Genomic DNA, 57,671 nt, shown 5'->3' with positions numbered 1-57,671 from the left:
AGGTGTCGTTCGGCGACTTCACCGTCGGGTCCGGCTTCCAGGCCGACTCCGGCGGCAAGGCGCGCGCGGCGCTCAACCGGGCGATGGAGCGCGCCTTCGGCCGCCCGCCGCGCGACGTGGGCGCGGGCGGCTCGATCCCGCTGGTGAACACGCTGCTCAAGCAGTACCCGGCGGCCGAGATCCTGCTGTTCGGCGCCGAGGACGAGGACGCCGCCATCCACGCCCCGAACGAGCGGGTCGACCTCGACGAGCTGCGCCGCGTGGCCACCGCCGAGGCGCTGTTCCTGCAGGAGCTGAGCCTGCCGTCGGCGCTCGGCGTCTGAGCCGGTAAACGCGTTGCCCTTCCGGGGCCCGGTTCGCCAGACTGCACGGCGTTCACCGGAGTCCGTCAGAAAGGGCAGCGCATGTTGACCGACGAGCAGGTCGAGTCGTTCGTCGAGGACGGGTTCGTCCGGTTGCCCGGCGCGGTTCCCCGGGAGACGGTCGACCAGTGCCGGGCCGAGCTGTGGGCGGCCAGCGGCTGCGATCCGGACGACCCGTCGAGCTGGACCCAGCCGGTCGTCCGGCTGGGCGGGTTGGCGACCCCGCCGTTCCGCGCCGCGGCGAACACACAGGCGCTGCACGAGGCGTACGACCAGCTCGCGGGCGCCGGACGATGGACCGCGCCCATGGGCCTCGGCACCTTCCCGCTGCGCTTCCCCAGCGACCAGGAGCCCGGCGACGACGGGTGGCACCTGGAGGCGAGCTTCACCGGCGACGGCGGCGAGTACCGGGTGAACCTGCGCTCGCGCGGCCGTGCCCTGCTCATGCTGTTCCTGTTCTCCGAGGTCGGCCCGGACGACGCCCCCACCCGGGTACGGGTCGGCTCACATCTGGACGTGCCCGCTCTGCTCGCCGGTTCCGGGGACGAAGGGCGTGAATGGTTCCCGCTGTGCGGGGAGGCGGTGCCGCTCAGCGAGGGGCGCAGGGAGGTCACCGTCACCGGCTCGGCGGGGGACGTCTACCTGTGCCACCCGTTCCTGATCCACGCCGCCCAGCCGCATCGCGGCAGCGTGCCGCGCTTCATGGCCCAGCCGCCGCTGGTGCCGACCGGCCTGCTCGACCTCACCGGCACCGCCCCCACCCCGGTGGAACGCGCGGTCCTGAGGGGCCTGAACGGCCTGAACGGCGGTTGATCCCGGCGGGAGGGTCAGGCGTGGCGGTCCACCAGGCGGGGGCCCTTGGCCGCGCCGCGGCACACCAGGCGCAGCCCGGTCTCCACGAGGGCCCAGCCGAGCCGCCGTTCCCAGGAGCGGGCGCCCCTTCCGCGGCGCGCCCGCCACGCCCGTCGGGGGGTCCGGGCCGCGGCGCGCAACTCCTGGCCGCGTACCTGCTCTACAAGTAGGTATAAGTCGGGATACATCCTGCTCTCTCCTCACGTCGTGAACGGGAACCCGTACAGGTGCACGGCGACGTTCTCGCGGCCCTTGGCGTCACCCGCCTCGGCGGCCGCCTTGCCGCGGGCCGTCCACCTCAGGACCACGTCGTCGATCTCCTGCCTGAGGCCGCGCAACTCCTCGGCGGTCAGCGTGAGCAGGAACTCCGAGCCGAAGGAGGAGTCCTGCCAGTCCTCGCTCCAGGCCCACTGGGCGTCGAGGTAGCCGTCGTACATCTCGGTGAGCTGGCGGGCGTGCAGGCGTGAGATCGCCTGGTGGGCCACGGCGCCCTCCGGGTTGTCGCGGAAGTCGGAGTTGCGGGTGGAGAAGCTCTCCGCGGACGTCCGCCACCAGCGCTCCCGGCCGTCGCCCCGGCCGCTCTCCGCCTCCTCGATGAGGCCGTGGGAGGCGAGTTTGCGCAGGTGGTAGCTGACCAGGGAGACCGCTTCGTCCACCTGCTCGGCGAGCTGCGAGGCCGTCGCCGAGCCGGCCACCTTGAGCGCGCGGTACAGCTTCATGCGCAGCGGGTGCGCCAGCGCCTTGAGGGTGCCGACGTCCTGGACGCGCTGCCGCTCGTGCCTTGCCATGCCTCCATCCTAGATGCGAAAGAAAAATTGCGCAATAAAAGTTGCGGACTTCGCTTTTCTGTCTGCCCCGGGGCGTAGAACTACTTCCGCACCACCGACGAAGGGAGCAAGAGTATGAGCGAGGCGCCCCAGGGCCGTCCGGCCACGTTCGCGCTGATCCACGGCGGCGGCAGCTCGGCATGGGACTGGCACCTGGTCGAGGCCGAGCTGCGCGCCTGGGGCCACCGCACGGTGGCCGTCGACCTGCCGATCGAGGACGAGTCCGCCGGCCTGGCCGACTACGCCGACGCCGTGGCGCGGGCCGTCGGCGAGGCGGACGAGCTGGTCGTGGTGGCCCACTCGTGGGGCGGCTTCGTCGCGCCGCTGGTCTGCGACCGCCTGCCCGTCAAGCTGCTCGTGCTGGTCACGGCCATGATCCCGGCGCCGGGCGAGCCGCCGGGCGAGTGGTGGGCCAACACCGGCCACCGCAGCGCCGAAGACCTTGACACGATCGCCCAGTTCATGCACGACGTCCCGGCGGAGCTGGCCGCGGAGGAGCTGACCCGTGGGCGTCCACAGGCGGAGAAGTCGTCCGTCGAGCCGTGGCCGGGCACGGCGTGGCCGGACGTGCCGACGAAATTCCTGCTCTGCCGGGACGACCGGTTCTTCCCGCCCGAGTTCATGCGGCGGGTGGTCCGGGAACGGCTCGGTGTCGTGCCCGACGAGATCGGGGGCAGCCACATGGTCATGCTGTCGCGGCCGAAGGAGCTGGCCGAGCGGTTGGAGGCGTATCTCACAGTGTGACGCACCGCATCACGAGGTAATCTTTTGTACTGACCAGTCAGTTCAAGAGATGGGGTTGTGGTGATCGTCGCGGAGGGCTTGTCGATCGAGGGGGTGTACCCGGCGGTCTCGCTGAAGGCGGGCCCCGGGACGCTCACGGCGGTCGCGGGGCCGGCGGGCAGCGGGCGTACGAGCCTGCTGCTCACGCTGGCCGGGCGGATGAAGCCGACGACGGGCACGCTCTCCGTCGCCGGGCACGCCAGGCCGCGGGCCATCCGCAAGGTGGCGGCCCTCGCGCTGGTGGACGGCGTGACGGATCTCGACAGAGCGCTGACGGTCAAGGAGCACCTGCGCGAGCGCAGGCGCAAGCCGTACCAGGAAGTCCTGAAGCGGGCGGGGCTCGCGGCGCCGGACACGACGCCGGTGAGCGAGCTGGACCGCGAGCAGCAGGTGCGCCTCGGCGTCGCCCTGGCCCTGCTGGACGAGCCCGCGCTGATCCTCGCCGACAACGTGGACGCGGGCCTGCCCGACGACCGCGTGGGCGAGCTGTGGGACCTCCTGCGCGGCCTCGGCACGGCCGTGGTCGCGAGCTGCGTGCGCCCGCCCGCCCGCTACGACCACCTCGTGGAGCTGTGATGAAGGGCATGCTGCGGTCCCGGTTGACCCGGGCTGCGCTGGCGGCGGTGATCGTGCTGCCGCTCCTGTACGCCGGACTGTACCTGTGGTCGTTCTGGGACCCCCAGGGCAACCTGGACCGGGTCCCGGTCGCGCTGGTCATGGAGGACCGTCCGGCCACGGTCGACGGCAAGACCCTGCACGCGGGCCAGGACCTGGCCGACGAGCTGCGCGAGCGCCGGACGTTCGCCTGGCACGAGGCCACGCCCCGGCAGGCGGCCGACGGGGTCGCCGACGGCAGCTACTACCTGTCGCTCACCGTGCCCGCCGACTTCAGCGCCCGCCTGGCCTCGCCGTCCGACGACACGACGACCCCCACCCCCGCCCAGCTCGGCCTGCGTGTGGACACCGGCCGCAGCTACATCGTCGGCAGCATCTCCGACGCGGTCTTCAACGAGGTGCGCGCCGCCGCCGAGCGCACGGCCGTCCACGACTACTTCGACAAGGTCTTCGTCTCGATCGGCGACATCCACGACGCCACCACCGAGGCCGCCGACGGCGCCGGCAAGCTGCACGACGGCGCGGTCAAGGCCGGCGACGGCGTCTCCCGGCTCAACTCCGGCCTCGGCACCGCCGAGAACGGCGCCCAGCAGCTCTCGGTCGGCCTGAACAGCGCCAACACCGCCACCGGCAAGCTCCGGGACGGCTCGGCGCAGGTCACCGGCGGCATCGGCAAGGCGCAGCAGGGCATCGGCGAGCTGCGGGACGGCCTGGCCAAGCTCCGCCGCGAGGGCACCTCCGAGCTACGGAAGGGCACCCGCAAGGCGGCCGACCAGGTCCACACCCAGACGCGCGCGGTCAACCAGCTCGCCGACAAGTACGTACCGGTGCTGAACGAGTGGGGCCCGAAGGTCGCCGACGCCGCCGAGCAGGTGGCCGACGCCGCCGACCGGCTCGCGGACGGCTCCGGCACGGGCACCGGCGCGACCCGCGCCGCGGGCAGCGCCCGGGAGGCCGCCTCCCAGGCCCAGGCCGCCCTCGACCGCCTCGGCGCGGACGCCGACCCCGAGCTGCGCTCCCTGCTGCGCAGCGCGGCGAACGCCGCCGAACGCGCCGCCGAGCAGGCCGGCTCGGCGGGCACCGGCGGTTCCGGCGGCGCCTCCGCCCTGTCCGCCCAGGCCCGCGAGCTGGCCAGGAACGCCCGGAAGATCGCGGCCGTGGCCCCGCAGATCGGCCCCAAGGTCGACCAGGTCAGGAGCCAGGTGAACGCCCTGGACGACGGCCTGGCCAAGCTGGCCGCCGGCGCGGCGACCGTGGACGCGAGCCTGGCCAAGGCCGGCACCGGCGCGGGCACCCTCTACCAGGGCGCGACCAAGCTGCACGACGGCTCCGCCAAGGTGACCAGCGGCCTCGGGCAGCTCGGCGGCGGCCTGGTCAAGCTGAGCGACGGCGCCGGGACCCTGTACGCCGGGGTCGACCGGCTGCACGACGGCGCGGGCCAGGTCGACAAGGGCATGGACCAGCTCGCCAAGGGCTCGAAGGACCTGGCCGGCGGGCTCGGCGAGGGCGCGGAGAAGATCCCCGACTACGACGCCCGGCAGCGGGCCGCCCGCGCCGACGTGATGAGCGACCCGGTGCGGCTGGCCAAGACGGTCGACAACGAGGTCCCCAACTACGGCACCGGCTTCGCGCCGTTCTTCCTGCCGCTGGCGCTCTGGGTGGGCGCGATGATCACGTTCATGGTGCTCAAGCCGTTGAACCAGCGGCGGCTGGCCGGGACGCAGGGCGGGGTGCGCATCGCGCTGGCAGGCTGGCTGCCCGCGGTGGCGCTGGGCGCGGCCCAGGTCGGGGTGCTGGCGGCGGTGCTGCGGTTCGCGCTCGGTCTGGAGGCGGCGCACTGGCTCGGGGTGATCGGGCTGCTGCTGCTGGCGGCGGCCGCGTTCCTGGCGGTGGTGCAGGCGGTCAACGCGCTGCTCGGGCCGCCCGGCCGGGTGGTGGGGCTGGCGCTGCTGATGCTCCAGCTCACCTCGGCGGCGGGGACGTACCCGATCGAGACCTCGCCCGGGTTCTTCCAGACGATCTCGCCGTGGTTGCCGATGAGCTGGGTCGTCTCGGCCCTGCGCAGGCTGATCAGTGGCGGCGATCTGACCGTGGTGTGGCAGGCTTGCGGCGTGCTGTCCGCATTCCTCGTGCTCGGGCTCGCGCTGACCACCCTCGCGGTGGAGCGCGGCCGCGTCTGGTCCATGAAGCGCCTGCACCCCGAGCTGTCGCTGTGAGCAGGCAGGACACCCGGGCGAAGGTGTTCACGGCGGCGGTCGAGCTGATCGCCGAGCAGGGCTACGCGGCCACCACGGTCGACGCGATCGCCGAGCGCGCCGGGGTGGCCAAGGGCACCGTGTTCTACAACTTCGGCAGCAAGGAGGGCCTGTTCTCCGCGCTGCTCGACCACTCGATCGAGCGGCTGGCGGGCGCGCTGGCCGCCGCCGACACCGGGGAGAGCGGCGTGGCCGCCCTCGACTCGGTCGTGCTGGGCCAGCTGCGCTTCTTCGAGGAGCACGGGCCGTTCGCCCGGGTGCTGCTGTCCGAGATGTGGCGCACCGCCTGGCAGGAGGCGGTGGCCCGGCTGCGCGAGAGCGCGCTCGGCGTGTACGCGGGCGTCCTGCGCAGGGCGGCGGCGAGCGGCGAGATCCGCGCCGACCTCGACGTGGAGACGGCGGCGACCGCCCTGTTCGGCATGGTCCTGACGGTCGCCATCGAACGCCGCGCCCTCTACCCCGAGCGGCCGATCGAGCAGACCCACCAGACCCTGGTCGAGCTGCTCAACGGCCGCATCAGGTGAGGCGTCAGCGCACCGGCAGCTCGTAGACGCGGCGCACGCTGCTGCCGAGCTTGCCCACGTCCGCGCCGTACACGTGCAGCGACACCCCGACCTCGTCGCTGGTGTTGAGGACCATGTGGATGTCGCCGGGAGGGGCGAACCCGCTGACCTCGCCCGGCCGGTTGTCGGCCCGTCCGATCTCCACCAGGTGGTCGCCCATGTCGCGGTAGAGGGTCTCGTGCTCGATGCCGCTGAGGATGCCGAACGTGCACCACGAGACGTGGTCGTGGATCACCGTGTACTGGCCGGGACGCCACACGACGGCCACGATCGAGAACTCGTCCTGGGCGTGCAGCAGGTGTGAGGTGTAGCGGTCGGGCGTGCCGAGGCGCTCCTCGGGGGTGAGGACGTCCATGCCGGGCAGCCGGTCGCGCAGCAGGTCGGCCACGGCGAACGCGGTCTCGCGGGCGGGGAGCTTTCTGGCCACGATCTCGGAGATGCCGGACACCAGCACGTCGAGCCCTGGCCTGGTGGTGGTCGCGACCATGTTCACGGTGTCCCCCTAGGGAAAATGTGGCAATTTGTCCTCCCTCTCTACGGTGTCTCAAGTGAATCGATAGGTCCAACAGAAGTCTTCTGGCCCATCGATAGATACGATTGATGAATGCTCGACGTCGCCCGGCTCCGCGTCCTCGTCGCTGTGGCCCGCAAGGGGTCGCTCACCGCGGCCGCCAAGGAGCTCCACTACTCCCAGCCCTCCATCAGCCACCACCTGGCCCGGCTGGAGGCCGAGACCGGCGCCAAGCTCGTCCAGCGGGTGGGCCGCGGCATCCGGCTGACGGAGGCGGGCCGGATGCTCGCCGACCGGGCCGCCGACATCATCGGCCGGATCGACGCCACGGCCGAGGAACTGGCCGCCCACGTGGGCCTGCGCGAGGGGCGCGTCCGGCTGGCCGCCTTCCCGTCAGCGCTGGGCACGTTCATCCCGTCCGCCGTCCGCCGCCTGTCGGGCGCCCATCCGGGGCTGCGCATGCAGCTCACCGAGACCGAGCCGCCCGAGGCCCTCAGGCTGCTGCGCGCCGGGCGCGTCGACGTCGCGGTCATGTTCCGGTACGACGACACCGCCCCCGAAGAACCCGGCCTGCACCTGATCCACCTCTTCGACGACCCCAGCTACCTGGTCTCCATCGGGCCCGGCGGCGAGCTGGCCGACCATGCCGGCTCCCCCTGGATCGCCGGCTGCGACCGCTGCCGCAGCCACCTGCTCGACATCTGCGCCAAGGCCGGTTTCGAGCCGCGCATCTCCTTCACCAGCGACGACATCGTGGCCGTGCAGGCGCTCGTGGCGGCCGGCATGGGCCTGACCGTGCTGCCCGGCCTGGCGCTCACCGCCCACCGCAACCCCGACGTCGAGGTGACCCGGGTGCCCGGTTCCACCAGGCACGTCTACGCCGCCGTCTACGGCGAGCCGCCCCATCCGCCGGCCACCGGCGCCCTGCTCGAAGCGCTGACGGAAAGCCTGTCACCCGCCCGGGAAAATCGTTGACGACGTCCCTACGATGAGCACATGCCGGACATCACGCATCTCGCACTCTTCTGCGCGGCCACACTCGGGCTGCTGCTGGTCCCCGGACCGGCGGTCCTCTACATCGTCACCCGGAGCGTCTCCCAGGGCCGGTCGGCCGGGCTGGTCTCGGTGCTGGGCGTGCACACCGGCTCGCTGGTCCACATCGGCGCTGCGGCCCTCGGCATCAGCGCGCTGATCGCGGCCTCGGCGACCGCGTTCACGGTCGTCAAGTACGTGGGCGTGGCGTACCTGCTCTGGCTCGGCCTGCGCAAGCTGATGAAGCGCGGCGGGGAGTCCGAGGAGGTCGTCGAGCTGAAGGTGCAGTCCAGGCGGCGGCTGTTCTGGGAGGGGTTCGTGGTCAACGTGCTCAACCCGAAGACGGCCGTGTTCTTCCTGACCTTCCTCCCGCTGTTCACCGACCCGGCGGCGGGGCCGGTGGGGCCGCAGATCCTCCTGCTCGGCGCGTTGTGGCTGGTGCTGGGGATGGCCAGCGACGGCATGTACGCGCTGCTGTCGTCGGTGCTGGCCGCGCGGCTGCGCGGGTCCGTACGGGCCCGGCGGCGGCTGGACGTGAGCAGCGGCCTGGTGTACCTCGGGCTGGCCGCCTGGCTCACAACTGAGAAGGCATGACAAGCCGGGAAATTTTGCGTCCATGATGCGATAGTGAGATCAATCGGGGGACGAAAAGCCGGGACGTAGCAGCTAGGCGGACCCATGGACGCGCCACCGCACCGCCTCGGCCTCGAACGAGTCGTCGAGGTCTACTCGGGTCACGACGACGTGGTCGGCGTGACCGGAACCGGCCATGTGGTCGGCCCGGAGCTCGTGCTGACCTCGTCCCTGGTGGTGGACCCCGGAGCGCCCTGTCACGTGCGCCCGCCGTGGTCGTCCCGGTGGGCGGCGGCCGAGCAGGTCTGGCGCGGGCACGGCGCGGCGCTGCTGCGGGTGCCCGGACCGCCGTGGGCCGACGTCCCCGGCATCGGGCACGTCCGGTGGGCCGTTCTGGCCGGGGAGCGGGTGCCGTGCCTGGCCATGGGGTTCCCGCGGGCGCGGCGGAGGGCGGGGTTCAGGGACGTCCGGGTGCTGTCCGGCCTGGCCGACGCCCCCGCGGGTCCGGCGTCGCGGACGCTCTCCATGGACGTGCTCAGCCCCTCGCCTCCCATGGACGTGCGGGCGGGTCTGACCGGGGCCGCGGTGCTGGCCGAGCCCGCCGGGCAGGTCGCCGCCGTCGTCGTCGCCTCGGCCGCCGGGCCCGCCGGGACGCGGCTCGACGCGGTGCCCGTGCGCGTGCTGCTGGGCGACGACCGGTTCCGCGCGCTCACCGGGACGCCGCCGGGCCCGCTGGAGAGCGTTTCCGCCGGTGACGGGCGGGTGGTCCTGTCCGGGCTGCTGCTGCCGGCGCGTGAGCCGTTGCCGTCCGACTGCCCCGACTGGCGGCTGCTGCTGCCGCGGCACGCCGTGGTGCCGTACGCGGGGCGCGGCGGGCAGCTCGCGGCCCTGCGCGCCTGGGCCGCGGAACCGGCCGCGCTGTCGGTCGCGGTGGTGACCGGGCGGAGCGGCACGGGCCGTACCCGGCTGGCCGGGGAGCTGTGCGAGGAGCTGCGGGAAGCGGGCTGGGACGCCGGTTTCCTGGCCCTGGACGCCGCGCTCGCCGCCCTGTCCGGGCCCGAGGCGGTGCCGCTGGAGGCGGTGCGGCCCTCGCTCGTCGTCGTGGAGTCGCCGGAGCCGTCCGCTCCGCTGGTGGGCGAGCTGATACGGCGGCTGGCCAAACACGGGCACAACCCCCGCGTACGGGTGCTGTTGCGGGCCCGCGAGCCCGGCGACGCGGAGTGGTGGCGGCGGCTGGACACGGCGGCGGGCGGCTGGCTGCGCCGGCTCAACACCACGACCGTGCAGCTCAACCAGCATCCACTCACCCTGAACGAGCGCACCGAGCACGCGTTCACGGCCATGAAGGCGTTCGCGCCGAGCCGGGCCGCGCTGCCCACTCCCCCGCGCCTGGACGACCCCGAGTACGGCCTGCCGCTCCGCGTCCACCTGGCGGCCCTGCTGCGGATGCGCGGCGGCGAGACGGAGGTCCTGCCCGCGCCCGCCGTCCCCGGCACCCTGCCGGGCGGCGGCATCGGCGCCCCGCCCTACCGGACGGCGCCGGAGCCCTGGAACGCCTTCCGTCCCGGCGGCCGGGGCGGGACCCGGACGCGTCCGTTGGCCGGCTCCGGCGAGGAACTGCTCGGCCGCTTCCTCGACCGCGAACGCGACCAGTGGGCCACCGTCTGGCCCGCCGGCCGCGAGCAGGTGGACGAGGTCACCGCCCGGCAGGCCGTCGCCCTGCTCACGCTCACCGCCCCCACCCCCGCCGAGCTGCCCGGCCTGCTGTCGGCCGTGCCCGCCCTGCACGGCGATCCCCATGCCGCGGAGGTCGTCGCCGACTGGCTGGGGCGCGTCTTCCCCGGCGTGGACCGGCTGTGCCCGCTCGGGCCCGACCTGGTCGCCGAGCAGGCGCTCGCCGAGACCGAGGACCTGGACGCGCTGGTCCTGGCCGTGCACGACCACGAGCGGCGCTCGCCGGGGCACCTGGTGCGGCTGCTCGACGTGCTCCGGCTGGGCGCGGGGCGGGAGGAGGTGGGGCGGGCGCTGCGGGTGCTGGTGACGTCCAGGATCGGGGCGCTGGTCGCGGAGGCGGCGGCGAACCCCGCCACCCGGCTCGGCGACCACCTCAACGCCGCACTCACGATGCTGCCGGACGACCGCGCGACGGTCGCGGCCGTGGCCACACTGCCGGGCGCGGCGGTGGCCGCGCTGCCGGATGCGGCGCGGGCGGGGGCGCCGCTCGGGCTGCGGGCTCTTGAGGTGACGCTGGCCGAGCTGGCCGTGCGGCATTTCCGGGAGGGGGGCGGGCGGACCGCGCTGGCGGGTGCGCTGTCACGGCTGTCGGCCCGGCTGGCGGCCGTGGGACGGGTGGGTGAGGCGGTGGTGGCCGCCGCCGAGGCCGTGGAGATCTTCGCCGCCGCGCCCCCGTACGAGGAGGCGGCCGGTCAGGCGGAGGCGCTGTTCGTCCTGGGCGCGTGCCTGCTGCTCGCGGGCGAGTCCGGCAGCGCGCTCAGGCCCGCCCAGGAGGCGGCGACCCGGTTCCGCATCCTGGCCGAGGACGACCCCCGGTACGCGGCGCGGGCGGCTCGGGCGTACCACAACCTGACGTGCGCGCTCCTGGACTCGGGGCGGACGGGCGAGGCGGTGGAGGCGTTCGCGGCGGCGGGCGGGGACGACGAGGTCGCCGCCGCTCTGGCGGGCGTCCTCACAGTGAGTGTCTTCCCGACGCTCCCCCTCCCCGAGCCACCCACTCCCGTCCGAGCCCCGACACCCAACCCCCACGAACAGCCCCCCACGCCCGGCGTGCCCGGACGGACCCCTACACCTGGCGCCCTCGACCAGCCCCCCACATCCGGCACCATGGGACAGTCCCCCACGCCCCGCATCTTCGGACAGACCTCCGCCCCCGGCCTCCTCGGGTCAGGCCCTATGCCCGGTGTCGTCAGGCGGGCCCCCGCCCCCATCCCGCCCCTCGACTTCGGCGGCCCCGATCCTGAGGCGATGGCCGAACTGGCCGCCTGTCTCGTCGTGGCGGCCACGGCGGCCGTGGCGGGGGCGGCTCCGACCGATCGGGACCTGGCTCAACGGCTGTGCCTGCTGGCCGCGTGGCTCGGGGAGCACGGCAGGGCGGTCGAGGCCGTCGCCCCCGCCGCCGAGGCCGTCGTACGGCTGCGCGGCCTGGCGGGCGAGGAGCCGGGCCTGCGGCAGCTGCTGGCCGAGGCCGCGGGCCTGCTGGCCGGCTTCCACCGCGACCTGGACGACCTGGACCAGGCCGAACGGTTCGCCGCCGAGGCCGTGCGCAGCCTGCGCGCGCTGGTCGCGCTCGAACCCGACGAGCACCGCCCGTCCCTGGCCGCCCAGCTCCTGGACCTGGGCGAGCTGCTGTTGACCGACGGCCGCCCGCACGAGGCGCTCGACCCGCTCCAGGACGCCGCGATCCTCGCCGCCGAGCTGGACGGACGACGGCACACGGCCGCCAAGGCCCGCTCCAGGCACCTCCTCGGCCTCTGCCTGGCCGAGCTCGACCGTCCCGCCGACGCCCGTGCCCACATGGAGGCGGCGGCCGGGTTTTATGACGTTCTGAGCGCCGATGACCCGTCCTGTCGGCGGCACCGGGACGAGGTCCGGGCCTGGCGGGAATCGACGGACGACCCCGCCACCGCCACCGGGGAGGCCGAGCAACCCTGGATGCTGTCCCTGATCACCCCGCCCCCCGACGTGGCCAGAGCCGAACGACACCTCGCCGAACGCCGCGCCGCCGCGGAGGGCGCGGAGGGCGCGGAGGGCGCGGAGGGCGCGGAGGGCGCGGAGGGCGCGGACGGGCCGGAGATCACGCAGGTGCACGCGTACGTCGCCGCCCAAGCAGCGCTGGCCCGTGCCTGGGCCGACACGGGACGCCCCCGCGACGGGTTCCTGCTCGCGACGCAGGCCACCGACCTGCTGCACCAACCGCCGCCGGTCACGTACGCCCCGAAGGCGGACGTCCGGGTGACGGACGGCCAGGTGACGAGCGCCCCGACCATGGGGGACTCGAAGGCGATCAGCCCCGAGGCGAGCCGCCCCGAGATGGGCGGCCCGGAGGCGAGCGGTCCCGAGATGGGCGGTCCCGAGACGGGTGGTCCGACGGCGGGGGGTTCGGTGGCGGGTGGTGCGGGGGTGGGCGGGAGTGTGGTGGGTGGGGTGGTGGCGGGGGCGCTCGGGCGGGCGCTCGTGGGGCTCGGGCGTCACCGGGAGGCGTTGCCGTGGTTGCGGGCCGCCGTCGAGTCGTACGGGCCGCAGGCCGAGGTCAGCTTCGCGGTGCAGCAGGAGCTGGCGAAGCTGCTCATCCTGGAGATCGTCGCGCTGGACGGCACCGGCCACCTGGACGCCGCCGACGCCGAGGCGGAACGGCTGGTCGCGGTGTGCGAGGGCCTGGTGGCCGAGCGCCTGGAGTCCCCGATCGCGCTGGCGGGCGCGCTGCGCCTGCACGCCGGCCTCCGCCGGTCGCGCGGGAACGTGGAAGGAGCGCTCCAATCGGTCACCCGTGCCCTGGACATCCTCGTCCCGGAGCCGCCCGAGCGCACCCGCCTGCTGACCGCCACCTGCCTGGAGCTCAGCGGCCTGTGCCACGCCGACCTGGACGAACGCGACCTCGCCGCCGCCGAGCTGGCCAAGGGCATCGCCCTGACGGCCGAGGACGGCCCGCTCACCCGCGACCTGACCGGCGTGCACGTGCAGGCCCTGGCCCGCCTGGCCAGACTCCGCGTGACCGGACACGGCCCGTCCGCCGGGATCGACCTGTACGCCCAGCTTCTCCGGGTACGTCCGCTGCCTCGCCCCGACGTGCTCACGACAGTCGTGGACGAGCTGTCGGCCCACCTGCGCACGGCCACCGCCAGGACGGCTGTCAGGCTGCTGCCGCAGCTCACGGCGTTCGCCGAGGCGTTGGAGCACTGGGCTCCGGTCAGCGAGAACCCGCTGCTCCACGAACGGTTCGGCCGCTGCCTGATGCTGAGCGGCGGGACGGCGGCCCCGGCCGTACGCGTCCACAAGGGGCTGGCCGCGATCGACCCCCGCCACCGGCGCTCCCTGGGCCTGGCGCTGGCCGCGCTCGGCGACGCCGACCTGGCCACCTTGGAGCAGGCCGTCGACCTGCTGTCCGAGGACGGGACGGCGCTGACCGAGACGCTGAACAGGTACGCGGTCAGGCTGCTGGAGGCCGGCCGGGCCGTGGAGGCGCTGGCCCACGCCGAACGCGCCGCCGACCTCTGCGACGAGCTGGACGAGCCCGCCGTCGCCGCCGTCACGTACGCCCAGCTCGGCGCGGCGCTGGCCGCCCTGGACCGCCCGCAGGCCGCGTTGGAGGCGGTGACCTGGTCCCTGGCCGAACAGGAACGCGCCACGCAGGAGCAGGGCGGGCAGGGGCGGGGTGGTGAGGCCGGGCTGCTCGGGGTGCGCGCGCAGGTGATCCAGGTGCGCGGGCAGGTGCTGCGCGCGTTCGGCAGGACGCAGGAGGCGCTGGCCGACCTGACGGAGGCCATGCGGCTCCACGTCCGGCTCGCCCGGCCCGCGGCGGCGGCCGAGGTGGCCGGGACGATCGCCGACGACCTGCTGGCCGCCGGGCGTCCCGAGGAGGCCGCCGAGTACGCCAGGATCGCCGTCACCGGCCATCCGCCGCGCACGCTCAGGCACGCCCTCGCCACCCAGCGCCTGGTCAGGTGCCACATGATGCTGGGCGAGGCGCGGGAGGCGGGCGTGCTGGCCGAGGAGCTGATCCGGCTGGCCAGGCGGACACCGGGCGACCTGACGTACCGGGCGATCCTGGCCGATTCGCTGGCGCAGAGCTCGGAGCTGCTGCCCCTGCTGCGGCCCGGCGCGGCGGCGGAGGCCGAGGCGCGGGCCCGCGAGGCCATCGCGATCTACGACGAGCTGCTGACCACGGGCATGAACGCGGAGGCGCTGCACGTCAGCCGGGCGGGCGCCGGGCTCACGCTGGCCGCCGCGCTCCGGCTCCGCGAGCAGCCGGCGGAGGCGGTGGGGCCGCTGCGCGAGGCCGTCGCCGTGCTCGAACGCCATGCCCCCGCGAACCCCCTGCTCGGTGGCATCCTTTCCCGGGCGATGCTCATGCTGGGCGACGCCCTGATGGAGTCGGGACGGGCGCTGGAGGCGAGCCTGGTCTTCCATCGCGGCGCCCAGGTCATCGGCGACGAGCCGGCCGCCGCCGTCGCCCACGCCCGGCTCGGCTTCTGCCAGCAGGAACTGGGCAGGGACGACGCGGCCGACACCGCGCTCCGGGTCGCCCACGGCCTGCTACGCGGCCTCCTGACCACAGGCGACCCCACCACCGGCGCGAACGACGGACACCTCGAACGTCGCGAACACGACGAGAACCGCGAGCTGACCGAGCTGCTCCGCGACGTGCTACGCGGCCGGCTGGGGCTTCTGGAGAAGTCCGGCAGGCGCGAGGAGGCGTCCCAGGTGGCTGCCGAGCTACGAGCGACCTAGCAGCCCCCGCGCGGAACGAGCCCACAGCGACGACACCGCGCCCGGCGAAGGACAGGCCGCGGGTGGCGGCACCGAGCCCCAGGAAGGGGTGGTCAGGGGATGGCGGCGCCGGGCCCTAGGAAGCAGGGGTGGCGGCGCCGGGCCCTAGGGAGGGACGGTCAGGGGGTGGTGGCGGACTCGGCGGTTTGTCTGGCCCAGCGGTAGTCGGCCTTGCCGGCCGGGGAGCGCACCATCTCCTCCACGAACGCGTACGAACGCGGCACCTTGTACCCCGACAACGACGCCCGGCAGTGGACGTCCAGCTCGGCGGCGGTCAGCTCGACGCCGGGGCGCGGCTCGACCACGGCCGCCACCCTGCTCCCCCACCGGTCGTCCGGCACACCGGTCACCACCGCGTCGAACACGGCCGGATGCCCCTTGAGCACGGCCTCGACCTCCTCCGGGAACACCTTCTCGCCCCCGGTGTTGATGCACTGCGAGCCCCGGCCGAACACGTGCACGGTGCCGTCGGCGTCCACGGTCGCCAGGTCGCCGGTGAGCAGCCAGCGGGTGCCGTCGGGGTCGGTGACGAACGTGCGTGCCGACTTGTCCGGGTCGTTGTAGTAGCCGAACGCCACCCGTCCCGACCTGGCCACCGTCCCCATCTGCCCCGAACCCGGCGGAACGGGACGTCCCCGCTCGTCCAGGACGCTGATCCTGGCCGACGGGTTGGGCTGGTAGCGCAGCCCGGTCTCGGGCGTGGAGCCGGGCAGCGCGGAGGCGGTGTAGCCGGACTCCGTCGAGCCGAAGCTGTCCACGATCATGACGGCGGGCAGCAGGCTCTGGAGCCGGTCACGGACCGCGCCGCTCAGGATCGCGCCGGTCGAGCTGACCACGAACAGCGACGACAGGTCGTACGTGCCCGTCTCCAGCGCCTCGGCCAGCGGCCGGGCCATGGCGTCGCCCGTGATGCTGACGGTGAGCACGCGCTCGCGCTCGACCGCCCGCCACACCTCCCCGGCGTCGAACCTGGGGACGAGCACCATCGTGCCGCCCGCCCACCAGCTGATGAACGTGGCCATCTGCGCGGCCCCGTGCATGAGCGGCGAAGTGGCCATCATGACCATCGGGCCGGCCTTGACGGCTTCGTCCACGACCTCCTGCGGCGTGGCGCGCGGGTCGCCGTACGGGTTGCCGCCGCCGAAGGCCATGAACAGGTCCTCGACGTGCCACATCGCGCCCTTGGGCATGCCGGTGGTGCCGCCGGTGTAGATGATGTAGACGTCCTGGCCGGTGCGCGGGGCGAAGCCGCGCTCCGGCTTGCCGCGCTCCAGCGCCGCCGCGTACGGCACCGCGGAGGCGATCGACGACTCGCCCCCGACCGCGATCAGATGGTCCAGCAGCGGCGCCTGGTGCGCGACGGCGGCCACGCGCGGGTCGAACTCGACGTCGTAGACCAGCGCGCGCAGGTCGGCGTCCTGGTAGAGGTAGAGCAGCTCGGCCTCGACGTACCGGTAGTTGACGTTGATCGGCACGGCCCGGATCTTGAGCGCGGCCAGCAGCCCGGCCAGGTACTCCACGCCGTTGTACAGGTGCAGCCCGACGTGCTGGCCCGGCCCGACGCCCAGGTCGGTCAGGTAGTGGGCGAGCCGGTTGGCCTCGGCGTCCAGCTCGGCGTAGGTGCGCCGGTCGGCGCCGCAGATGACGGCGGTGCGGTCCCCGATCGCGTCGGCGAGCGCCTCGAACAGGTCCGCGTGGTTGAACTCCATCAGGGCTTCTCCCGTCCGACGATCCACATCGCAAAGAACTGGGCTCCGCCGCCGTAGGCGTGGCCGAGCGCCGTGCGGGCGCCGTCCACCTGGTGCTCGCCGGCCTGGCCGCGGACCTGGAGGGCGGCCTCGGCGAACCGGATCAGCCCCGAGGCCCCGATCGGGTTGCTGGACAGCACGCCGCCCGAGGCGTTCCACGGGATGTCGCCGTCGAGCGCGGTGGCGCCGGACTCGGTCAGCTTCCAGCCCTCGCCTTCCGCCGCGAACCCGAGGTTCTCCAGCCACATCGGCTCGTACCAGGAGAAGGGCACGTACACCTCGGCCACGTCGATCTCGCGGCGCGGGTCGGTGACGCCGGCCTGGCGGTAGACGTCGGCGGCGCAGTCCTTGCCGCCCTGGGGGCTGACGGTGTCGCGGCCGGCCCGGAAGATGGGCTCCGAGCGCATGGCGGTGCCGTGCACCCAGGCGGGGGTGCCGGTGACCTTGTGCTCGGCGGCCAGGACCATCGCGCAGGCGCCGTCGCTGGACGGGCAGGTCTCCAGGTAGCGGATCGGCTCCCAGAGCATCGGCGTGGACTCGACCATCTTCTGGTCGATGCCGGGGATCCTGAGGTGGGCGTAGGGGTTCTTCAGCGCGTTCAGCCGGTCCTTGACGGCGACCAGCGTGCCGACGTGGCCTGGCGCGCCCGACCTGCGCATGTACTCGCGGATGTGCGGCGCGAAGTAGCCGCCCGCGCCGACCACGAGCGAGGCGCTGAAGGGCAGGTGGGTGGAGAGCGCCCAGGTCGCGTTGGACTCCGACTGCTTCTCGAAGGCCACGACGAGCACCCGTTCGTGCACGCCGCCCTGGATGAGGCTCGCGCCGACCAGCGCCGTCGAGCCGCCGACGCTGCCCGCGGTGTGCACCCGCATCATCGGCTTGCCCGCCGCGCCGAGCGCGTCGGCCAGGTACGCCTCGGGCATCATCACGCCCTCGAACAGGTCGGGCGCCTTGCCGACCACGACGGCGTCGATGTCCTTGAACGTCAGCCCCGCGTCCTCCAGGGCCCGCAGCGCCGCCTCGCGGACCAGGCCCGCGATGGAGACGTCCCTGCGCTTGGTGGTGTAGTGCGTCTGCCCGACCCCGATCACCGCGCACCGGTTGCCCATGATTCACGCCTCCAGGACCGTGACGAGGTTGTGCTGAAGGCAGGGGCCGCCGGCGGCGTGCCCGACGGTGCGGCTCGCGCCGCCGTCCAGGATGCGCCGCGCGGCCTCGCCGATGCGGATGAGCCCCGTGGCCATGACGGGGTTGGCGGCGAGCGGGCCGCCGGAGGGGTTGATCACCGTGTCGCCGCCCAGTTCGAGCGCCTCGCGCAGGATCAGCTCCTCGTGGGGGAACTGGGCGTGCAGTTCGGCCACCTCGACCGGGCCCTTGCCGACCCCGGCGGCTCGGGCGGCGTCGGCGGCGGAGGCCGAGCGGGCCAGCTCCCGCATGCCCAGGTAGTGGGGCTCGATGCGATGGGCGATGCCCCTGATGAAGGCGGGACGGCTGGTGAGCCGCCGGGCCAGTTCGTCCGTGGCGAGCACGATCGCCGCCGCGCCGTCCGTGATGGGCGGCACGTCCGTTCTTCTGAGGGGTTCGACGGCGACGTCCTCGCCGTCCGGTTCGAGCAGGTCGAGCGCGTACGGGTTGCTTCTGCCGTCCGCCCTGGACCTGCGGACGATCTCGTCGAGGTGCTTCCTGTCCGCGTCGAGCGCGTTCGCCTGGAGTGCGGCCAGGGAGAACTGGTCGAGACCGAGGGGTTCCAGGTAGTAGGGGTCGAGCTGGAGGGTCGTGATCGTGCGGAGGTCGCCGAGCGACGACTTGCCGAAGCCGTAGACCAGGGCCGAGTCGATGTCGCCGTGCTGGAGGCGGACCCACGCCTCGTACAGGGCCCAGGCGCCGTCCATCTCGACGTGGCTCTCGGAGACGGGCGGCCAGGCGCCGAGCGCGTCGAGGGCGCTGACGAACGAGAACGGGGCCCCGGCCAGGTAGTCGCAGCTTCCCGAGCAGGTGAAGCCGAACCTGGTCAGCCCGGTCCGCTCCTTGACCTCGCTGATCACGGGCAGGATCAGCTCGGGCTCGGTGAGCCCGGTGTCGTGGTCGGTATGGACGGTCTGCGCGAACGCGACGATCGCGACCTCTCTCATGACAGCTCCACGTCAGGCTCGCCGGTGGGGGCGAACCAGCGGATGTTCGCCATGGACTTGCTCCGCTCCTCCTCGGGCACCCAGACGGCCCTGACCCGCATGCCCTGACGCACCTCGTGCGCGGGTACGTCGCCGATGAGCGCGATCATGGGGATGTCGGCGTGGTCGAGCAGGATGTAGGCGGAGACGAACGGCACTTCCGGAGCGCGCGGATCCGGCAGGTTGTTGATGGCGAACGTGGTGATCGTCCCGGTGTCGGGGAGTTCGAGCGTCTCCGGGATGAGACCTCCGCATTGGGGGCAGGACATCCGGTAGGGCACGTACACCTGGTCGCACTGCTCGCAGCGTCCGCCGAGGAAGACGCCGCGCTCGACGCCCTCCAGGAAGACGCGGAGCGAGCCGCCCGCCTGGAGGCGGTACTCGGCGCGGACGTTGGACACGATCTTCGTGACCTCGGGCGCGAAGTGGGCGATGTCGGTGATGTGGCCGGTGGGCCGGTCGCGCCACACCGGCCAGACGCGGGAGCCCTTCGACAACGCCTTGGGGTTGTCGGCGGCGACGGCGTGCACGAGCGCGGTGTCGGCGCCGTCCAGCAGGATCGTGGCCCAGGCGAAGGGCTGGTCGAGCGGGTGGTTCGCCAGGGGCTCGGGCACCCAGGCCCAGGAGGTGACCGTGCCGGCCGGGCCGACCTCGACGTACTCGCAGGTGACGGGTTCGCCGGTGGCGGGGTCGTATTCGAGGGGCGGCACGAGGACCTTGCCCTCTTTCGTACGCACTCCGACGATGCGGCGGCCGCGTAACTCGGTGAGGAAACGCCCGATCACCGGCCCGGTCGTCCGGGTGTAGCCGCCGGGGAACTCCAGGACATGCTGGGCGACCAGCGGGTCGTCAGATGGCACGGTCGTGACCCTCCCAGTACGGTGCGCGGAGCTTGCGTTTGAGCAGCTTGCCGTTGGGCTCGCGGGGCATCTCGGCGATGAAGTCGATGCTCTTGGGCCACTTCATCCGGGCCAGGCGGCCCTCCAGTGAGGCGATCAGCTCGGCGGCGAGCCCGGGCCCCGGCGGCACGCCCGGCGCGGGCTCGACGACCGCCTTGATCTGCTCGCCCCACTCCTCGTCCGGGATGCCGAACACGGCCACGTCCGCGACCTTGGGATGGACCATGAGCTCGTTCTCGATCTCGGCCGGGTAGATGTTCGTCCCGCCGGAGATGATCATGTCGGCCTTGCGGTCGCAGAGGAAGAGGAAGCCGTCCTCGTCCAGATATCCGATGTCACCGACCGTGAAGTAGTCCTTGAGCCGGTTCGCGGCGGTCTTGGCGGGGTCGCCCTTGTACTCGAAGGGCACGCCCATCATCTTCATGTAGATCGTCCCTGGCGTGCCGGTCGGGACGGGTTCGCCCTGGTCGTCCGCGATCAGCAGCTCGCTGATGGGCCAGGCGGAGCCGACCGTGCCCGGGTGCGACTTCCAGCCCTCGGGCGTGGCCAGGGTGCCGCCTCCCTCGGTGGCCGCGTAGTACTCGTAGATGCAGTCGCCCCACCACTCGAACATCGCCCATTTGACCGGGACCGGGCAGGGGGCGGCGGCATGGATCATCCACTTGAGCGAGGACAGGTCGTACTTGGCCCTGGTGGCCTCAGGGAGCGCGAGCAGGCGCTTGAAGTGCGTGGGGACCAGGTGGGAGTTCGTGACGCGGTAGCGCTCGCACAGCCGGAGCGTCTCCTCGGCGTCCCATTTGTCCATGTAGACGAGGGTGTGGCCCATGTGCAGGGCGCTGCCGCCGAACTGGGTGACGGCGGTGTGGTAGCTCGGCGAGGTGACCAGGTGCGCGTTGGGCGGTCCGGCCGTGATGCCGAACAGGCCGAGCAGGAAGGTCATCAGCTCGGCGCCGTCGTCGGGGTCGAGGCCGCTCAGCGTGCGCCTGACGCCCTTGGGCCTGCCGGTGGTGCCCGAGGTGTAGTGCATGGTGGCACCGGCCGTGCGGTCGGGCGGCGCGGTGTCCGGCTGCCCGCCGGTCAGGTCGTCCGCCGGGCGGAAGCCGTCCTGCCGGCCGTCCCCGAGGAGGAAGCGGCGGTGCGGCTCGATCGCCTCGGCTCCCCTGGAGCCTTCCTGGAGGAAGCGGGGATGGACGAAGAACGCCTTGGCCTCGCTGTCGGACACGATGTAGGCGATCTCCGGGCCGGTCAGGTGCCAGTTGATCGGCGTGTAGTACCAGCCCGCCTGGAGCGCGGCCAGATAGAGGACGAGGCCGTCCGCGCCGTTCGGCACCAGGCCGCAGATGCCGTCGCCCGGCTGGAGGCCGAGCTCGCGTAATCCGTGGACGAGGCGGTTCGAGCGGGCCAGGAGGTCACCCGCGCGGTGCTCCGTGCCGTCGGGGTCGACGGCCGCGATCCACTCGGGATCCGCCTGCGCCAGCCTCCAGAAACCGAGCGTGCCCATCTGATCTCCTCAGCTCAGGCGTAGCAAAACAGGAACTTGTTCTCGTTTGCTGTGCGGAGCGTATCCCGCGGGTAAAGTCCGTAGCAAGCGCTTGATTCTGTAGCTTCTGGGACTTGGGAGGCGTACATGGAGCTTCTGCCGATCAGCACCCCGCACTGCCGGGTGGAACGCGACGGCCACGTCCTGACCGTCACGATGAACCGGCCGGAGGCCCGCAACGCCCTCTCCTCGGACATGCTGATCGGACTGGCCTCGGCCTGGGCGTACGCGTCGGCCGAGCCCTCGATCCGGGTCGCGATCCTGACCGGGGCGGCGGGGACGTTCTGCGCCGGGGCCGACCTCAAGGCCATGGGTCAACCCTCGACCGATCCGGACGTCCAGGCAAGGGCCGCCCAGATCCCGAATTTCCACTGGAAAGGGCTTCTGAGGGAGGACCTGCCGACGAAGCCGATCATCAGCGCCGTCGAGGGTCACGCGGTGGCCGGTGGCACGGAGTTGCTGGTCGGCACCGATCTGAGGGTGGTGGCGGAATCGGCCACCCTGGGGCTCTTCGAGGCCAAACGTGCGCTCTTCCCGATGGGCGGCAGCGCGATCCGGCTGCCGCGCCAGATCCCGTACTGCCACGCCATGGACCTGCTGCTCACCGGCCGTTCCGTCACCGCCGCCGAGGCCCTGGCGATGGGCCTGGTCAACCGGGTCGTGCCGGACGGCCAGGCGCTGGCGACGGCTCGTGAGCTGGCCGAGGACATCGCCGGTTCCGGGCCGTTGGCGGTGCAGGCCATTCTGCGGACGTACCGGGACACGCTGGGCATGCCGGAGCCGGAGGCCCTGAAGGTGTCGGACGAGCTGGGCTGGCCGGTGATCGGCTCGGAGGACGCCAAGGAGGGCACCCGGGCGTTCCGCGAGAAGCGCCCCGCCCGGTACGAGGGCCACTGACCCCGGGACACGGAGAGACGCACGTCACATCCATTCCTGTCACGTGCGGCCGGGCTGTCCCGTCGGAGAGGTGGAAGCAATCAGCCACGGCAAGGAGCGCGTCATGGAAGCTCGCATGAACCTCTTCCAGAACCAGATCACGGCCAAGGTCCTCAAGCACCTCATCACGTCCAACAAGGTGATCATGGACTCGGCTCTCCCCCTCGCGACGCAGGAGCTGGTGAAGATCCGGGCCAGCCAGATCAACGGCTGCGGCTTCTGCACCGACATGCACACCAAGGACGCCGCGCACGCCGGGGAGACCCCGATCCGGCTCAACCTGGTCGCCGCCTGGCGGGAGGCCAAGGTGTTCACCGAGGCCGAGCGGGCCGCGCTGGAGCTGGCCGAGCACGGCACCCGCATCGCCGACGCCGCCGGCGGCGTCCCGGACGAGGTCTGGGCGAACGCCGCCAAGCACTACGACGAGGAGCAGCTCGGGGCGCTCGTGTGCCTGATCGCCCTCATCAACGCCTTCAACCGGGTGAACGTCGTCACCCAGCAGCCCGCGGGCGACTACGTGCCCGGCATGTTCGACTGACGGGGAACCTCACGCCGGGAGGCACGACCTGCGGGTCAGCCCGCGCTGTCCCGCAGGTCGGCGAGGATCGCCGCGACCAGGCGCTCGCGGACGCCGCCGGGGTCGTCCCGGCCCGGGTGCCACGTGCAGGCGAGATTGAGCGCGGCGAGCCGGCCGCTGCCCAGCACCACCCGTACGGCCCGCAGCAGCGCCGGGACGTCGGGCCCGCCGGCCGCCGGGTAGCGCAGGCCGGGCAGGCAGGACGGGTCGAGGACGTCCAGGTCCAGGTTGAGCAGGAGAGGGCCGGGCGGCAGGCTCTCGGACGTCACCTCGTCGAGGCCCGCCCGGGCCACGCCCGACGAGGCCAGGTAGCCGGCCTCGGGCGGGTCGAGGTCGCGGGCGTCGACGAGGAGCACGCGGTCCTCTGGCGGCGGACGCAGGGCCAGGCGGCCGGCCACGTCGCGGGGGCGGTAGCCGAGGAGGAAGCGCAGCGCCATGCCGCCGAGATAGCCCGACGTGGTCGTCTCCGGCGTCTGGAGGTCGCCGTGGGCGTCGATCCAGACGATCGAGGGGTCGAGCCCTGCTCGTTGCAGGCCCGCCGTCATGCCGATCGACACCGTGCAGTCGCCGGAGACCACGACGGGCCTCTCCCCCGCCCGCACGGCCCGCTCGACTGTGGTGGCGACGGCGTCGTAGAGCCGCCCGAGCCGCGACCAGACGTCCGCTCCGGGCAGCTCCACGGCGAACTCGGCGACGGGCACGCCGCCGGGCAGCGGGACGTTGAGATCGGGCTGGTGCTCATCGAGGTGGTACGGCACGTATAAGACCGACACGTCCCCACGGTAACAGCCGGACGATCAGTCCTCGGTGATGCGGCCGAGGCGTTCCAGGGCGTCCGCGTACTCCTCCACGAGCCCGAACACCACGTCCTTCGTCGAGCGCACCTGGTTGGTGAGGCCGATGACCTGCCCGGCGGGGAACGTGGCCAGCTCGGAGGCGTCCGACCGGCCGATCCGGCGCAGCGCGTCCGAGACCAGCATGAACTGCAGCGGCATCGGCAGCGTGCCCGGCGACTCCTGCGACTCCCACGCCTCGGTCCACTCGTTCCTGAGCAGGCGGGCCGGCTTGCCGGTCCAGCTCCGCGAGCGCACGGTGTCGCGCGAGGTGGCCTCCAGGATGCGGCGCTTCGCCATCTCGGGGGTGTCGGCCTCCTCGACGGTGAGCCACAGGGAGCCGGTCCAGACGCCTTCCGCGCCCAGGGCCAGCCCGGCCGCCATCTGCCGGCCGTTCCCGATGCCGCCCGCCGCGAGGACGGGGACGTCCACGGCGTCCACCACCTGCGGGATGAGGACCATGGTCGAGATCTCGCCGGTGTGGCCGCCGGCCTCGGTGCCCTGGGCGACGACGACGTCCACGCCGACCTCGACCTGCTTGAGCGCGTGGCGCGGGGTCGAGGCGAGGGCGGCGACCTTGACGCCGTGCCGGTGGGCCAGGTCCACGACGTCGGCCGGTGGCGGGCCGAGGGCGTTGGCCAGCAGGGCGATGGGATGGCGGAGCGCGACCTCGACCTGGGGACGGGCGGTGGCGTCGGTCCAGCCGAGCAGGACCCTGCCGGGGTCGGCGTCGGACGACAGCGCCGGGACGCCGTGCTTGCCCAGCAGGTTCTCGACGAACGCGCGGTGCCCTTCGGGGATCATCGCCTGCAGGCGGCCGACCAGTTCCTCGGGGGCGAAGTCGGCGCCCTCGTAGGAGGCGGGCATGACCACGTCCACCCCGTACGGTTTGCCGTCGACGTGGTCGTCGATCCATTTGAGCTCCATTTCGAGCTCTTCCGGGGTGAAATAGAGCGCGCCGAGCACTCCCATGCCGCCCGCGCGGCTGACCGCGGCGACCACGTCCCGGCAGTGGCTGAACGCGAAGATCGGGAGCTCGATTCCGAACATGTCCGTGACACGTGTCCGCATGGCCCGACGATAAGCCGCGGCGCAGCCGAACTGCAACGCGTTCTACTCTAGAACCTTTGGTCGGTCGGCTCCCACGCGTGGAACGCGTCCTAGCGCGGCAGCCGGCGCCAGAGCGGCCTCGGAAGCAGGCGCAGAAGGCCGAACGCCGGGCCGAGCGCCCGCGGCACCCACACCGACGACGCGCCCTCGCGCAGCGCGCGCACGGCGGCCAGGGCCACCTGGCGGGGCGTCGAGGACAGGGGCGCGGGCGGCAGCCCCTTGGTCATCCGGCCGACGACGAAGCCGGGACGGACGATCAGCACGCGCGCGCCCGACCCGTGCAGCGCGTCGCCGAGCCCCTGCGCGAACCCGTCGAGCCCGGCCTTGGCCGAGCCGTAGACGAAGTTGGCCTTGCGCACCCGCGCGCCGGCCACCGACGAGAGCACCACGAGAGTGCCGTGTCCCTGCTCACGCAGGACCCTGGCGGCGTGCAGGTCCACCGAGACGTGGCCGCCGTAGTTGACCGCGACCGCCTCGGCGGCGGCGGCCGGGTCGGCGTCGTAGTCGTCCTGGCTGCCGAGCACGCCGAACGCGGAGATCACCACGTCGAGGTCGCCCACCAGCTCCACGGCCCGGTCGAGGACGGCGGCGTGCGAGCCCACGTCCAGCGCGTCGAACGGCAGGACGTGCACCTCGGCGGCGAGGTCGGCCGGCGGCGCGAGCTCGCCCCGGACGGCCAGCACGACCCTGGTCGCGCCCAGCCCGACCAGCAGCCTGACCATCTCCAGGCCGATCTCGCTCCGGCCGCCCAGCAGCAGCACACTGTCCACGGCCCCGAGCGCGTTCCTCACGAGGCCCTCCGGCCCGAAGCGACGGTCCCGGGGCGCGAAGCGGCGGCCCTCCCGAGTGCGGCGCTGGCCGTCGAGGGCGAAGCGGCGGTCACAGTCGTAGTCTCCTGGACAGATCCGAGCGGAACAGGCCCTCCGGGTCGGCCTCGTCCCTGATGCTCCGCCATCGTTCCAGTTCGGGGTACATCGCCGCCATCATGTCGGCGCGCAGGCGGGCGTCCTTGGCCAGGTACACCCGTCCCCCGGCCTGCGCGACGCGCTCGTCGAAGCCGCGCAGGAGCCCGCTCAGGCCGCGCTGACCGGCCGGGATGTCCAGGGCCAGGGTCCAGCCGGGCACGGGGAAGGACAGCAGACCGCCCGAACCGGGACCGAACCGCTTGAGCACGGTCAGGAACGACACCGTCCCGTGCGCCGACAACGCCCCGACGATGCCGCGCAGCGTCTCCTCCGCGCCGAACGGCACGACGAACTGGTACTGGACGAAGCCGCGCGAGCCGTACATGCGGTTCCAGCCCTCGACGAAGTCGAGCGGGTGGAAGAACGGCGCGATGCCCTGCGTGACGGTCGCGCTCCGCGGCGCCCTGCGGTACCAGAGCTCGTTGAACGCCCGCACGCTGAGCCCGTTGAGCAGGCCGTCCGGCGCCCACGGCGGCGCGTGCAGCCGCGCGCGCGGCGCGAAGGCCAGGGCGTCCTCGCCGCCGGGCGCGAAGCCCGGCGGCGGCTTCTCCGTGTCGCGCGGCGCGTGGTCGCCCCTGGTCAGCACGCTGCGGCCCATCCGGCGTCCCCGGGCGAGCAGGTCGATCCAGGCGACCGTGTAGCGGTAGCGGTCGTCGGTGCGGGCCATGACGTCGAGGGTCTCGTCCAGGTCGGCGGTGCGCCGGACGTCCACCCGCATCAGGGACGTCTCCACGGGCACGCAGCCGAACGTCGCCTCGGCCACCACCCCGGTCAGCCCCATGCCGCCGACGGTCGCCCGGAAGAGCGGTTCGCCGGGACGCAGCACCCTGGCGGCGCCGTCGGCGGTCACCAGGGTGAGCGAGCGGACGTGCGCGCCGAAGGAGGAGTCGCGGTGGTGGTTCTTGCCGTGCACGTCGGCCGCGACGGCCCCGCCGACCGTGACGTGCCTGGTCCCGGGGCTCACGTGCACGAACCAGCCCCGGGGCACGAGCGCCGTCATCACCTCGTGCAGGCTGACCCCGCCCGCCGCGGTCACGACGCCGGTGCGCTCGTCGAAGCTCCACGTGTCCAGGCCGGTGCAGTCCAGGACGAGGCCGCCGGCGTTCTGGGCGGCGTCGCCGTACGAGCGGCCGAGCCCGCGGGCGACGACCCCGCGGCCCGGCGCGGCCAGGACCAGGTCGCGCAGCTCGGCCAGGGAGCGGGGACGCCGCAGCTCGGCGGGGCTGGGCGAGGTGCGTCCCCAGCCGGTGAGGAACGTGCTCATGCGTAGATCCCCAGCCCCACCAGGACGACCAGCGCGGCGGCGAAGACGAGGGTGTGCCGGTCGCGGATCACCAGCTCCTCGGGCTCCTCCCCGGCGCCCCGCTCGACGAGCAGGTTGTGCCGGAGCACCAGGAGCAGGAACGGGACGATGCTGAGCCCGTAGAACAGGTTCTCGTGCGCGTTCAGCGCCCACAGACAGTACGTGACGATCATCGCCCCGGACGCCATGATCCGCACCTGCGTCAGGTAGGCGGCCGGGTACGCGGCGAGCGTGGCCCGCGTCCCCGACACGCCCCGCGACCGCAGCTCGGCCTCGCGCTTGCCGGCCACGAGCTGGAGCGCGGCCAGCGAGACGACCACGAGGAACCAGCCGGTCACCGGCACGCCGACGGCGACGGCCCCGGCGAAGGCCCTGATCACGTGGCATCCGGCGACCGCGATGAGGTCCACGACCTCCTGGTGCTTGAGCCACGTCGTGTAGGCCAGGGTCAGGGCGACGTACCCGGCGACGACCGCGGGCGACTGCCAGCCGCCGGTGAGCGCGGCGACCGCGGGCCCGAGGACCAGCAGGACGACCCCCGCCACCCGGGCCGTGCGCACCGACACCGCGCCGGAGGCGACGGGACGGCGGCGCTTGCGCGGGTGCAGCCGGTCGGCCTCGACGTCGGAGGCGTCGTTCAGCAGGTAGGAGCCGCTGGCGGCCAGGCAGAAGGCGGCCAGGACGAGCAGCGCCGACAGCAGCCGGCCCGGCTGCCCGAGCACCCCGGCCGCCATGGGGGCGGCCAGGACGAGCAGGTTCTTCAGCCACTGGCGCGGCCGGGCGGCCCTGGCCAGGGCCAGCGCGGGCGCGGCCGACCAGGGCCGGGCGACCACGCCCTGGCTCATGCGGACCGGCGGCCGCGCAGGGCGAGCAGGAGGCCGCCCAGGAGGAGGACGATCCCGACCACGCCGAGCACGATCGGCAGCGTGGTCCTGATCAGGTTGATCTGGCTCTTGCCGTCGGCGGCGCTGTCGACCAGGCCCTTGACCGTGTCGTCGGTCATCTTGGCGGTGGCCACGAACGCCTTGGAGCGCTCGATGCCGTCCTGGCTCTTGAGCACCTCGTTGCGGACCTGCTCCTGCTTGACGGGCGCGCCGGTGGTGGGCTCGATCCAGTAGGTGACGGTGCCGGAGTAGAACCGGTTCAGTTGCACGTCGCCCGTGGTGCCCATGCCGAACCAGGCGGCGGGCGCGTTCAGGGTCTGCGTCCTGGTCTCGGGGACGGTCTGCTCGAACTTGTACGTGGCCAGCCCGTCGACCTGCTCCTCGCCGACGAACTTGGCGTCGAACGCCTTGCCCGCGCTGGCGTTGAACACCAGGTAGGTCTTCTTCTCCACGTCGAACGGGAACTTGTAGATCTGCCCCTGGAGCTGCACGGGGGCCTTGTCGATGCTGACGCCGCAGCAGTTGAGCCCGACGCCGGTGCGCTTGTCGAAGGCGCTGCGCCGCTCGCTGAAGTTGATGCCGGGCTTGCTGTTGGTGACGTCGTTGACGGCGGTGAACTCGTCCCAGACGACGCGGTCGTCGCTGGCCTCCTTCACGTCACCGCGGGTGGTCACGATGATGTCGAGGTCGGCGGTCAGCACCTTGCCGTCGGGGATGCTGAAGTACTGGGCGCCCGTCGCGTGCAGCTTGCTGATGCTGTACTGGTCGCCCTTGGCGGCCATGAAGGCGGGCGCGACCTGGAGACGGACCAGGGGAGCCAGAACGATGAGGAATGCCCCGACGGCGATGAGGACGCTGCCAACGACGACCCGGTTCATGGACCCTCCATGTGTGCAGGTGCACGGACGCCCGTTTGGGTGGTTAAGTACTGAAACGAACTACCTACTCGCCGGTATGTTATTGCGATGAGTGACCGACGTCACCAGGGATGCGGAAACGTGACCGAAACAGGTTCTACTTCGAGCGGGGTTCCGGTGGTCTCAGGACACCAGACCTCGCTCGACGGCGTGCGCGCCGTGGCCGCCTTCGCCGTCCTGCTCTTCCACGTGTCCATGGAGGCGGGGACGGCCCTGGACCCGGGGTTCCTGGGCGGCGTGCTGTCCAGGGGCGAGATCGGCGTGCCGATCTTCTTCACGCTCTCCGGCCTGCTGCTGTACCGGCCGTGGGCGGCGCAGGTGCTGCTCGGCGACCGGGCCCCGGACACCCGCCGCTACCTGTGGAAACGCTTCTTCCGGATCATGCCGGCGTACTGGCTGGTGGTCGCCGTGGCGCTGCTGCTGTGGGGCGAGGCGCACCGGGCCGACCCCTGGACGTGGGCGCAGATGTTGTTCCTCGTGCACACCTACGACATCACCCCCTGGTGGTACGGCCTCGGCCCCAAGGGGCTGGGCCAGATGTGGAGCCTCGCGGTCGAGCTGACCTTCTACCTCACGCTCCCGCTGATGGCGGCCGTGCTGCGCAGGTTCGCCCTGCGCGGCGACCCAGACCTGCGGACCAGGGGCCGGCGGCTGCTCGTCGGCCTGGCCGCCTTCGGCGCGCTGTCGTACGTGTACACGGTCTTCGAGTACTTCCCCGACTACCGGCCCTGGATGAACATCTGGCTGCCGCGCTCCTGGACGTTCTTCGTGCCCGGCATGGCGCTGGCCGTGCTGACCGTCTGGGCCAGGGCCGAGGACGGCCGCGCACGGCGGCTGAGCGCCGCGCTGGCCTCCTCCTGGGGCACGCTGTGGGTCATCGCGGGCCTGGCGTACCTCATCGCCTCGACGCCGGTCACCGGGCCGCGCGCGGTCGGCCTGGGCAGCATCTGGACCGCGTTCTACGAGCAGGGCCTGTACACGCTCGTCGCCTTCTGCCTGGTCGCCCCGGCCGCGCTGGAGCCCGGACGGTCCACGCGGGTGCGCGAGCTGCTCGGCGGACGGGTGATGAGCTACCTGGGCCAGATCTCCTACGGCGTCTTCCTGTGGCAGTTCGTCATCCTCTACCTCTGGTACGACTTCACCGGACAGAAGCCGTGGACCGGCAACCTCCTGGTCAACCTGGTCGCCGTCACCGCCATCACCGTCACCATGGCCGGGCTCACCCACCGCTACGTCGAGGAACCCGCCAGGCGGCTCGTCCGCCTGGTGCCTCAGCGCGCCGCCGGACCCGGCTCGCCGAAGGCCACCGCCCTGAGGCAGAACGCCTGACCCTGCGCCCCGGCCGCGGTGATCCGCATGCCCTTGCCCGGCCCGTCGTGCGGCACGTAGAACAGCGCGCCCATGGCGCCGGTCGCGGGCAGCGTGGCCGCCCGCTGGGCCTCGCCGACCTCCACCACGACCTGCACGGGCTGCGGGCTGACGTACGACATGGCCACCACCACGCCGGCCCCGCCGAAGGACTCGACGGGGAACTCCTTGCCCGCCGGGTAACACCTGCGCCCCTTGACCGCGTCGAAGAACGGCGCCACCCGTCCCACCAGGACGAGCTTGCCCGTGTCGTCCAGCACGTACGGCTCCGACGACGGCCGCGGGTCGCGCATGCGCTCCCGGGTCTCGGCGTCGACCAGCGGCGCCAGCACGTACGAGGTCATCCGGCGCTCCCCGTTCCACGGCAGGACGATCTCCGGCGGCACGGGACGGGCGTAGATGTCGGCGTCCCCGGCCGCCGCGGCCAGCGAGGTCCTGGCGTTCTCCAGGTACGTCCTGACCCGGTCGCCGGTGAGCGTGTCGCCGAAGGTGTTGATCGAGACCAGCGACACGACGAGGAACACGGCGGTCAGCCCGGCGCCGACGGCCGGCATGCTCGACGGCGCCGGCCTGCGGACGACGTCGGGCTCATCCTCCACCGGCATGACGGCCAGCGCCAGGCAGAGCGCGAAGAGCACGGCGGCGTCGGCGACGTACCGGGTCTCGGCGCCGACCAGGTCCCAGGCGGTGGCCCGCGCGATCACGGTGGGCACCGCGTCGGCGACCACCACGTAGGCCGCCAGGATCGCCCACGCCCGCCAGGCCCGCCTGCGGTACACGCAGGTCACCACGACCAGCGCCGCGAGCACCGCCCACGCCACGACCACGGTGACCGGGGCCGGGTCGGCCAGCCCGCCGGTCGAGGTGACACCGCCCCAGCGCAGCGGACCGCCGACGGCCCCGGTGGGGAAGGTCTCGCCCAGCAGCCTGCGCAGCAGCCCGGGGACCACCTCGGCCTTCGGGCCGGTCAGCGCGTCGGCCCCGGCGGTGTCGCGGCGCAGCCAGTAGAGCAGGGCGTACCCGGCCAGCAGCAGGCCGTGCGCCCACCAGACGGGCCTGCGCAGCTCGGCGAGCAGGGCGCGGGCCCACAGGCCCCGGCCGAGGTAGGCGCTGCTCACCCCGAGCACCACGAACGGGATGAACACCCCCTTGGTGGAGAAGGCCATCCCGACGGCGGTCCAGGCCAGGGCCCGCCAGCGGCCCTTGCCCTCGCGGACGTACCGGACGTGCGCGGCCAGCGCCGCGACCAGCGCGAGCTGCAACGGCACGGCGTTGAGCGCGGCCGACCACCAGCTCATGGCGGGCGCGGTGAGCGGCGCGAAGGCGTAGACGGTCAGCGCGGCGAGCACGGCCGCCCGGTCGCCGAACAGCCGCCGCAGCAGCACCAGGAACATGACCGAGGCGGCCCCCTGGATCGCGACGGTCACGAACGACACCAGCGCCCAGCTGTACGGCGCCACCGACGTGAGCAGCCACACCAGGCCGAGCGCGCCCGGCATGAGGTGCCCCTTGTGCACCCTCATCAGGTACTCCCAGGTCGGCCCGCTGTCGCCGGCCCCGGCCACGAAGAGGAAGTCGTCCTCGACGAAGTAGGCCTTGCTGAGCAGGCTCGCCCGGAACACCAGCGAGACCACGATGATCAGCAGGCCCACGCCGATGACCGGCCCGGTGCGCACCGCCGGGATCGTGATCTGGAAGGGCTCTGCTCGCTTGAGGTCTTCAGTCATGGACGTATCCCTCCACTGCAGTAAGCTCCGCGCCGTGGACACCGAACCGTTCCGAGCGGATCTCGGCAGATCCGTCCGTTTGCTGCGCGCCTTCCGCCTGGAGCAGAGCGACCCCGACTTCTTCTACGGCACCCTGGCCAGGGACACGGTGGCCCAGCTCGCGACCTACACCGACCTGGCCGGCGCGACCGTGGCCGACATCGGCGGCGGCCCCGGCTACTTCGCCGACGCCCTGCGCGCGGTCGGCGCGCGTCCCCTGTGCGTCGACTGCGACGCCGGTGAGATGCGCCTGCGCGACGGCGTGCCACCCCGCGACGCCGTGCTCGGCAGCGCGCTCGACCTGCCGCTCGCCGACGGCTCGGTGGACGTGTGCTTCTCCTCCAACGTGCTGGAGCACGTCCCCGACCCGCTGCGGATGGCCTCCGAGATGGTCCGGGTGACCCGGCCGGGCGGCGTGGTGTACCTGTCGTACACGATCTGGTTCTCGCCCTGGGGCGGCCACGAGACGTCCCCCTGGCACTACCTCGGCGGCCACTATGCCGCCCGCCGCTACGCCCGCACCCACGGCAGGCCCCCCAAGAACGTCTACGGCGAGAGCATGTACGCCATCGGCGTGGCCAAGCCCCTGGCCTGGGCGCGCGGGCGGCGCGACGTGGAGATCCTCGACGCGGTCCCCCGGTACCACCCACGCTGGGCCAGGCACGTCGTCCACCTACCTGGCATCCGCGAGCTGGTCACCTGGAACCTGCTCCTCGTCCTGCGCCGCAGGTGAGCGCCGCCGCGACAACCACAGGGCGGCCACCACGCAGCCCACGCCGAGCAGGCCGCCGCCGATCGGCGCCACCGTGCCGAGCAGCAGGATCCAGCGCCGGTAGGCCGCCGCCGTCGCCAGGGACGCGGCGACGTCCGACTCCGAGGTGCGGAGGTCGGCGTCGAGGGCGGTCAGCCGGCCCCGGCCGTCCGCGGTGACCAGCGTCTCGGTCACCTCCTCCTGCGTCCTGACGGGCAGGCCGCTGACCGGTTCGACCCAGTACGTGCGCCGGATCTCGGCGTAGCGGCCGAGGCCGACGTCGCCCTTGCCGGGCAGGCCGAGCAGGTGGCGCGGCAGCGGCGGCGTCTCCCCGGGCACGAGCCGGCGCGGCGTGCGCTGGACGTAGCGGTACGTCTCGACGCCGCGCACCCGCTCGACCCCGTCGAAGGCGGCCGTGACCGGGCGGCGCAGGCGCAGGTCGAACAGCGGGTAGTCGCGGCGTTCGGCGTTGAAGGGCCAGCGGAAGGCCTGCCCGGTCTGCCGGACGGAGACGTCCTCGTCCAGGTACTCGCCGCAGCAGTTCACGATCTCGCCGGTACGCCGGTCGAAGGCCAGGCGGCGCTCGTGGTAGTCCAGGCGGCGGCCGTCGCGGGTGGCCAGGGAGACCGACTCGCCCCACACCGCCCGGTCGTCGTCGCCGGCCAGCACGTCGCCGATCAGCCACCGGGTCTGGACCAGGTCGCCGGTCGTCTGCCGCATGGTCGCCGGGTCCACGTACGTGGCCGACGCGGCGGTCGCCCTGGTCATGCTCTGCTGTTCGAGGGGGGCCTTGAGCACCTGATCGTAGACGTACAGGCGGGTCAGGGGGATGAGCGTCAGCAGGAAGGCGCCCACGCCGGCCAGCACCGGCGCGAGGCTCCTGCGGCTCAGGGGGGTCACGGCCGGGGCACCGCCTGTCCTGGCGTCACGTCGCCCAGGCACAGGCCGGACGGCACGTCGTGCACGACAATCCGGTCGGCCCCCGGAGCGGCGAGCACGAAGACCCTGCCGAAGCCCGCGCGCAGCTTCACGTCGGTGGCGCGGTCGCCCATCCACAGGGTGACCGTCGTGTCGGAGCGGGCCGCGTACCCCAGCCTGACCAGGGTGCCCTCGACGCGGGTGACGCGGTTGTCCAGCGGCACCTGGACGGTCCCGCCGGTGACCGGCCAGCACCGGTCGCGCGTGGTGGGCACGAGCGGGATGCCCTGCACGTCCACCGGCCGCAGGCGGCCCTGATCGTCGAAGACGAGGCCGTCGAGCGCGGCGGGCGGCGCCTGCATCCTGGCCCTGAGCGCGGGCGTGGCCATCGCGCCCAGCACCCGCGAGGTCAGGCTGTAGGTCCGGTACGAGTTCGGCAGCACCTCGGTCGGCACCAGCCGGTCGTAGATCACGCTGTCGGGGGCCGCCCTGGCCAGCTCGGCGCGGGCGGTCTCGATGTAGTCGTGCCGCCGTTCGGCGCCCATGTACCCGGCGAAGAGCGTCACCGTGACCAGCGACGCGCCCGCGAACAGGCCGAGCATCGCGCCGGCCGCGCCCGTCACCCGCTCCCGCGCCGGCAGCGCCCTGCGGTACGGCTCCTCCTCGCCGCGCAGCGGCAGCAGCACCAGGCCCACGACCAGCGCGAGCAGCGGGACGGCGTCGGCGACGTACCGGGTGTCGGTGCCGACGAACGAGCCCAGCAGGTGGACGCGTCCCCACAACACCGGCAGCGCGTCGGCGACGAGCAGGTAGCCCAGCAGCGTGGCCCAGGCCAGGAGGGCCCGCCTGCGGTACCGGCTGGTGATCATCACCAGCGCGGCGAGGACGGCGAGGGAGGCGATCACCAGCGGCAGCGGCGGCGAGGCCACTCCCCAGTCGCCGCCCGCGAACCACCGCCACGGCCCGCCGAGCACGGTGGTGGCGAACGTCCTGCCCAGCAGCTCCCACAGGAAGCCGAGGGCCTGGTCGAAGATCGGCAGCGCCCCGGTGTTCGGCGCCGCCGACGACCGCTGGACGTAGAGCGCGCCGAAGGCCACCAGCACGGTGAGGTACATGCCCCAGGCGGCCAGGTGGCGGCGCAGCGCGGCGCGCAGCCCGCCGTGGTAGATCGCGGTGAGGGCGAACAGCAGCAGCGGCAGCGCGAACCCCTTGACGAAGCCCAGCAGCCCGACCAGCACCCACAGCGCCGCGGCCACGGCGTGCCGCAGCCTGCCCGTGCGCAGGTGATGCCAGTGCGAGGCGACCGCCATGGGCAGCGCGACCTGGAGGAAGACGGTGTTGAGCCCGGCCGCCCACCAGGCGAGCGCGGGCACGGTGACCGGCGCGAGGAGGAAGACCAGCAGCGGCACGAGCGTCGCCGGCCGCCTGCCGAAGACCACCCGCAGCATGCGCAGCACGCCGAGGGCGGCCACGGCGTGCAGCGCCAGCACCGTGCCGGCCGCCCACCCCCAGTCGAAGGGGTGCAGCCGGGAGACCAGCCAGGCCAGCAGGAAGCCGCCCGGCATGAACTGGCCGAAATGGATCCGGGTCAGGTAGTCGAACGACAGGTCGCTCTCCATCGCCCTGGCCACGAACTCGTAGTCGTCCTCCTTGAAGTACGCCTCCTGGACGACGGCCGCCTTGCCCGCCATCGCCACGGCGATGAGCACGAGCCCGGCCAGCAGGACGCCGTGGCGGCGGATCCGGCGGGCGGCCCGCGCCACCGGGCCGGGAACCGTGATCACGGTCCCCGGACGCGGCTTGATCGTGTCGGTCACGGAACACTCGTCATGGTCGGGCCGCCTGCGGCGACGGTGATCGGTACGGTCGTCTGCCTCACCGGCGCCCGCCTGGCCGCCACCTCGACGATGAGCTGCCCGAGCAGCGGCAGGCAGAGCAGTTGCGTCCACAGGCCGCCCGCGCCGAACGCCGTGGCGACCGTGACGGCCAGGTAGAGCGCGATCCCGCCGGGCGGCCCGAGCAGCAGGGTCCAGCACCGCCGCCCGCGCAGGTGCTCGGCCTCGCGCAGCGGACGCGACCAGGCGCCCAGCACGAACGCCACCCCGGCCACGCCCGCGCCCGCCGGCCCGCCGACCCAGTAGCCGAGCGCCACGGCGAAGACCGCGACGTGCCGGACGCGCGGCCGGGCGGCCAGGACGGGCGCAAGATGGCGTCCCGGCCTGCCCCTTCCCACCAGGGCCAGCCCGGCGACGAGCAGCGCCAGCGCCCCGCCCGCCGCGAGCCCCGCCCGGTACGGCTCGTCCGGCTCGTACGTGAGCGTCACCGTCCCGGCGGTGAACGCGGGCAGGAACCACGCCTGCCGCCAGCCGTCCAGCCGGACCGGCTTGAGCGCCGCGGCCCCCAGCGTGGCCTTCCAGCCGGCGTTGAAGTTCTCGTTGACCACCAGGTAGGAGTCGTCCTGGACGCTGACCTGGACGACCCGCTCACCGGCCGCCCACTTGCCGACCGGCGTCGGCCGCATGACGGTGGGCCCGGCGGCCGGGCTGCCCGGCTCGTGCCGCACGACGGCCGACTCGACCCGGTACGACTCGCCCGGCCGCACCGACAGCCTGGTCGGACCGGCCACGAGCTGCAGCCGCTCGCAGGTCTCGAAGGTCACCGGCCGGCCGGTGACCACGTCGTGCAGGGTGCCGCCGGTGATGGCGGTGTGCACCTCGTTGCCGTCGATGGTGAGCGTCGGCCCGAAGCCGCAGGGCAGCGTGAGCTTGAAACCGGTCAGCGCGCCGAGCGGCCGTACGCCGGGGAAGGCCACGTCGCTGATCTCGATGGGCCGTCCGCCCGACGCCCCGAACTCCAGCGCGACCTTCTTGGCCCGCATCTCCGGGAAGCGGATGAGACCGTCCGTGCCGACCCAGCTCTGCCGCACGCCGCCCTCCGCGCGGATCGTCACCCGGACGGGAGGGGCGCCGAGGTAGGAGTCGGGCGTGATGACGCGGAGCTGCGACAACTTCGTCTCGCGGGCCAGCTCGACGGTCAGCGTGGGCCTGGGGTCGAGCGGGTCGGCGAACCAGGCCGTCTTCGGGTCGCCGTCGAAGGCCCAGCGCCCGCCCGCCGCGCCGCCGTCCACCGAGGTGGAGGAGGCGCGCACGCTCAGGGGGTCGCCGGGCAGCGTGCTGAGGCGTTCGACGGTGGCGCGGTCGGTGACCGTGGTGCGGCCCGAGACGCCGTACGCGCCGTCCTTGCCGGTGACGAAGGTGCGGTCGAAGCCGTTGCCGTCGTCGCCCAGCACCTCGTGGCCCTTGGCGCAGCTCCAGGCGGCCGAGCCCCTGACGCAGCCGGGCACGTCGCCGGTCCTGGCCAGCGCGATCGTGGCCGGCTCGCCGGTGTCCTCGCGCGGGTCGGGCACGACGATCGACCGTCCGGGCTGGACGCCGGGGATGGTCAGCTCGGTGATGCCGACCCGGCCGCCCAGGCGGTTGGCCGGTTGGTAGGCGGTGGCGACGACCTTGACGCGCAGCCGCTCGACCGGGCCCTTCGGCACGGCCAGCTCCTGCGGGTCGGCGGTCGCGCGCACCTTCTGGCGCAGCGAGCCGGCGCCGGTCTCCACGACGACCTCGCTGGGCGGCGGGCCGATCGGCGAGTTCTCGAACGCCACCTGGATCGTGGGGATCGTCAACGGGTCGGCGAAGGTCACCTCCAGCCACTCGCCCACCGTGCCGTTCCAGCCGGTGGAGCGCCAGCTCGTGCGCCGGTCGCCGTCCAGGGCGGCGAAGGGCTGGTGGGCGGGCTCGCGGCTGTTGGGGGCGGCCCCGACGTCGGCCTCGGAGCTGGAGGCGGTGACGCCCGCGACGCCGGTGAGGCCCGCCGTGGACACGTACCGCGCCCAGCCGGGGTCGAGCAGGTCGTTGGAGGGCGAGCTGCCGCGCAGGGGCTCGTCGGCCGTGAGCGTGGCGCTGGCGTTGCGGCGCAGGTCGGCGAAGGCCACCTCCCGGCGGCGCAGCGTGTCGGTCAGGATCGTGTCGTGCGCGGGCACCTTGACCACGCCCGCGTCGTCGTTGAGCAGGACGGGCCGGTCGTCGCCCAGGAGACCCTGCTCGGCCAGGGAGAGCACGGACTCCGGCGCGCCGCCCACGCGCAGCGGGCGGGTGGCGTCCACGGTGCCGACCAGCGGCGCGGCCCCGGCCACGCGGTAGATCTCGACGGCGGGGTAGGGCTGGTCCAGCCAGGCGGCGGCTCTGCCGTACTGGCCGATGCCGACGCCCGGTCCCATCTGGGCCACGAGCGAGACGCCGGGCGAGTCCTCCAGCGCCTGGTGCACCCGGACCGGCCAAGCCGTGCCGATCGTCGCCCGGTCCAGGTCGTTCCTGACGACCAGGTACGAGACCCCCATCCGGCGCAGCGTGACGGCCAGCCCCGGCGAGCCCTGGCCGGTGGCCAGACGGTCGTCCACGGCGGCCATGAGCCGCGAGATGCCGGCCGAGCCCCACGGCACGATCGTGTGCGTGGACCAGCGGGCCTGCGAGAGCGCCTGCAGCGGCTCGTCCAGGGGGCGGCCCCAGAGGTACTCCCCGCGTTTGGCGCCCGGCACGGCCAGCACCATGCCGTCGCCGGCGTTGCGGTTGAGCCAGGTGATGGCCTGCCGCCAGTAGTCGGGGATGGCGGTGAAGCCGCCGGCGGGGGCGAGGCCGGCGTACAGGACGGGCAGGCCCGACAGGGCCACGAGCCCGGCGGCCAGCGCGGTCAGGGGCGTGCGCAGGCGCGGACGCGCCAGGGAGAGCAGCCCCGCGAAGCCGAGCGCGACGGGCAGCCGGATCAGCGCGTCGAACTTGTGCAGGTTGCGGAAGGCGGCCAGCGGGCCGTCGAGCAGCCCGACCATGAACTGCTCGTGCGGCGTGCCCGGATGGCCGGTCGTGATGATGGCGATCCCGCACAGCAGGCTGATCAGCAGGAAGGGCCGCTCGGGCAGCCGGCGCAGGGTGAGCCCGGCCAGGCCGAGCGCGGCCACGGCGGCGGTGACCACGATCAGCCACGGGACCGTGGACTGCTGGTGGGCGTCGGGCAGCCAGGTCTGGCCGTCCACGGTCAGGAAACTGAGCCAGCTCGACGTGCCGCGCAGGGCGTTGACCAGGGACGTCACGCCGGTCGTCGCGGTGGCGGTCTCGATGTAGGGCAGGAACGAGAAGATGTAGCCGCCGAGCGTGAGCAGCGGCACGGCCCACCACATCGAGGCCAGCGCGACCAGCGGCAGCCACCAGGCGATCAGGCGGCGTTTGACCGGCCCGCCGCGCCTGGTCAGCAGGTACACCATCGGCACCACGAGCACGGCCGCCTCGGCCACCGCGTTCACGCCGCCGCAGAACAGGAAGGCGAACGCCGACAGCGCGGCCGACCGGCGCGGCGTCAGCTCGCCCTTGGCCCCCTTGACCAGCGGGAGAAGGATCCACGGCAACACGGCGCTGGGCAGGAACTCCGAGGAGTTGATGCCGATCAGCGCCTGGGCGTGCGGCGCGAGCGCGTACACGAATCCGGCCAGGACGCGGGTGTGCGGACCGCCGACGCCGAGCGCGCGGGCGAGCTGGACGACGCCGAGGAAGGCGGCGCACAACACGAGCGACATCCACAACCGCTGGACGGTCCACGACTCCATGCCCAGCTTGAGGAAGATCGCGTAGAACGGGCCCATCGGGAACAGGTAGCCGTACGCCTGGTTCTGCAGGTGGCCGAAGTAGGCGCCGTCCCACAGGTGCAGCGCCCGGCCGAGGAAGCCCAGCGGGTTGACCGCCATGTCGAGCTTCGTCTCGGGGATGATCTTCTCGGTCGAGGTGTTGAACGCGATGGCGCTGAGCAGGAGGCAGGCGGCGAGCAGCCGCAACCTGTGCCTGATCCGGGCCTCGTAGCTTTCGACGGCGCTCTCGACGATGGAGTCCCCGCGTTCCCCCGGGGGTCCAGGCGAGGCTTGGGTCACTGAGGGGCTCCGCCGCAATCTTGGAGTTTCGCCAGGACAAGTCCGGTCATGCTAGCCCCAGTTCGGGCCCACGTAAATTCCCTGGCCCAGGCGCGGCAGGCCGCGGCCACCTCCGCCCGCCGCCGCGGGTCGGCCAGCTCCTCCAGCGCGCGGCCGGTCACCTCGGCCAGGCTCTCCCCGTCCCGTACGAGCCACCCGGTGACGCCGTCCCGCACGGAGTCGCGCAGCCCGGCCACGTCGTAGGCCACGGTGGGCACGCCGAGCGCGGCGGCCTCGATCACGGTCAGGCCCCAGCCTTCGAACTCCGAGGCCGTCACGTTGAGCCTCGCCGCGGCCAGCAGGGCGTTCTTGCGCGGTTCCGGCAGGAAGCCGTGCAGCTCGACGCGTCCGTCCAGGCCCTGGTCGGCGACCCGGGCGGCCAGGGCGTCGCGTTCGGGGCCGCGGCCGACGACGTGCACCCGCAGGCCCGGCCAGGCGTCGCCGAGCTCGGCGGCCAGGTCCACGACGCGCTCGATGCGCTTGTGGCCGATCAGGCGGCCGGCGTACACGAGGGCGGGGTCGCCGGCCGCGTCCGGCGGCTCGGTCCGCGCGGGCTGGGCGCAGCCGTTGGGCACGACGGTGACCGGCGCGAGCCAGCGCAGCTTGTCGGCCAGGTCGCGCCTCGACGACTCCGAGACGGTGATCGTCAGGCAGCGCCGGTAGACCAGCCGGGCCACCTCGCCCTCCACGAAGCAGCCGATCCGGGCCAGCCAGGCGGGCAGGAAGGCGTGGAACTGCCGGTCGTGGACGTGGTGCACGAGGCTGATCACGGGCGTGCGGCGGCGGACGACGAGCGGGGAGAAGAAGGGAATGCCGTTCATGGTGTCGATGACGACGTCCACGCGCCGCCGGTGGACCAGCAGCCAGAGCGGGACCAGCAGGTAGACCAGGTACGGGTTGCCCATCCTGCGCAGCTCGACCCCGTCGAGCACCTCGGCGCGGCGCTGCCCGCGCTGGCGGCCGGTCACGAACACGACCGAGGCTCCCTGGGTCAGCAGGAACCGGCTGACCTGCCAGGCGTACTCCTCGGCGCCGCCGGCCGTGGACTGCCGGGGCTCGCGGAAGTTGAGCATCGCCACGCGGACGCCCGCGAGTGGCCGCTCGTCCGCCGTCCTGTCGCTCGTACGCGGCTCGGCCAGCCGTGCCGGGTCCGCTTTGCGCTCACCGGTAAAGACCACCGTCACTCCTCGTCGGCCGGCATGCGGGCATGGCGGAGCCACACTCCGTGCTCGCTGTGCATGGCCCCGCGTCAAGCGGGATGGATCACCTGGTGCCGTAGTTGTAGAGCGGCTGGTTGGGTGGGGTGAGCGAGGGTGAGGCCACGTTGACCACCGCGACCGAGGCTCCGACCGCCAGCAGGGCTCCTATTGCCAGGGCCACGAGAAGTCGCAACACGAAGCACTCCCTTCCTTCCGGTGACGCGGTGTGCCGAGACTAGAACGTGTTTCGTCTTGAATCCATAACATTGGTCAAACCGTGATAAAGCAAGTTACCCTCCGGTACATCATGAAACAGCCGGTCAATGCCGCAGCAAGCGCAGCTCTTCGCCGTCGAAGACCGTTCTCCACCCGGGCGGCGCGGACGGGAACCCGTTCTCGCCCGCGGCCATGAGGAGGTATCTGGCGGGCAGCTCGCCGTAGGCGTGGGCGGCCAGCAGGTCACCGGCACGGCGGTTCAGCGGGTCCTCGCCGCGCACCCGCAGCCGGCCGCCGCCGGGCAGCCCGACGAGCAGCGTGTCGTCCCAGAGCACCCGGCGCCTGAACAGCTTGGTCGCGGGGTCGAGCACCACCCGCCCGCCGTTCCAGGCGAAGGCCCGGTGGGCGCCCCAGGGCAGCGACACCAGGGCTCCCGGCGCCGGGTCGCCGTCCACGATCCGCCGGACCGCCGTCCATTCCGCCGGGTACGTCACCGCCTCCAGCCGGCCGAACGCCCCCAGCGCGAACGTCGGCAGCGCCAGCACCGGGGCCAGCACCCCGACCAGCGCGAGCGCGCCCGACCGCAGGACCGAGGCCAGGCCGACCGCCGTCAGCAGGGCCAGCGGAGCCAGGTAGACCTGGCCGTCGCGCAGCGGCCCGAATCCGGGCCACAGGGCGATGAGCCACTTGAGCGCCTCCCGCCCGGCCTGGAACGCGCCCAGCCCCGCGACGCAGAACCCGGCCGCCGCCGCCACCGCCAGTCCGCCCCACCACGCGGGCCGTACGGGGGCCGAGCGGAGGCGGGCGTAGCCGTACAGACCGGCGAGGACCAGGAGGAGGCGGGCAGTCGCCGTCCACCACGACTCCTGGCCCGGCAGCCCGGCCTCGGCGTTCCAGATGCCGCCGAGCGAGAGCAGGCTGCCCAGCACGCCGAAGGGCCCGTCGGCGCGGGCCGCGAACGCGTCCACCCCCGCCGGGTCCGTCACCGCGCCCGAGCCGAGCGCGGGCACCGCCCACGGCAGGCTGAACGCCACCAGCACCCCGGCGGCGACCGGCACCCTGCGCCGGGCGACGGCGATCGGCATCAGGGTCAGCCAGGAGACCAGCATCGCCTGGAACCCGCCGACCGCGGCGGGCAGCAACGCCGCCGCCAGCCGCCCGCATCGCACGAATCCCGCCCGCGACCGAGAGGCCGGGGGGAGGGCCTCGCGCGCGCCGTCGCCGGGGTCGTCCCGCGTGAGCGCGCGGATCGCCCACGGCAGTCCGGCCACGCCCAGGAGCAGGGCCCACTGGCCGAGCATGAGCCGCTGGGCGAGGTAGATGTTCCAGGCGTAGAACGCGGCGGCCACGAACCGGGCGAGCCTGCGCTCCCCCGGCACCAGCGCCGCCGCCCCGCTCGCGGCCAGCACGAAGACGGCGACCAGGGCCGCCTTCTGCACGATCTCCACGGGCAGCGCCCTGGACAGCAGCGCCACGACCAGGTCGCTGGGCACCGCCCGGGGGAACCCGCCGCGGTCGGGCCAGAGCGGCGGGTCGGGCACGAAGAGCAGGTCGTACCGGAGCACGAGCCCCCATGCCAGCGCCGGTCCGAGCGCCAGCACCGCCAGCCCGAGCCCCAGCGCCGCGGGCCCCCAGCGGCCCGCACGGCCTTCGCGCACCGTGACACCGCCTCTCCCTCGCGCCGGGACGGGCAGTCCGGGCACAAGGGAGAGTAGCCGCCGAAACCTCACATGTGTTACTTGCCCGGCTCGGGGTCCCGGGGCAGGCCGAGCATGCGCTCGCCGATGATGTTGAGCTGCACCTCGGTGGTGCCGCCGTAGATGGTCATGGCCCTGGTCGCGAGCACCGCCCGGTTCCAGTAGCCGGCGTCGCCGAGCTTCATGTCGGCGGCCACCACGGCCTTGGCGCCGAGCAGGCTCACGGCCGTCTCGGAGACGTGCTGGGCGTGCGAGGTGGACAGCAGCTTCCGTACGGAGGCGTCGGCGCCCGGCTCGGTCCCGGCGAGCTGCTTGAGCGTGACCCGCAGCGACAGCGCGTTGATCGAGTGCCCCTCGCACACGACCCCCGCCACCTCCTGCTCCTCGGCCGGCGTGAGCTCGCGGCCCAGCCGCCCGATCAGCCCGAGCAGGTCGGGCACGGACGCGCCGGTGCCGCCCGACCCGGACGAGAGCGACACGCGCTCGTTGGACAACGTGTTGCGGGCGACCTTCCAGCCGTCGCCGACCTCGCCCACGACCAGGTCGTCCGGGACGAAGACGTCGTCGAGGAAGACCTCGTTGAACAGGTTCTCGCCGGTCATCTCGGTGAGCGGCCTGACCGTGACGCCGGGGGCCTTCATGTCCACCAGGAAGTACGTGATGCCCTCGTGCTTGGTGCCCTCGGAGGAGTTGCGGGCGATGCAGATGCCCCATTCGGCCACGTGGGCGACCGACGTCCAGATCTTCTGGCCGTTGAGCCGCCAGCCGCCCTCGACCTTCTCCGCCTTCATCTGCAGCGAGGCCAGGTCGGACCCGGCGCCCGGCTCGGAGAAGAGCTGGCACCAGATCATCTCGCCGGCGAGCGTCTTGGGCAGGAAACGTTCCTGCTGCTCAGGCGTGCCGTACACGGCGATGGACGGCACCACCCAGGCGCCGATGATCATCGCGGGCAGCCTGACCTTGGCGGCCTTGAGCTCCTGGGCAATGAGCACCTGCTCCAGCGGCTTGGCCGCGCGGCCCCACGGCCTGGGCAGGTGAGGCATGACGAAGCCTCGCCCGGCCAGCGCCCGCTTCTGCTCCTGGCCCTCAAGCCGGGCGATCTCCGCGATCTCGGCGCGGATGCCCTCCCGCAGCTCCTCGGCGCCCTCGGGCAGGTCGATCTCCATCTCGCGGCCGACGCCCTGAAGGGCGAGCGCGGTCACAGAGGCGGCCCACTCGGCCGACGAGCCGAGCAGCGCGCGCAGCGTGAGGGCGCGCCGGTAGTACAGGTGCACGTCGTGCTCGTAGGTGTAGCCGATGCCGCCGAACGTCTGGATCGCGTCCTTGGCGCACTGGACGGCCGCGTCGGGGGCCATCACACCGGCGACGGCGGCGGCGTACTCAAGCTCGCGGCCCTCGGCCCTGGTGGCGTCCCAGACGGTGGCGCGGGCCTGCTCAAGGGCGACGAGCATGCGGGAGATCTTGTGCTTGATGCCCTGGAACTGGCCGATCGGGCGGCCGAACTGCTCGCGTACCTTGGCGTAGGCGGCGGCGGCCGTGACACACCAGGAGGCCAGCCCGGCGGCCTCCGCGCCGAGCAGGATCGCGGCCAGGTTGAGCACGTCGGGGCTCTCCACGCCGTCGAGCACCCGCTCGGCGGGCACGCTCACCTCCGACAGCTCCACCTTGGCCACCGGACGGGTCAGGTCGAGCGACTCGACCGGCGTGACGGTGACGGCGGCGGCGTCGACGGCGATCCACTCCTCGCCCTCGGACGTGGTCACCGGCAGCACCAGCACGTCGGCCAGCGAGCCGGCGAGCACCGGGTCGGCCGTGCCGGAGACGACCAGCGAGCCGTCGTCGGCGCGGGCCCCGGTGAGCGAGCCGGACAGCGCGACGGCGCCCGTCAGCGTGCCGTCGGCGAGGGCTTCGAGCAGGTCGTGCCGCTTGCTGGCGTGGATGACCGCACTCGCCAGCACGGTCGGCACGTACGGGCCGGGGGCCAGCTTCTCGGCCAGCGCCTCGACGGCGACGGCCGCCTCCAGCAGCCCGTAGCCCGAGCCGCCGGACTCCTCGGGCAGGTGCAGGCCGAGCAGCCCCTGCTCGGCCAGGCCCGGCCAGAACGGCGGACGCCCGTCCGACCCGGATCGCAGCAGCTCCGAGGGGATGTTCCGGTCGGCCCAGCCGCTCACCGAGTCACGGAGCGCCTCGTGCTCCTCGCTCAATCCGATCGCCATTGCTCATCCTCCAGCCAGGTCAAAGTCCACGCCTGATGCCCAGAACCATATTCTAGAGCATGCTTCTGGCCTAGAGGGGCTTCACCTGCTGGACGAGTGTGTTCAAATCAGGCCATCGCGCCTTGTTCTTCTCGGGGATCGAGGCCATCAGCATCGCCGGCTTCGTCTTGCCGACCTCGACGATCGTCACCATGGCCTGGGCGGTCTCGGTCTTGCCGCCCGAGACGTACGTGACCTTGTAGCCCAGCGACCAGCCCTTGCCGACCGGCACCTTCCTGGACCCGGTCCAGGAGGTCAGCGTGGCGCCCGCCGGGTACTGCGTACGCAGGGTCCAGCGGGCCGCGCGGGTGGCCATCTCGCGGTAGTCGGCGTCCTTGGAGGGCTTCTTCTCGGGGGCGTCGCCGGGGAACATGGCCGAGGCGATCACGGTGTGCGGCACCGCGACCTTGCCGATGCGCTGGGCGACGGTGAACGGCGCGAACGACTTGGCGTCCCAGGGCGCGGCCAGGCGCGGGTAGCTGATGCCGGACGTCCGGTCGGAGATGATCCCGCTGACCACGGACGCCTTTCCCGGCAACGTGGCGAACGCCTTGCTCTCGGGCACCGCCGGGAGGACGACCGGCGTCTCGCTGGGCGTCGGCGAGGCGGTCGGGGTGGCGGTCGCAGCCGGTACGGGGGCGACGGAGACCGGCGTCCCGGTGGAGTCGACGCGCGTGGGCACGTCGCCGGAGAACACGACGAAGACCAGCAGCACCGCCACGACGGTGACGAGGATCGCGCCCGCCAGGTACACCACGCGGATGGGGATGTCCCCGATGCCGCGCTTGTGCGGCTTGGTGACGACCGGCGTCACAGGTCCGCCCGGGCCCGGCTCGGGCGATCCGGGCGCTCCCGGCGGCCACACCTGCACAGGCTGATGCACCGCCGCCCTCCCCTGCCCCTGCCGTCCCCCACCCTGAAGCTGCGGATTCCCGCCCTGAAGCTGCGGGTTCCCGCCTTGCGGCGGCTGCGGCGGGCGGCCGAGCGGGCCGAGGGAACCCGGCGGACCGGCCGGGCCCGCCTGCGGACCGGAAGAAGGCTGCGGGCCGGAAGGCCGCCGACCGGAGGAAGCCTGCGGCCCGGAGGGAGGCTGCGGGCGCACCTGTGGGCCGGACGGTGGGCGCCCTTGCGGGCCGGACGGCGGCCCCGGATGCGGGCGCGACTGCGGCCCCGACGGCGGCTGACCAGACGGATGCGCGGGCGACCGAGCGGGCGCCGGGGCGGGCGGAAGCGCGGGCGCCGGGGCGGGCGGTGGTGCGGGCGACTGAGCGGACTGCGGGGCGGGCGGCGGGCCGGGCCGGGAGCCGGGAGGGGAGGGGCGGGGAGCCTGGGGGCCGGACGGCGGCTGCGGAGCGGACCCGACCGGCTGGGACGCCCCCGGCCGAGGCGGACGCGGGATCTTGACGGTCTGCTCGGCAGGCGGCACGACGACCTTGCGGAAAGGTTGGGTGTCCTGTGCTGATCTCTCGTCGCCGACGTCCGCCATGGCCTTGAGGTTACGTCACCACAGAGGAGGATAATTCCTCTATTCCCCCAGCAGAATCTAATTCTGTATGGTCTGCGAACATGAGGGGTTTCTACGAGATCGCAGCCGCCGATCCAGACCGTCCCGCCCTGCTAGGCGACGAGGAAGCGACCTACGGCGAACTGCTGGGCCGCGCCAACCGCGCCTCCCACGGCCTGGTCGCGCGCGGCGTCCGGCCGGGCGGCGCCGTGGTGACCGTGCTGAAGAACGGGCTCGACGCCCTCACCATGATGCTGGCGACCTACCAGATCGGCGCCTACCTGGTGCCGGTCAACTGGCACTTCACGGCCGAGGAGATCGACTACGTCATCGCCGACTGCGCGGCCGACGTCGTCGTCTCCCCCGAGGCGCTCACAGTCGCCGACCTGATCGACGGCCGGCCGGACACCGCCCCCGGGCACCGCCGGGCCGGCTCGATGATGCTCTACACCTCCGGCACCACGGGCCGTCCCAAGGGCGTGCGCCGCCGCCTGCTCGACCTGACGCCCGAGGACCTCTACCCCATCCTGATGCGCAAGAGCTGGCGTCACTTCGGCCTGCCGTCCGACGGCGTGCACCTGGTGTGCTCGCAGCTCTACCACTCGGCCCCGTACGGCCAGGCGATGATGGCGCTGCAGTTCGGCCACACGATCGTGGCCCCCGAACGGTTCGACGCGACCGAGGCGCTGAAGCTGATCGAACGGCACCGGGTGACGAACGCGTTCATGGTGCCCACGATGTTCCACCGGCTGCTCGCCGTGCCGGACCGGGACAGGTACGACCTGTCCTCCCTCACCCACCTCTACCACGGCGCCGCCCCCTGCCCGCCCGCAACCAAGCAGGCCATGATCGACTGGCTCGGCCCCGTCCTGTGGGAGTACTACGGCTCGACGGAGGCGGCGGTGGCGACCATGGTGTCGTCCCGGGAGTGGCTGGAGAGGCCGGGCACGGTGGGCAGGGCCCTCGACGGGATGGCCTTCACGATCATCGGCGACGACGGCGACGAGATGCCCCCCGGCGAGCCCGGGACGGTCTACATCGGCGGCATCAACCGCTTCGAGTACCACGGCGACCCCGGCAAGACCGCCTCGGCCATGCGCGGCGCCGCCTACACCCCGGGTGACATCGGCTACCTCGACGCCGACGGCTACCTGTTCCTGCTGGACCGCAGGACCGACCTGATCATCTCGGGCGGCGTCAACATCTACCCCGCCGAGATCGAGGCCGCGCTGCTCGAACACCCGTCGGTCGCCGACGTCGCGGTGATCGGCGTGCCCGATCCCGAGTGGGGGCACAAGGTCGTGGCGCTGGTCCAGCCCGCACCGGGCGTGGCGGGCGGCGAGGCGCTGACCGCCGAACTGCTGCGGCACTGCGCGCCCCGGCTGGCCCGGTTGAAGCACCCCCGGGTGATCGAGTACCGGGAGTCGCTGCCGCGCACCCCGACCGGCAAGCTGAGCAGACGCGACGTCCGGGAGGCGTATCTTTCCTGCTGAGCTGGGCAGAGACCTCCCCATGAGGGAGATCGTGGCGGGGCTGGCCGCCGTCGCACTGCTCACCGCCTGCGGGCCGTCCTCGTCCACCTCGACGTCCACGGTCTCGCCGGCCACGACCATGCCGGGCTCGCCGTCGCCCACCTCGGCAGCGGCGCCGGGGAGCGGGCCGGAGTCGCTGGAGAGCGCGTACGAACGGGTCATCACGGACGTCCTGCCGTCGATCGTGCAGATCAACACCAAGGTGGGCCTCGGCTCCGGCATCGTGTACGACACGGCGGGTCACATCGTCACGAACGCGCACGTGGTCGGCGAGGCGACCGAGATGAACGTCACGATCGCCACCGGCGGCGCACCCCGCCCGGCCAAGCTGGTCAAGGCGTTCGGCGCCGGCGACCTGGCCGTGATCAAGGTGGAGCAGCCCGACGGCCTGCGTCCGGCCAGGTTCGGCGACTCTAGCAAGCTGCGGGTCGGCCAGATCGTCCTGGCCATGGGCAACCCGCTGGGCCTGTCGGGCAGCGTCACGAACGGCATCGTCTCGGCGCTCGGCCGTACCGTCAGCGAGCCCCAGAACCCCGAATCGCCGGGAGCCACCATCAGCGGCGCGATCCAGACCTCCGCCGCGATCAACCCCGGCAACAGCGGCGGCGCGCTGGTGAACCTGGCCGGCGAGGTCATCGGCATCCCGACGCTCGCCGCCACCGACCCCCAGCTCGGCGGCGGGGCCGCACCCGGCATCGGGTTCGCGATCCCGAGCAACACGGCCACCGACATCGCGGCCCAGATCGTCAAGAGCGGCAAGGTCACCAACAGCCACCGGGCCGCGCTCGGCATCCGCGGCAGCACGGTCATCGGCGCCACCGGGCAGCCGAGCGGCGTGGGCGTGGCCAGCGTGGAGAAGGGCGGCGGCGCGGAGAAGGCCGGGATCCGGTCCGGCGACGTGATCCTCTCGATCAACGGCAAGAAGACCGCGACCATGGCCGCGCTGGCGGAGGAGGTCAGCGCCTACAAACCCGGCGACCAGGTCAAGGTGGAGATCCTGCGCGCCAACGGCGGCACCCAGACCGTCACGGTGACGCTCGGCGAACTCAAGGCCGAGTGACACCCGCCCGACCGCGCCCGTCACTGTTTGGCCGTGAAGACGATCTCCACGCGGCGGTTCTTCGCCCGGTTCCGTTCCACCGGCCTGCCCTCGACCAGGTTGGGCAGCTTGGGCCGCGTCTCGCCGTAGCCGGCGGCCTGGAGGGTGACGTTCCCTCCGCCGAGCAGCGGCGCGAGGGCCGCGCGCACGGCCTGCGCGCGCCGCCGCGACAACACCAGGTTGTACGCGTCGCTCCCCTGGTCGTCGGTGTGCCCGCCGATCCTGACGACGCCGCCCGCGCCCTCCGCCTCGACCTTGGCGGCCACGTCCACCAGCCGCTTCCTGGCCTTGGGTGTGAGCCGCCACTTGTCCAGCGCGAACAGCACGTCGCTGGTGAGCGCGACCGTCACCTGGCGGCCCTGCTTGGTCTCGCTCTCGGCGCCGTCCATGGACTCGACCTCGCCGACGATGTCCTCGACCGGCAGCACCAGGTCCTCGACCGGGCCGATGGCGTCGGGCGGGACCTGGACCGGGGACGGCGCCGGCGTCAGGACGAGGGCCAGCGCGAGGCTAAGAGAGCGGAACATCGGTGAGCACGCCCAGCATCGGCATCTCGACGTTGACCTTGGTGACCTCCGGCGGCGGCGCGGCGAAGACCGCGTAGAGCGTGCTGGCCTGCCCGCTCTCCAGGAACTGGCCCTGGGTGCCGGAGCACACGCACGTGGCGTCCGGGCCGGTGCCGTTGCGGGCGACGCGGTAGCGCTTGGCGTTCGCCGGGTCGATCAGGGAGACGTTGGCGACCGTGTAGTCGAGCGTGCCGGTGCCGAGGCCGTTGTGCACGTTGACCTTGCCTTCGGTGGCGGTGATCGTCCAGTTGAGTGTGACGGTCCTGCCCTGGCGCTTGAGCGCGGTGATGTCGACGCGGGCCTTGCCGTGCTGGCCGCCCGAGCCGACCTTGGCCTCGCGGGTGGCGATGACCTCGTCCTGCTGCGGCGGCGCGCTCTGCGGCGGTGAGGCAGAGGAGGTGGTGGCGGCGGGAGCGGTGGTCGCCGCCGTCTCCTGCGCGGCCGTCCGCGACTGCGCGCCGGGCAGCATGCCGCACCCCGACAGGACGACGGCCGCCCCGGTCAGCGCGATCGTCTTTCGCATCTGATGATCACCTTCATGCTCGGGAAAATGCCCAAGTCAGTCACACTAGCCCGAATTACTCCTTTCGGGCCGGACAAAAGGCAATCAACCGGTCGCGGACGACTGAGTCAGCCGATACCGGGACGGCGGAATGCCGTACCGGTCCACGAACGCCTGGCGCAACGTCTCGGCCGTACCGAAACCGCAGCGTACGGCGATCGCGGACATGGGCAGCGAGGTCGAGACCAGCAGGTGCGCCGCCCCCTCGGTACGGGCCTGCCGCACGAACCTGCCCGGCGTCTGCTTCAGATGCCTGAGGAACAGCCGGGTCAGGTGGCGTTCGCTGACGCCCGCCGCGGCGGCCAGCGTGGCCGCGGTGAGGTCGGCGGCCAGGTTGGCGGAGATGTGCTCGACGGTCCGCCTGACCAGGCTGTCGGCCGGCGCCGGAGGGCTGACGAACATGCTCATCTGCGCCTGGTTGCCCGGCCGTTGCAGGTAGGTGACCATGCCGCGGGCCACCGTCCTGGACAGCTCGGCGCCGTTGTCCTCCTCGACCAAGGCAAGCGTGAGGTCGAGCGCGGCGGTGACCCCGGCGGACGTGGCCACCTCGCCGTCGCGGACGTAGATCGGGGCGGGATCCACGGTGACGCGCGGATGGCGGGCCGCCAGGTCGGCCGCCTCCCGCCAGTGGGTGGTGGCGCGCCTGCCGTCGAGCAGCCCCGCGGCGGCCAGCACGTACGCGCCGGTGCACACCGAGGCGACCCGCCTGCTCTCCCGCGCCAGCCTGCGGACGTGGCCGACGACCAGCGGGTTCTCGGCGGCGTCCAGGTGGCCGGTGCCGCCGGAGACGATGAGCGTGTCGAGCGGCCCGGTGATCCGCTCAAGCGTGAGCTGGCCCTGGAGCACCAGCGCGCTGGCGGTGGTGACGGGATGGCCTCCGGGAGTGGCCATCCGCACCTGGTAGTACGGTGAGGCTCCGTGCCAGTTGGCGTTCTCCAGCGTCGAGGTGACGCACGCGATGTCGAGCAGCTCGGCCGCCTCGTAGGCGACGACCACGACCCGCCGGTACTCCATGGGCACGACTGTAGTAGGGCAGACAGACAACCCAACTTTCCGGACATGTACCACCTTGCCCTTCCCTTATGTCGCCCCCGCCCGGCCACAGTCGGAAGCATGACACCGCCTTCCATCACCGGACGTCGCTGGTCGAAGTTCGCCCTCCACTACGTGGAGATGATCCTCGCCATGTTCGCCGGCATGTTCGTGCTCGGCGCCCTCCAGTCGGCCGTCGGCCTGTCCGTCTCCCACGAGGAGTCGCCGGAGCTCGCGTACCTGATCATGGCCGTCGACATGTCGGTGGGCATGGCCGCGTGGATGCGCTTCCGCGGCCACCGCTGGCCGCCGACGCTGGAGATGTGCGCGGCGATGTTCGTCCCGGTCGTGCCGCTGTATCCGCTGCTGTGGCTCGGCGTCATCGACGGCGGCGTCCTGATGGTCGTCGCGCACGTCGCGATGTTCCCGCTCATGCTGGCCGCCATGCTCCGCCGCCTCGACGAGTACACCGGCTGCGCCCACTGACCCGACGACCTCCACCAAGGTCTCTAAAATGCCGCTATGTCGCGTTTCGAGACCGTGACCCTGGTCTTCGCTCCCCCTGACGTGCTCTTCGACGCGTCACTGTCGGTCGAGACCCATACCTCGTCCATGGCCGGCTCGTCCGAACGCGCCGTCGCGGGCGTCACCACGGGCCTGCTCGGCCTCGGCGACGAGGTCACCTGGCAGGCCAGGCACTTCGGGCTCACCTGGCGGATGACCTCGACGATCAGCGCGTGGGAGCGGCCCGCGTACTTCGTGGACGAGCAGGTGTCCGGCCCGTTCCGCCACTGGCGCCACGAACACCGCTTCGACGCGGCCCCGCATGCGGGCGCCACCCTCATGACCGACATCGTGGACCTCTCCGCCCCCGCCGGTCTCCTGGGCCGCCTGATCGACCGGTTGGTCCTCCGCCGCCACATGACCCACCTCATCAACGTTCGCAACCGCCACCTCAAGACCACCCTCGAACGTTGACCCGGCCCGCCGAACCCCCGCCGCCCGGCGTTCATCCAACACATTGGCTGACGCGAAGAACGGAGAGCGGCGTGCGCGCGGAGACCGAGAACGACCGACCGCCCGGGGCTACCGGGCCGACCGTGCCGAAGCCGGTGCGGGTCCTGGCCCATCTCGCCGCGGCCTGGACGGTGGGATCGCTCATCCTGCCGGCGGCGGGGATGGTCCTGATGATCCTGCTGTTCGCCGTCAACGAGACCGTGCCCCTCGTCGCCGCGGCACTGGCCGTGGCGGCCATCCTCGGCTACCTGGTCTTCGTGATCAAGGCCACCCGTGACGTGTCGGTCCTCGGCACCCCCCTCGGCGGCCGGCTGCTGTGGGCGCTGCTGGTCCTGGGCCTGGGGACCGCCGGATGGCTACTCGGCTGGAGGGTGACCGACATCGCCGGCCTCGGCGTGAGCCGCGACGCGCTGCTGACGTTCCTGCTCGGCGGGGTCCCGCACGCCCTGGTGGCCGGGGTGTTCGTCCGCGGGTGGCGCTACCGGGCGGTCGCACTCGGGCTGATCCTGGCCCTCCTGGCGGCCGGTGTGGCCGTGCTGCGCCAGGACGCGCCGGACGACCTGGAGACGCGGCTGAGTGCCGGCAACCTCTCCCGCAAGACCGCGTACGTGGTCGCCATCCCCGGCTACCGCCCCGACGGCAACGCCTACGGCGACGGGCTGGGCGCCTCCGGCTTCATGCCCGCGGACCCGGCCTCCGTCCCGCCCGACCGGTACATCACGATCGCCGCGTACGACCGGCTCATGGTGGGCGAGGACAGATGCGGACAACCCACTGCGCTGGACGCCCATCTGCCGGTCGAGTCGTGCACGGCCGAGCCCGGCGGCCTGGTCTACCGGCAAGGCCCGGTGGAACACGGCTACCAGGTGCGGGTGGGGCGCCGGTACGTCGCGGTGGTGGGGAGCGCGGCCGTCGGCCACGCCCTGCTCCGGTCGGCCGCCCGGACCCTGCGCCCGGCCACCGCCCGCGAGCTGGGCGACCAGGAGCAGACCGGCGACTACTACGCGGCGAAGATCCCGGGATACACCCCACAGCTCACGGGCATCCCGACGGGCCTGATCTACACGCCCGCCGACCACACCGGCAACGGCGCGCAGACCGTCCGCATCACGATGTACGCGAGCTACGTCGACGGTGACGACGTCTGCTTCCTCGCCAAGAAGTGCACCACCGCCGGCCCCGGCCTCACGTACGTCCGCAAAGAGGACACCCATGGCTACGCGATGCGCCGCGACACGGTGACCGTCCAGGTGCTCGGCGGCCTGCGGGTGGACGCGAAGCTGCTGCGCCAGGCGGCCCTCGACGCCCGCCCGGCCACCGACGACGAGCTGCTCCGCACCCTGCCGTCACCGACGCCGAGCGCAGGCCTGGACCGCTTCCGCCAATGGCTGCGCACGCTCTAGGCAGCACAACAACACACCCCGGACAGCAGAACGCCTCCGACCCGCCGAGATCTCGGCAGGTCGGAGGCGTTCTGGTCACGTGGAGGTGGCGGGAATCGAACCCGCGTCCTTCAACCCCAAGTCAGGGCTTCTCCGGGCGCAGCCTGTTGTGCTTTTCTCAGCCCCGGCGATCACACAGGCGAGTCGCCGACGGGCTCAGCCACTGTTTGATTTCCCGATCTCCCCCGTGGCCGGGTCGATCGGTTGAGCCTTCTCACGATGCCAGACACCGGGCCGAAGGCGCTCCCGGGCTGACAGAGGTTTCGCTACTTAGGCAGCGAGGGCCAGGGAACCCTGGCCGACCTCAGTGCGCTTGGAATTGGCACTTATTGTTTTGCGGTCACAGGATTAACGAGGTTATGTCCGCAGTCCTCGGCCCGCTTCACCTGGCTTGCAAGATCGAAGTCGAAGCCAGTCACCCCCTGTGCAGTTGTCAACACGCCTCAATGCTGATCACACAGAGACGAGCAACACTGAATCTACAGGGGACAACACCCTCAACGCCAACTTAATTCCAGCATGGCGAAACCCCCGGGAGCGTGGCACAGCAGCACGCGCTCCCGGGGGCCGACCGGCAGGGTCGAGCCGGTCCGGACGGCAGGACTTCCCCCGAGATGAAGTCCTGATCTCATCACGGCGACTGAGTCCGCAACCCCCCGAGCGGGCCCAGTCATTCAGTAAGACGCAGCCGACGTCCGGAAAGGTTGCTCACCGTCACGAATTTTCACGCAGGGTCGCGAAGGCCCGAGAAGAAGCTGCCCGCGACGGCCGCCGCGTCGTAGTTCTTGGCCAGGACGGCGATCGCCACGTCCCCCTGCCAGCCGACGAACCACGTCATGGGCTTGTCCTGGCTGCCCGCCGTGGCGCGGACGCCGTAGACCCGGCCCCGGCCCGCCTGCGCGGGGCTGCCGACCGCGCCGGCACGCATCATCGCGGTCAGCGCCGTGCGCACCTTCGGATCCATCGCGACGGGGGGCGGCTGCCGGTCGGGGACGACCTCCGCGGCCGGATCGGGCGACTTGGGGGCGGTCACGAGCACCGGCGGCCGCCAGGTGCCCGAACCCACCGCCGCCGCGACGAGTGCCATCGACAGCGGGCTGACCTCGACGTTCTGGCCCGCGATGGCCCTGGCCTTGTCGGCGTCGCTGGACAGCTCGGGCATCGCCCCGCTGAACGACTTCAGCGGGAGCTGCCACGGCAGCCCGATGCCGAACGCCTTGGCGCTCGTGGCCAGGCCACCCGCGGTGGCCCGGCGCGCCAGCGAGGCCAGCGCGGTCACGCAGCCCTTGGCGAAGTTGTCCTGGAACGTGGCCGACGAGGTGACCCCGGCGGCCTGGCTGGTGTGCACGAACTTGGCGCCGCCGACCGTGCGCTCGGCCGGGCAGGCCAGCCGCTGCTTGGGGCTGACGCCGCCCTTGATCAGCGCGTCGGCCGCCACGATCGAGAAGGCCGTGCCCGCGGGGAACCTGCCCGCCAGCGCGTCCTTCTCCTGGTTGAGCCCGCTGGTGCCGACCGCGAGGATCTCGCCGGTGTCGCGCTGCACGGCCACCAGCGCGCTCGTGGCCGTCTCGGCCACCGCCCGCTCGGCCGCGGCCTGGACGTGGCTGTCGATCGTGGTCTTGACCGAGACGTTCTGGCGGCCCGGCCACTCGCGCAGCTTGGCCACCTGCTTGCCGGTCTTGAGATCGAGGGTGATCACCTTGGTCTCGGTGGAACCGGTCAGATAGTCCTGGTACGCCTGCTGCAGGCCGCTCTGACCGACCGAGTCGCCGGCCCGCTGCGGCCCGCCGAGCTTCTGCTCGTCCTCGGGGGTGAGCGCGCTGACCTTGCCGACGATCTGCTTGGGCGCGGCGGGGTCGATGGGCTGCGGCTGCGGGTCGGTCTCGATGCCGGCGATGCCGGCCAGCTTGGACTTCATCGACAGGTACCGCGAGCGCCCGAACGTGACCAGCGGCACGAACTTGTCGGGCGGCGAGGACCTGATCCGGCTCAGCAGCCGGTCCTGGGCGTAGCCGGTGATGGCCGACAGCTTGGCCACGACGTCCTCGGCCCGGTCGCCCAGCGCGGACGGCACCACGCCCACCACGTAGACGTAGAGCTCGTTCTGCAGGGGGTCGTCGGAGCGGTCGACCACCGGCTGGCGCGGCTTGGGGTTGGTCTCGACCGCGAACCGCTGGCCCTCCTTGAGCTGCGGATGCAGCACCGACGGCGACCAGCGCACCTTCCATCGGCCGTCGACCAGGTGCAGCGGCAGCGAGCCGTCGTACTCCCAGAGGGGGGTGTTCTCCCCCAGGTCGACCTCGGCGCGGAAGTCGGCCTTGGACTCCTCGCCGGTCACGCTCACGCTCTTGATCCTGAAGCGGAACGAGGCCGCGTCGAGCTCCAGCTTGGCGTTGGCCAGGGCCTTGCCCACCGTGGCCGGGTCGCCGTCGGTGCGGCCCGCGGCCAGGGCGTAGTCCTCGGACTGCCAGCCCACGAGGAAGTCACGCACCGCGTCGTGCGGCGAGGACTCCTCGAAGCAGCCGGTCAGCGTCATGCTCGCGACCGCCAGCGTGACGGTCGCGGCAAGGGTGCGGCGCGCGCGTGTCATCGGTTAGAGTGCCGCCGCTCTCATCGGTTGCGGTGCCGCAGGGCCCGCGCCATCTCCCGCTTGGCCTGCTGCTCGGCCAGCGACTGCCGCTTGTCCCAGTCCTTCTTGCCGCGCGCCACGGCGATCTCGACCTTGGCCCGGCCGTCCTGGAAGTACAGGACCGTGGGGACGATCGTGAGGCCGCCCTCCTTGGTGATGGCGGCCAGCTTCTCGATCTCCTTGCGGTGCAGCAGCAGCTTGCGCTTGCGGCGGGCGGCGTGGTTGGTCCACGTGCCCTGCGTGTACTCGGGAATGTGCACGTTGAGCAGCCACGCTTCGCCGTCGTCGATGCTGGCGTAGCCGTCGACGAGCGAGGCGCGGCCCTCGCGGAGCGACTTCACCTCCGTGCCCTGGAGCACGAGCCCCGCCTCGAAGGTGTCCTCAAGGTGGTAGTCGTGCCGGGCCCGCTTGTTCTGGGCGATGACCTTCCGCCCGGTCTCACGTGGCATGCTTCGACCTTACCGGCGATTCCTCACACCCTGAGGTATCGGCGGAGCGTCACGAACGAGGCCAGCACACAGATCACGACGCCGATGCCCATGGTGACCGTGATGGTCTGGGCCACCGAGTCCCAGCCGAGCTGGGCCATGCCGCTGCCGAAGTAGCCCGCGATCTCCTCGAAGAGGAGGACCTTGGTCACGATCAGGATGATCGCCGCGAAGACGCCGCCGATCAGGCCGGCGATCACGCCTTCCATGACGAACGGGAGCTGGATGTACAGGTTGGACGCGCCCACCAGGCGCATGATCCCGGTCTCCCGGCGCCGGTTGAACGCCGACAGCCGGACGGTGTTGCCGATCAGCAGCGCCGCGGCCAGCACCAGGATGATGGCGACGGCCAGCGCGTAGAAGGACAGCTTGTCGAGCATGTCGAAGAACTTGTTGATGAGCTGCTTGTGGTCCATCACCTGGGACACGCCCGGCTGGCCCTTCACGGCCTGGACCACCGGCTGGTAGTTGTCGGGGTCGACCAGCTTCACGCGGAACGACTGCGGCATGTCCTCGACCCGGGTGGCCTCGACGAGCGTCGGGCTGCCCTGGTAGGCCGTCTTGAAGTTGTCGTACGCCGTGGTCTGGTCCTCGTAGAAGACCTCCTTGACCCCCTGGAGGCCCTTCAGGCGGGCTTCCAGTGCCTTGGTCTGGGCCGGGGTGACCGCCTTGCCGTTGCATGCAGGGATCGCGGAGCCCTTGGTGCACAGGAAGACCGAGATCTCCACCTTGTCGTACCAGAAGGTCTTGAGCATGGAGACCTGGGTGTTGATCAACAAGCCGACGCCCAACATCGCCATGCCGACGGCCACGGTGATGACGACCGCGATCGTCATGGTCAGGTTGCGACGGAGGCCGATCCAGAC

47 protein-coding genes and 1 other RNA gene (2 of these 48 only partly in view) are annotated in these 57,671 nt (G+C 72.7%); 18 read left to right on the top strand and 30 right to left on the bottom strand.

Annotated features, from left to right (window positions below):
- Window positions 1–323, top strand: partial view of a dipeptidase gene (locus AB0J97_RS09615; protein WP_357702900.1) — the final stretch only. Its footprint begins 1,033 nt before the window's first position; the window shows 323 of its 1,356 coding nt (coding positions 1,034–1,356); its start codon lies off the left edge, out of view; the stop codon is at window positions 321–323.
- An 81-nt stretch (window positions 324–404) separates the two neighbouring features.
- The gene (locus AB0J97_RS09610; protein ID WP_364086555.1) at window positions 405–1,175 is read left to right on the top strand and encodes a phytanoyl-CoA dioxygenase family protein; all 771 of its coding nucleotides are present in this window, start codon (window positions 405–407) and stop codon (window positions 1,173–1,175) included.
- Between the two features lie 14 nt (window positions 1,176–1,189).
- Here AB0J97_RS09610 and AB0J97_RS09605 read toward each other — a convergent pair whose 3' ends face one another.
- Window positions 1,190–1,402: a hypothetical protein gene (locus AB0J97_RS09605; RefSeq protein WP_357702904.1), complete on the bottom strand. Its 213-nt coding sequence runs from the start codon at window positions 1,400–1,402 to the stop codon at window positions 1,190–1,192.
- Window positions 1,403–1,414: 12 nt separating this feature from the next.
- Window positions 1,415–2,002 (bottom strand): helix-turn-helix domain-containing protein, encoded by a 588-nt coding sequence (locus tag AB0J97_RS09600; RefSeq protein ID WP_357702906.1) that lies wholly within the window; start codon window positions 2,000–2,002, stop codon window positions 1,415–1,417.
- 114 nt (window positions 2,003–2,116) lie between these two features.
- On the opposite strand from AB0J97_RS09600, the gene AB0J97_RS09595 reads away from it, so the two are divergent.
- Genes AB0J97_RS09595 through AB0J97_RS09580 form a run of 4 tightly spaced genes read left to right on the top strand, consistent with a single transcriptional unit; the run spans window position 2,117 to window position 6,218 of the window.
- A complete protein-coding gene (locus tag AB0J97_RS09595; protein WP_364086552.1) occupies window positions 2,117–2,785 on the top strand; it encodes an alpha/beta hydrolase in 669 nt (222 codons plus the stop codon).
- Between the two features lie 60 nt (window positions 2,786–2,845).
- Window positions 2,846–3,400 carry an ATP-binding cassette domain-containing protein gene (locus AB0J97_RS09590; RefSeq protein WP_364086550.1) on the top strand — a complete coding sequence of 185 codons (555 nt, stop codon included), beginning with the start codon at window positions 2,846–2,848 and terminating at the stop codon, window positions 3,398–3,400.
- Complete coding sequence (locus tag AB0J97_RS09585) at window positions 3,400–5,655, top strand: YhgE/Pip domain-containing protein (RefSeq protein WP_364086548.1); 2,256 nt, start codon at window positions 3,400–3,402, stop codon at window positions 5,653–5,655. The genes AB0J97_RS09590 and AB0J97_RS09585 overlap by 1 nt, the downstream gene beginning before the upstream one ends.
- Entirely contained in the window at window positions 5,652–6,218 is a 567-nt protein-coding gene (locus tag AB0J97_RS09580) for a TetR/AcrR family transcriptional regulator (RefSeq protein ID WP_364086546.1), read from the top strand. The genes AB0J97_RS09585 and AB0J97_RS09580 overlap by 4 nt, the downstream gene beginning before the upstream one ends.
- Window positions 6,219–6,222: 4 nt before the next feature.
- Here AB0J97_RS09580 and AB0J97_RS09575 read toward each other — a convergent pair whose 3' ends face one another.
- Window positions 6,223–6,744: a cysteine dioxygenase family protein gene (locus tag AB0J97_RS09575; RefSeq protein ID WP_357703067.1), complete on the bottom strand. Its 522-nt coding sequence runs from the start codon at window positions 6,742–6,744 to the stop codon at window positions 6,223–6,225.
- A 117-nt stretch (window positions 6,745–6,861) separates the two neighbouring features.
- Here AB0J97_RS09575 and AB0J97_RS09570 point away from each other — a divergent pair, with 117 nt between their 5' ends.
- From AB0J97_RS09570 to AB0J97_RS09560, 3 genes are all read left to right on the top strand, one after another.
- On the top strand, window positions 6,862–7,743 hold the full coding sequence (locus AB0J97_RS09570) for a LysR family transcriptional regulator (RefSeq protein WP_364086544.1): 882 nt from the start codon (window positions 6,862–6,864) through the stop codon (window positions 7,741–7,743).
- Between the two features lie 21 nt (window positions 7,744–7,764).
- Complete coding sequence (locus AB0J97_RS09565; RefSeq protein WP_364086542.1) at window positions 7,765–8,394, top strand: LysE family translocator; 630 nt, start codon at window positions 7,765–7,767, stop codon at window positions 8,392–8,394.
- An 84-nt stretch (window positions 8,395–8,478) separates the two neighbouring features.
- Window positions 8,479–14,838 (top strand): hypothetical protein, encoded by a 6,360-nt coding sequence (locus tag AB0J97_RS09560; protein WP_364086539.1) that lies wholly within the window; start codon window positions 8,479–8,481, stop codon window positions 14,836–14,838.
- A gap of 158 nt (window positions 14,839–14,996) precedes the next feature.
- On the opposite strand, the gene AB0J97_RS09555 is transcribed toward AB0J97_RS09560, so the two are convergent.
- From AB0J97_RS09555 to AB0J97_RS09535, 5 genes are read right to left on the bottom strand one after another with little or no spacing between them, the layout of a single operon-like run.
- Window positions 14,997–16,586, bottom strand: coding sequence for an acyl-CoA synthetase (locus AB0J97_RS09555; RefSeq protein WP_364086537.1), 1,590 nt, complete (start codon window positions 16,584–16,586; stop codon window positions 14,997–14,999).
- A complete protein-coding gene (locus AB0J97_RS09550; protein WP_357702923.1) occupies window positions 16,586–17,734 on the bottom strand; it encodes a thiolase domain-containing protein in 1,149 nt (382 codons plus the stop codon). Before AB0J97_RS09550 ends, AB0J97_RS09555 begins: the two co-directional genes overlap by 1 nt.
- Window positions 17,735–17,737: 3 nt before the next feature.
- On the bottom strand, window positions 17,738–18,757 hold the full coding sequence (locus AB0J97_RS09545; RefSeq protein ID WP_364086534.1) for a thiolase domain-containing protein: 1,020 nt from the start codon (window positions 18,755–18,757) through the stop codon (window positions 17,738–17,740).
- Window positions 18,754–19,656, bottom strand: a complete 903-nt coding sequence (locus AB0J97_RS09540) for an OB-fold domain-containing protein (protein ID WP_364086532.1) — start codon at window positions 19,654–19,656, stop codon at window positions 18,754–18,756. Before AB0J97_RS09540 ends, AB0J97_RS09545 begins: the two co-directional genes overlap by 4 nt.
- Window positions 19,646–21,196, bottom strand: coding sequence for an acyl-CoA synthetase (locus AB0J97_RS09535; RefSeq protein ID WP_364086530.1), 1,551 nt, complete (start codon window positions 21,194–21,196; stop codon window positions 19,646–19,648). Before AB0J97_RS09535 ends, AB0J97_RS09540 begins: the two co-directional genes overlap by 11 nt.
- 126 nt (window positions 21,197–21,322) lie before the next feature.
- On the opposite strand from AB0J97_RS09535, the gene AB0J97_RS09530 reads away from it, so the two are divergent.
- Together AB0J97_RS09530 and AB0J97_RS09525 are read left to right on the top strand one after the other, a co-directional pair.
- Window positions 21,323–22,132, top strand: a complete 810-nt coding sequence (locus AB0J97_RS09530; RefSeq protein ID WP_364086528.1) for a crotonase/enoyl-CoA hydratase family protein — start codon at window positions 21,323–21,325, stop codon at window positions 22,130–22,132.
- A gap of 103 nt (window positions 22,133–22,235) precedes the next feature.
- Window positions 22,236–22,709 carry a carboxymuconolactone decarboxylase family protein gene (locus AB0J97_RS09525; RefSeq protein ID WP_357702933.1) on the top strand — a complete coding sequence of 158 codons (474 nt, stop codon included), beginning with the start codon at window positions 22,236–22,238 and terminating at the stop codon, window positions 22,707–22,709.
- Between the two features lie 35 nt (window positions 22,710–22,744).
- Here AB0J97_RS09525 and AB0J97_RS09520 read toward each other — a convergent pair whose 3' ends face one another.
- From AB0J97_RS09520 to AB0J97_RS09495, 6 genes are all read right to left on the bottom strand, one after another.
- On the bottom strand, window positions 22,745–23,521 hold the full coding sequence (locus AB0J97_RS09520; RefSeq protein WP_364086525.1) for an arginase family protein: 777 nt from the start codon (window positions 23,519–23,521) through the stop codon (window positions 22,745–22,747).
- 24 nt (window positions 23,522–23,545) lie between these two features.
- A complete protein-coding gene (locus AB0J97_RS09515) occupies window positions 23,546–24,652 on the bottom strand; it encodes a nitronate monooxygenase family protein (protein WP_357702936.1) in 1,107 nt (368 codons plus the stop codon).
- An 89-nt stretch (window positions 24,653–24,741) separates the two neighbouring features.
- Window positions 24,742–25,482, bottom strand: a complete 741-nt coding sequence (locus AB0J97_RS09510) for an SDR family NAD(P)-dependent oxidoreductase (protein ID WP_364086522.1) — start codon at window positions 25,480–25,482, stop codon at window positions 24,742–24,744.
- 88 nt (window positions 25,483–25,570) lie between these two features.
- Window positions 25,571–26,920 carry an FAD-binding oxidoreductase gene (locus AB0J97_RS09505; protein WP_364086520.1) on the bottom strand — a complete coding sequence of 450 codons (1,350 nt, stop codon included), beginning with the start codon at window positions 26,918–26,920 and terminating at the stop codon, window positions 25,571–25,573.
- The gene (locus AB0J97_RS09500; protein WP_364086518.1) at window positions 26,917–27,804 is read right to left on the bottom strand and encodes a decaprenyl-phosphate phosphoribosyltransferase; all 888 of its coding nucleotides are present in this window, start codon (window positions 27,802–27,804) and stop codon (window positions 26,917–26,919) included. The genes AB0J97_RS09505 and AB0J97_RS09500 overlap by 4 nt, the downstream gene beginning before the upstream one ends.
- The gene (locus AB0J97_RS09495) at window positions 27,801–28,721 is read right to left on the bottom strand and encodes a DUF3068 domain-containing protein (RefSeq protein ID WP_364086516.1); all 921 of its coding nucleotides are present in this window, start codon (window positions 28,719–28,721) and stop codon (window positions 27,801–27,803) included. Before AB0J97_RS09495 ends, AB0J97_RS09500 begins: the two co-directional genes overlap by 4 nt.
- Before the next feature lie 120 nt (window positions 28,722–28,841).
- Between AB0J97_RS09495 and AB0J97_RS09490 the strand changes: the two genes are divergently transcribed.
- Window positions 28,842–30,089, top strand: a complete 1,248-nt coding sequence (locus AB0J97_RS09490; protein ID WP_364086514.1) for an acyltransferase — start codon at window positions 28,842–28,844, stop codon at window positions 30,087–30,089.
- On the opposite strand, the gene AB0J97_RS09485 is transcribed toward AB0J97_RS09490, so the two are convergent.
- Window positions 30,032–31,855 carry a hypothetical protein gene (locus tag AB0J97_RS09485; protein WP_364086512.1) on the bottom strand — a complete coding sequence of 608 codons (1,824 nt, stop codon included), beginning with the start codon at window positions 31,853–31,855 and terminating at the stop codon, window positions 30,032–30,034. The genes AB0J97_RS09490 and AB0J97_RS09485 overlap by 58 nt on opposite strands.
- 34 nt (window positions 31,856–31,889) lie before the next feature.
- On the opposite strand from AB0J97_RS09485, the gene AB0J97_RS09480 reads away from it, so the two are divergent.
- Window positions 31,890–32,627, top strand: a complete 738-nt coding sequence (locus AB0J97_RS09480; RefSeq protein WP_364086508.1) for a methyltransferase domain-containing protein — start codon at window positions 31,890–31,892, stop codon at window positions 32,625–32,627.
- On the opposite strand, the gene AB0J97_RS09475 is transcribed toward AB0J97_RS09480, so the two are convergent.
- The 8 genes from AB0J97_RS09475 to AB0J97_RS09440 all read right to left on the bottom strand — a co-directional run bounded on the left by AB0J97_RS09475 (window position 32,568) and on the right by AB0J97_RS09440 (window position 45,817).
- Window positions 32,568–33,545 carry a DUF3068 domain-containing protein gene (locus AB0J97_RS09475; protein WP_364086506.1) on the bottom strand — a complete coding sequence of 326 codons (978 nt, stop codon included), beginning with the start codon at window positions 33,543–33,545 and terminating at the stop codon, window positions 32,568–32,570. The genes AB0J97_RS09480 and AB0J97_RS09475 overlap by 60 nt on opposite strands.
- Entirely contained in the window at window positions 33,542–35,380 is a 1,839-nt protein-coding gene (locus tag AB0J97_RS09470) for a hypothetical protein (RefSeq protein WP_364086504.1), read from the bottom strand. The genes AB0J97_RS09475 and AB0J97_RS09470 overlap by 4 nt, the downstream gene beginning before the upstream one ends.
- Entirely contained in the window at window positions 35,377–39,528 is a 4,152-nt protein-coding gene (locus tag AB0J97_RS09465; RefSeq protein WP_364086502.1) for an alpha-(1->3)-arabinofuranosyltransferase family protein, read from the bottom strand. The genes AB0J97_RS09470 and AB0J97_RS09465 overlap by 4 nt, the downstream gene beginning before the upstream one ends.
- Window positions 39,525–40,706, bottom strand: coding sequence for a glycosyltransferase family 4 protein (locus AB0J97_RS09460; protein ID WP_364086671.1), 1,182 nt, complete (start codon window positions 40,704–40,706; stop codon window positions 39,525–39,527). The genes AB0J97_RS09465 and AB0J97_RS09460 overlap by 4 nt, the downstream gene beginning before the upstream one ends.
- Before the next feature lie 124 nt (window positions 40,707–40,830).
- Complete coding sequence (locus AB0J97_RS09455) at window positions 40,831–40,962, bottom strand: hypothetical protein (RefSeq protein ID WP_260477562.1); 132 nt, start codon at window positions 40,960–40,962, stop codon at window positions 40,831–40,833.
- Between the two features lie 124 nt (window positions 40,963–41,086).
- Complete coding sequence (locus tag AB0J97_RS09450) at window positions 41,087–42,640, bottom strand: hypothetical protein (RefSeq protein ID WP_364086499.1); 1,554 nt, start codon at window positions 42,638–42,640, stop codon at window positions 41,087–41,089.
- A gap of 77 nt (window positions 42,641–42,717) precedes the next feature.
- Window positions 42,718–44,895: an acyl-CoA dehydrogenase gene (locus tag AB0J97_RS09445; protein WP_357702959.1), complete on the bottom strand. Its 2,178-nt coding sequence runs from the start codon at window positions 44,893–44,895 to the stop codon at window positions 42,718–42,720.
- 70 nt (window positions 44,896–44,965) lie between these two features.
- Window positions 44,966–45,817, bottom strand: a complete 852-nt coding sequence (locus AB0J97_RS09440) for a hypothetical protein (protein ID WP_364086496.1) — start codon at window positions 45,815–45,817, stop codon at window positions 44,966–44,968.
- 683 nt (window positions 45,818–46,500) lie between these two features.
- Between AB0J97_RS09440 and AB0J97_RS09435 the strand changes: the two genes are divergently transcribed.
- Together AB0J97_RS09435 and AB0J97_RS09430 are read left to right on the top strand one after the other, a co-directional pair.
- Window positions 46,501–47,931: an AMP-binding protein gene (locus tag AB0J97_RS09435; protein ID WP_364086494.1), complete on the top strand. Its 1,431-nt coding sequence runs from the start codon at window positions 46,501–46,503 to the stop codon at window positions 47,929–47,931.
- 19 nt (window positions 47,932–47,950) lie between these two features.
- On the top strand, window positions 47,951–49,030 hold the full coding sequence (locus AB0J97_RS09430; protein ID WP_364086492.1) for a trypsin-like peptidase domain-containing protein: 1,080 nt from the start codon (window positions 47,951–47,953) through the stop codon (window positions 49,028–49,030).
- A gap of 20 nt (window positions 49,031–49,050) precedes the next feature.
- Here AB0J97_RS09430 and AB0J97_RS09425 read toward each other — a convergent pair whose 3' ends face one another.
- From AB0J97_RS09425 to AB0J97_RS09415, 3 genes are all read right to left on the bottom strand, one after another.
- A complete protein-coding gene (locus tag AB0J97_RS09425; protein WP_364086489.1) occupies window positions 49,051–49,596 on the bottom strand; it encodes an OmpA family protein in 546 nt (181 codons plus the stop codon).
- Window positions 49,580–50,158 carry a hypothetical protein gene (locus AB0J97_RS09420; protein ID WP_364086487.1) on the bottom strand — a complete coding sequence of 193 codons (579 nt, stop codon included), beginning with the start codon at window positions 50,156–50,158 and terminating at the stop codon, window positions 49,580–49,582. Before AB0J97_RS09420 ends, AB0J97_RS09425 begins: the two co-directional genes overlap by 17 nt.
- A gap of 84 nt (window positions 50,159–50,242) precedes the next feature.
- Window positions 50,243–51,211 (bottom strand): helix-turn-helix domain-containing protein, encoded by a 969-nt coding sequence (locus AB0J97_RS09415; protein WP_357702971.1) that lies wholly within the window; start codon window positions 51,209–51,211, stop codon window positions 50,243–50,245.
- Between the two features lie 99 nt (window positions 51,212–51,310).
- Between AB0J97_RS09415 and AB0J97_RS09410 the strand changes: the two genes are divergently transcribed.
- From AB0J97_RS09410 to AB0J97_RS09400, 3 genes are all read left to right on the top strand, one after another.
- Window positions 51,311–51,715: a hypothetical protein gene (locus tag AB0J97_RS09410; RefSeq protein WP_364086484.1), complete on the top strand. Its 405-nt coding sequence runs from the start codon at window positions 51,311–51,313 to the stop codon at window positions 51,713–51,715.
- Window positions 51,716–51,751: 36 nt separating this feature from the next.
- Window positions 51,752–52,207: an SRPBCC family protein gene (locus tag AB0J97_RS09405; protein ID WP_364086482.1), complete on the top strand. Its 456-nt coding sequence runs from the start codon at window positions 51,752–51,754 to the stop codon at window positions 52,205–52,207.
- 71 nt (window positions 52,208–52,278) lie between these two features.
- Window positions 52,279–53,649, top strand: a complete 1,371-nt coding sequence (locus AB0J97_RS09400; RefSeq protein ID WP_364086480.1) for a hypothetical protein — start codon at window positions 52,279–52,281, stop codon at window positions 53,647–53,649.
- 77 nt (window positions 53,650–53,726) lie between these two features.
- Here the strand turns inward: AB0J97_RS09400 and ssrA are convergent.
- The 4 genes from ssrA to ftsX all read right to left on the bottom strand — a co-directional run.
- Window positions 53,727–54,111, bottom strand: a transfer-messenger RNA (tmRNA) gene (gene ssrA, locus AB0J97_RS09395).
- A gap of 301 nt (window positions 54,112–54,412) precedes the next feature.
- Complete coding sequence (locus tag AB0J97_RS09390) at window positions 54,413–56,278, bottom strand: penicillin-binding transpeptidase domain-containing protein (RefSeq protein ID WP_364086478.1); 1,866 nt, start codon at window positions 56,276–56,278, stop codon at window positions 54,413–54,415.
- Between the two features lie 20 nt (window positions 56,279–56,298).
- Window positions 56,299–56,766 (bottom strand): SsrA-binding protein SmpB, encoded by a 468-nt coding sequence (gene smpB, locus AB0J97_RS09385; RefSeq protein ID WP_357702981.1) that lies wholly within the window; start codon window positions 56,764–56,766, stop codon window positions 56,299–56,301.
- A gap of 23 nt (window positions 56,767–56,789) precedes the next feature.
- Window positions 56,790–57,671 carry the 3' portion of a permease-like cell division protein FtsX gene (gene ftsX / locus AB0J97_RS09380; protein ID WP_364086475.1) on the bottom strand. The gene runs 27 nt beyond the window's last position, so 882 of the gene's 909 nt are visible here — the last part of the coding sequence; its start codon lies beyond the right edge, outside the window; its stop codon occupies window positions 56,790–56,792.

The organism is Nonomuraea sp. NPDC049607 (genome assembly GCF_040675375.1).
Lineage (GTDB): Bacteria > Actinomycetota > Actinomycetes > Streptosporangiales > Streptosporangiaceae > Nonomuraea.
The sequence above is the reverse complement of the archived record's forward strand: the minus strand, read 5'-3'. Positions and strand labels throughout refer to the sequence as shown.

Coding starts and splice junctions, on each gene's coding strand:
- AB0J97_RS09610 (WP_364086555.1), top strand. CDS start 405: ATGTTGACCGACGAGCAGGTCGAGTCGTTCGTCGAGGACGGGTTCGTC.
- AB0J97_RS09605 (WP_357702904.1), bottom strand. CDS start 1,402: ATGTATCCCGACTTATACCTACTTGTAGAGCAGGTACGCGGCCAGGAG.
- AB0J97_RS09600 (WP_357702906.1), bottom strand. CDS start 2,002: ATGGCAAGGCACGAGCGGCAGCGCGTCCAGGACGTCGGCACCCTCAAG.
- AB0J97_RS09595 (WP_364086552.1), top strand. CDS start 2,117: ATGAGCGAGGCGCCCCAGGGCCGTCCGGCCACGTTCGCGCTGATCCAC.
- AB0J97_RS09585 (WP_364086548.1), top strand. CDS start 3,400: ATGAAGGGCATGCTGCGGTCCCGGTTGACCCGGGCTGCGCTGGCGGCG.
- AB0J97_RS09575 (WP_357703067.1), bottom strand. CDS start 6,744: ATGGTCGCGACCACCACCAGGCCAGGGCTCGACGTGCTGGTGTCCGGC.
- AB0J97_RS09570 (WP_364086544.1), top strand. CDS start 6,862: ATGCTCGACGTCGCCCGGCTCCGCGTCCTCGTCGCTGTGGCCCGCAAG.
- AB0J97_RS09565 (WP_364086542.1), top strand. CDS start 7,765: ATGCCGGACATCACGCATCTCGCACTCTTCTGCGCGGCCACACTCGGG.
- AB0J97_RS09560 (WP_364086539.1), top strand. CDS start 8,479: ATGGACGCGCCACCGCACCGCCTCGGCCTCGAACGAGTCGTCGAGGTC.
- AB0J97_RS09555 (WP_364086537.1), bottom strand. CDS start 16,586: ATGGAGTTCAACCACGCGGACCTGTTCGAGGCGCTCGCCGACGCGATC.
- AB0J97_RS09550 (WP_357702923.1), bottom strand. CDS start 17,734: ATGGGCAACCGGTGCGCGGTGATCGGGGTCGGGCAGACGCACTACACC.
- AB0J97_RS09545 (WP_364086534.1), bottom strand. CDS start 18,757: ATGAGAGAGGTCGCGATCGTCGCGTTCGCGCAGACCGTCCATACCGAC.
- AB0J97_RS09535 (WP_364086530.1), bottom strand. CDS start 21,196: ATGGGCACGCTCGGTTTCTGGAGGCTGGCGCAGGCGGATCCCGAGTGG.
- AB0J97_RS09530 (WP_364086528.1), top strand. CDS start 21,323: ATGGAGCTTCTGCCGATCAGCACCCCGCACTGCCGGGTGGAACGCGAC.
- AB0J97_RS09525 (WP_357702933.1), top strand. CDS start 22,236: ATGGAAGCTCGCATGAACCTCTTCCAGAACCAGATCACGGCCAAGGTC.
- AB0J97_RS09515 (WP_357702936.1), bottom strand. CDS start 24,652: ATGCGGACACGTGTCACGGACATGTTCGGAATCGAGCTCCCGATCTTC.
- AB0J97_RS09505 (WP_364086520.1), bottom strand. CDS start 26,920: ATGAGCACGTTCCTCACCGGCTGGGGACGCACCTCGCCCAGCCCCGCC.
- AB0J97_RS09500 (WP_364086518.1), bottom strand. CDS start 27,804: ATGAGCCAGGGCGTGGTCGCCCGGCCCTGGTCGGCCGCGCCCGCGCTG.
- AB0J97_RS09495 (WP_364086516.1), bottom strand. CDS start 28,721: ATGAACCGGGTCGTCGTTGGCAGCGTCCTCATCGCCGTCGGGGCATTC.
- AB0J97_RS09485 (WP_364086512.1), bottom strand. CDS start 31,855: ATGACTGAAGACCTCAAGCGAGCAGAGCCCTTCCAGATCACGATCCCG.
- AB0J97_RS09445 (WP_357702959.1), bottom strand. CDS start 44,895: ATGGCGATCGGATTGAGCGAGGAGCACGAGGCGCTCCGTGACTCGGTG.
- AB0J97_RS09435 (WP_364086494.1), top strand. CDS start 46,501: ATGAGGGGTTTCTACGAGATCGCAGCCGCCGATCCAGACCGTCCCGCC.
- AB0J97_RS09430 (WP_364086492.1), top strand. CDS start 47,951: ATGAGGGAGATCGTGGCGGGGCTGGCCGCCGTCGCACTGCTCACCGCC.
- AB0J97_RS09425 (WP_364086489.1), bottom strand. CDS start 49,596: ATGTTCCGCTCTCTTAGCCTCGCGCTGGCCCTCGTCCTGACGCCGGCG.
- AB0J97_RS09420 (WP_364086487.1), bottom strand. CDS start 50,158: ATGCGAAAGACGATCGCGCTGACCGGGGCGGCCGTCGTCCTGTCGGGG.
- AB0J97_RS09415 (WP_357702971.1), bottom strand. CDS start 51,211: ATGGAGTACCGGCGGGTCGTGGTCGTCGCCTACGAGGCGGCCGAGCTG.
- AB0J97_RS09410 (WP_364086484.1), top strand. CDS start 51,311: ATGACACCGCCTTCCATCACCGGACGTCGCTGGTCGAAGTTCGCCCTC.
- AB0J97_RS09405 (WP_364086482.1), top strand. CDS start 51,752: ATGTCGCGTTTCGAGACCGTGACCCTGGTCTTCGCTCCCCCTGACGTG.
- AB0J97_RS09390 (WP_364086478.1), bottom strand. CDS start 56,278: ATGACACGCGCGCGCCGCACCCTTGCCGCGACCGTCACGCTGGCGGTC.
- smpB (WP_357702981.1), bottom strand. CDS start 56,766: ATGCCACGTGAGACCGGGCGGAAGGTCATCGCCCAGAACAAGCGGGCC.